Consider the following 51254-nt stretch of genomic DNA (forward strand, 5'->3'; position numbering starts at 1 on the left):
GGCCCGGAGTCGGAAGACTCCGGGCCCGCTTACCGAAAAACGCTTACCGTCCACTTCGCACGAAACCGAAAGGTCTTCGACCGTGCTGACATTTATCCTCCGGCGTCTGGGTATCTCAGTCCTGATCCTGTTACTAGCCACCTTCGTGGTCTATGCACTGATCCAATTCTCAGGTGACCCGCTAGCAGGGATGCGCGAACTCGCATCCGACCCTAAGGTTCGCGTGGCCATGGAAGCCCGCATCAGAAACCTTCAACTCGACACCCCATGGGGTCTGCGATACCTCGACTGGCTCAAGGGTACATCGGCCTGCCTCATCGGTCAGTGTGACCTCGGCGTTGATGTCAACGGCAACGACGTTGGAGCCCGCCTCGCGGCAGCAGCTGATTCGACCCTGCGCTTGGTAACCCTCTCTGTGATCCTCGCGATCGTGATCGGCGTCGGCATCGGTGTTCTGACCGCTGTGCGGCAGTACTCCGACCTCGACTACATCGTCACCTTCCTTGCTTTCGTGTTCTTCTCCCTGCCAGTGTTCTGGGCTGCTGTGTTGCTCAAGGAATACGCGGCTATCAACTACAACAACTGGATAGCGGACCCAAGCTTTTCAACCATGCAAGTGGTCCTCACAGCGCTATTAGCCGGTTTCGTGATCCAGCTCTTCATGGGTGGCGCCTGGAAACGCCGCCTGTTCAGCTTCCTCGCAACCGCCGTGATCGTCGGTGTTGCGATGGTCGCCTTCACTGCGCAAGACTTCTGGCGCTACCCGTCCCTGCCGCCATGGGTCATTGCACTCATCGTGATCGGGGTTGCTGTCTTCGCAACCTCCTCGGCCGTTGGCATCAAGAACAAGGAAGGCCACCGCCACGTCCTGTTGCCAGCACTTATTTGTGCAGTGCTCGTCATGGTCGTCTTCTATGCCGGCTACAACATCTTCCTCGAGCCAACCGCGCTGATCCTCGCGATCGGGTTCGTACTTGCCATCGCTGTCCCGTGGCTGCTCGGTTTCTTCCTCGGTGGGCGCCTGCGTGTTCAAGCCATCAGCGCATCGCTGGCAACCGTCGGCGTGGGTGTAGCGCTGACCATGATCTGGCACATCTTCAACGCGTGGCCAGAGTTCCTGGAAGCCAAGCCACGTCCGATCTCCACGATCGGCTCCCAAACACCGAACTTCGACGGCGGTTTCTGGCTGCAGACCCTCGACCGTGGTTCGCAGATCCTGCTACCAACCATCCTGCTGACCGTAGTTTCCGTCGCCTCCTACTCGCGCTATACCCGCGCAACCATGATGGAAATCAACTCGCAGGACTACATCCGCACCGCACGCGCTAAAGGCTTGCCGGAGCGTACCGTGATCCTGCGCCACGCATTCCGAAACGCGCTCATCCCGATCGTGACGATTGTCGTGATGGACTTCGCGGCACTGATCGGTGGCGCGATCATCACCGAACAAGTCTTCGGTTGGAAGGGCATGGGTGAGCTCTTCCAGACCGGCCTGAACAACGTTGACCCTAACCCCGTCATGGCTTTCGTAGTTGTCACAGGTGGTATCGCCGTCCTGTTCAACCTGCTGGCTGACGTGATCTACGCCCTCATCGACCCGAGGATCCGAGTATGACGCCCCCGCGTATAGCACACCGCCCAGCGGATGCCCACGCACACCGTCACCACCGGACTCGCACGGAAAGGGGATAGGACATGACTCAGAACACCCCAGAAAACAAGAGCAATAAAACCATCGAAGCCTCAACGGATGAGCGCGTCTCGATCTCCGCGATCGAAGACGCCCGCCTGGCGAGCAAAGAAACCAAGTCCCTATCCCAAGGGCAGCTGGTTCTACGGCGCTTTCTGCGCCACAAACCAGCGATGATTTCCGCGGTCGTTCTCGCGTTCATCATCATCGTCTCCGTCACCTCAATCGGTATTTCTGCATTCGGGATCACGATCCCGGGCTGGTGGCGCTTCGACTACATCGAACAAGGCGACATCATCGACGGCGGGGCACCATCGGCAACCCACTGGTTCGGTCAGGACGCCCTCGGCGTTGACTACTTCGCGCTCGTGATGCGCGGAACTCAGGTTTCGCTCATCATCGCGGTCCTCGTTGGTGTTGTCTCGACCGCGCTGGGAACCCTGCTCGGTGCGATTTCCGGCTACTTCCGCGGATTCATCGACGGCCTTATCATGCGTATCGCGGACATCTTCTTTGTTGTCCCTCTGCTGCTCATCGCGGCGATTGTCGGTCGCATCGCAGGCTCGGCGGTGAACTCGCCATGGTTCCTCGGTCTGCTGCTCGGCTGTGTTTCGTGGGCTGGTCTTTCGCGTCTGGTGCGTTCCCAGGTGCTCTCGCTGCGTGAACGCGAGTTCATCGACGCGGCGCGTGCGATGGGTGCCTCGACCAACCGCATCGTGATGAAGCACCTCATCCCGAACACTGTCGGCACGATCCTCGTGAACGCGACCCTAGCTATCGCTGCGGCAGTGCTGTTGGAAACCTCGCTGTCCTACCTCGGCTACGGCGTACGTCCACCACAGTCCTCGCTGGGCCTGTTGATCTCGACCTACCAGAACTCGTTCACGACCCGTCCGTGGCTGTTCTGGTGGCCGGGCCTGATGATCCTCACGATCGCTTTGACTATCAACTTCATCGGTGATGGTCTGCGTGACGCATTCGATCCACGCCAGGGTGCAGGGCGCCGCAAGCGTTCGTTGTGGTCCTTCATCTTCCCGGGCAGCGCACACCGCCGTGGCGCATGGGAGACTGAGACCGCAACCGGAGGTACCACCAAGACTGAGAAGGAAACGGTCGAAGAGGTCTCTGAAGTGCCGATTGCACAAGAGCCTGACCAAGGGACACCTACACTGGACGACGTCAAACCAGACACCCCAGAAGGAGACAAAAAGTGAGCAAGCACGCGGACCCAAACAAGCCCGTGGACAGCACTGCCGTCTCCGGAACGCCAGTGAACGCTGACGCGACGGCCGTAACTGACAGCGCGGCCACGACCGAGAACACGGCGCATGCAGTTGCGCCTGGTGCTGCCCGAAAGAGTCGTGACGGTGAAGTTGTGTTGTCATTTGACAACCTCAAGGTCGACTTCATCACCAGCGAATCGCATGTCAAGGCAGTCAAGGGTGTCACCCTCGATGTACGCCGCGGCGAAGTCCTGGCGCTCGTAGGCGAGTCCGGTTCCGGTAAATCCGTAACGAGCCTTTCGGCTATGGGCTTGCTCGCTGACACTGCAGAGATCCAGGGTAAGGCGCACGTTGCAGGAACCCAGGTGATCGGGTTGCCAGCCGAGAAGATGCGCCGCATGCGCGCAACGAAAGTCGCGATGGTCTTCCAGGAGCCGATGACCGCGCTCAACCCGGTGCTCACGGTCGAAAAACAGCTGACCGAGGCGATGGAAGTTCACAACGTCGCATACGGTCAAGCAGCCACTGAGAAAGCTGTCGAGCTCCTCGACCGCGTAGGTATCCCGGATGCGGCTAAGCGCATCAAACAGTACCCGCACCAGTTCTCTGGTGGTCAGCGTCAGCGCATCGTGATCGCTATGGCTCTGGCGTGTGACCCTGAGGTCATTATCGCGGACGAGCCGACCACCGCACTCGACGTGACAGTTCAGGCTGAAGTCCTGGACCTTCTGCGTGAGCTCAAAGACACCCTCAATGTTGCGATTCTGCTGATCACCCACAACATGGGTGTTGTTGCGGACCTCGCAGACCGTGTCGCGGTGATGTTCATGGGCGAGCTGGTGGAACAGGGTGAGGCACGTGAGATTCTCACGAACCCGAGCCACCCGTACACTCAGCGTCTGCTGGCAGCGGTTCCGCGCCTCGAAGACGTCAACATAGACAGCTCCCACCTGGGGGATGAGATCGCGGAACTCACCGCACGTATCGAACAGGAACGTGCCAACGATGAGGTTGTGGTCTCGGTCCACGACGTCGCTGTTGAGTATAAAGTTCGCCGCGGTAAGTTCCGCGCCGTTGAAGGCGCTAACTTCAACGTCGCAAAGGGCCGCACCACGGCCCTGGTGGGGGAGTCCGGTTCCGGTAAATCTACGCTTGCTAAGGCTGTGCTCGGCCTGCTGCCGATAGCGGAAGGCGAGCTACACATCGGTGGCAAGGACCTCACCAAGCTACGCGGACGCGAAGCTAAGGAGATGCGCCGGAAGATGGGCGTGATCTTCCAGGACCCTGCCGCCTCGCTGGACCCACGGTTCCCGATCGGTGACTGCATCACCGAGCCGATGGTTGTGCACAAGGTAGGGGACAAGAAGTCACGCATCGAGCGAGCCAAAACGCTGCTGGATGCCGTGAAGCTGCCGGCCGACGTCATCAACCGGTACCCGCACGAGCTCTCAGGCGGGCAGAAGCAGCGTGTCGGTATTGCCCGTGCTCTCGCTTTGGACCCAGCCTTGCTGATCGCTGACGAGCCGACATCCGCGCTCGACGTATCGGTTCAGGCCGTGGTCCTGGAGATGCTGACCGAGCTACAGAAGGAGTACGGCTTCGCGTGCCTGTTCGTATCCCACGACCTCGCGGTTGTGGATCACCTCGCTGACGATGTCGTGGTGATGCGTGCAGGCAAGGTGGTTGAACAAGGTCCTGCCGACCTCGTGTTGCACTACCCTCGCGAGGAATACACACGCGAACTACTCGCGGCAGCGCCGGTCCCAGACCCCGACGTGCAGGCGGCACGCCGCCGTGCACGCCTGAAGCTCGGCTAAACGAGTACCCGCCGGAGCATAGTAGCCAAATAAAAGGCGGTTAAACCATGGCGCGGCCCCTCCGCGGGGCCGCGCCATTGGTCTAAGCCAGCTTAAGCGATGATCAACATCACGATGGTGGCTAGCGCAACCACCCCGAGCATGATCCACTGAAGTGAAAGCCAGGTTTTCGTGACTTCGGCGTTGACCGCATCGGCATCAAGATCACCTGCATCGACGGCTTTCAGCTGCGCATCTTTATAACGCATCACCTGCGCCGAAATACCCTTGCCGTCACGCAGCCTAGCCTCGCGATCCTTAATCTGCTTCGGATCAACGCCGTGCCGCAACAAATCAGCATCAGAGGCCTTGGCGCGCAAAGCCTTCCGCCGCTGACCCATGCCCTGGACAGGGGCAGACCACACGCGAGTCACCACACCATCGGTATCCGTGAGCTCAACAAAATACACATCTTGCGCCTCCCGCAACTTAGCCCACGGGATCCTCACCACGCACGTCGCGTTATGGACCACAACCGCCTCCGGCTCCACCACAAGCCTCGGCAAAATCAACGTCCACGCAATCAACATGACCAACGCCATCGTGCCGAAAGACGTCGCAACACCCGTATAGAAAAACCCGCGCGCAAACGCATCGATCGCGGCAAAAGCGCCGAAAGCAAGCACCACAATGCCAAGAATCCAGCCAGACACGCTACGGGTCAACGTCATCGGAGAAGTGATCATAAGAATAATCGTGCCATGTATCCCGCACCTGATGTGCAACACCAGAGTAGACTTGCAAGCACGTTGACAATAGACGCTGGTTGCCGGAAGGCGGCCTACCGAACAAGCTGACAAGGAACCCCTTATGGCACGTGCCTCACGCGAGGACCTCCGCAACGTTGCGATCGTTGCACACGTTGATCACGGCAAAACCACCCTGGTTGATGCCATGCTCCGCACCACTGGAGCGTTCGCTTCACACGGCGAACAAGAAGACCGCGTGATGGACTCTGGTGAACTCGAACGTGAAAAGGGGATCACCATCCTGGCTAAGAACACCACGGTGTTCTATAACGGCCCGGCCTCGGATGGTCAGGACGTCACGATCAACGTGATCGATACCCCAGGCCACGCGGATTTTGGTGGGGAAGTGGAGCGCGGCCTCTCAATGGTCGACGGCGTGGTTCTGCTCGTGGACTCCTCTGAAGGCCCGCTTCCACAGACCCGCTTTGTTCTCCGCAAGACGCTTGAAGCTCGCAAACCAGTGATCCTGGTCGTCAACAAGACAGACCGCCCCGACGCCCGCATCGACGGCGTCGTCTCCGAAACCATGGACCTGCTACTCGGCCTGGCCTCGGACATCGCTGAAGAAATCCCGGACATCGACATCGACTCGATCCTCGAACTGCCGGTCGTGTACGCATCCGGCAAGGCAGGCCGCGCATCGCTCGAACAGCCAGCCGACGGCGACCTTCCAAACAGCGAAGACCTCGAACCGCTGTTTGAGACCATCATGAAACACGTCCCAGCACCGTCCTATGACGACGACGGCATTCTGCAGGCGCACGTGACCAACCTCGACGCCTCCCCATTCTTGGGTCGCCTCGCGCTTCTGCGCATCCACGGCGGAACCCTCAAGAAGGGCCAGAACGTCGCCTGGATCCACCACGGTGAACAGCGCTCCGTGAAGATCACCGAGCTGCTTGAAACCCGCGGGCTCGAGCGCGTCCCGGCGCAAGAAGCCGGCCCTGGCGAAATCGTGGCTGTTGCCGGCATCGAGAACATCATGATCGGTGACACCCTCACTGACCTCAACGACCCTCGCCCGCTACCTGCCATCCACATTGACGACCCAGCGATCTCGATGACCATCGGTATCAACACCTCGCCGATGGCCGGCCGCGTCAAAGGCGCTAAAGTCACCGCCCGCCAAGTTAAAGACCGCCTCGACCGTGAACTGATCGGTAACGTCTCGCTCAAGGTCCTACCCACCGAACGTCCGGATGCGTGGGAGGTCCAAGGCCGCGGCGAGCTCGCGCTTTCGATCCTCGTGGAGCAGATGCGCCGCGAAGGCTTCGAACTCACGGTCGGCAAGCCCCAGGTTGTGACCCGCGAGATCGACGGCAAGGTCCACGAACCGATGGAAGAAATCACGATCGACACCCCGGAGGACTACCTCGGCGGCGTAACACAGTTGCTTGCCGCCCGTAAGGGACGCATGCAGGAAATGACCAACCACGGCTCCGGCTGGGTCCGCATGGTTTTCACCGTGCCAGCCCGCGGGCTCATCGGCTTCCGTAGCACCTTCCTGACACTGACCCACGGCGCCGGCATCGCTAACACCATCTCCGCAGGCTACGAACCGTGGGCAGGGGACATCGAATACCGCAACACCGGCTCGATCATCTCCGACCGCGCAGGGGTCGCCACCCCGTATGCGATGATCAACCTTCAAGAACGCATGACGTTCTTCGTCCAACCAACCCAGGAAGTATACGAAGGCATGGTTGTGGGGGAGAACTCCCGCAACGAAGACATGGAAGTCAACATCACTAAAGAGAAGAAGCAGACCAACATGCGCGCTGCTTCCGCTGACTCCTTCGAAGGCCTCACCCCGCCACGCATGCTCACGCTGGAAGAGTCCCTCGAATTCGCTGCCGAAGACGAATGTGTCGAGGTAACCCCGGAAGCGATCCGCATCCGCAAAGTGACCCTCAACTCCGCCGACCGTATGCGCGAGGCCCGCAGACGTGCAAAGAACTAACCACACGGACCGAGCGTCAACCCCAGCCGTGAAGGGCCCAACCGTGAAGGGACCGTCAACCATCGTGACTGTGGTCATGACGGTGCTGTTGGGGTTGATGTCCGGTATCTCCGCGGTACTGTGGCACACCCACTATTGGGCGGGCCTGGTGAACGAAACGCTCGTGGTGCTCCCATGGGGTTCCGTGCTCTCAGCGTTCGCAGTGTTCGCCGCGAGCCTGTGGTGGGGGAGCTTCGCCGGCCGCACCTGGGTACCCGGAGCTATCGGGGCAATATCGTTTGCGACCATCGGGGCGCTCTCGCTTTCGACAACCAACGTTGTGATCGCCCCGATCAACGAGTTCGCACGCCAAGCCGCACCCGGCGCCTACATCGCCGCACTGACACTCTTCATCGGCGTGATCTTGGCCACCGTGCTCGCCTCGCTTGCCGTGCTGAAAATCCTCAGCCGCCGTGCGCGCGAGGCCCGCGTCTTTGAGGTGGAGGCGGAACAGGCTTAGCGTGAGTGATGCGCGAGGTCGGCACCACCACATCGCCGCGCCGCGTACGCACCACAACAACCCTGCCCGCACCAGCGGGAGCGGACGCTTGTTTGCCAGTATCGAGGGCAGGCGCATCAGCGTGAGGGGTTTGTGCCTCTGCCGCGTCATGACGGTCGGCATCGGGCACATAGTCCTCGCCCGCCCCGATATAGACGATCTCACCCAGCGCATCCGTCAGCACGCCATCCGGCAAGCGATAGCGTGCAACAACACGCGCACCAACACCGAGGGCATCAAACAGATCAGCCATGCAGCGATCATCTCACAGCCGCGCTTTGCCTCATGCCGATGCTTCGGGGCGGTTCCGGTGCATCGCCGGTGCCGGTGAGTCAGGACGGTGTCGGTGCGTCGGCAGGGTGCGGCTGGTGGCGCACGATGCGCGGCGGGCAGATATTCCCAAAAGAACAAATATTGCACCCGGGTGGGTTCTAGACGGCTAGGGAACTTACCCTGGTGGGCATGCATGCCACAATTGCGGAAACCTACCGCCACTTTGCTGAGGCCGAGGCTCGGGGAATCTCCGCAACTTATGACCAATGGGCGCAGGGAGTAGCCCAGGATCCTGCTGTGTTGCAGTTGATCGCCCAGCTGCCAGGTTTGAAGACCCAACCGAACCTCGTCTTCGCATCCGCCCGGCTACTCGGTGCCCCGGTAGGGGACTACGAACAGTTCCGTACCTGGCTGTTGAAGAACTGGGAACAAGTCAAGCCTGAAGTTCTGCAGCGGGCAACGCAAACGAATGAGGCGAACCGATGCGCCGCGATGCTACCGATACTCTCGCGGCTCCACCGGCTGGATGCCCCAGCAACCGCGACCTCTGGAGCCAACACAGCCGCGGCCTCCGATGCGGGTTCCCGGCCCGCTGACGAGCAGGCGCCGCTCGCCCTGATCGAAGCCGGCGCGAGCGCCGGGTTGTGCCTCTACCCGGACCGCTACTCCTACGCCTACACGACCACTGCGGGGCAGACAGTCGAGCTCCACCCGGACGCTGGGCCATCCACTGTAACCCTGCCGTGCGCTATCGACGCGGACTGGGTTCCAGACCACATCCCGGAGGTTGCCTACCGCGCAGGGGCAGACCTCAACCCGCTCAACCTCGCACGCGAGGAGGAGCTCGCGTGGCTGGAAACCCTCATCTGGCCAGAACACCAGGAACGCAGGCGGCGTCTCCACGCCGCCGCCCAGATAGCGCTGGCCGAACCCGCCCGAATCATTGCCGGTGACCTCGTTGAAGCGATCCCGGATCTGATACGGCAAGCGCCACGCGAGGCCCGCATCGTGGTCTTCCACACCTGGGTTTTGTACTACCTCAGCCCAGACCGCCGGGAAGCCTTCCGCGCAGCACTGACCGAATTCCCAAACATCACCTGGATCTCGTCGGAACCCTACGGAGTTCTGCCGTGGGTTGATCAACGCCATAAAACCCCTTTCGACCACCGCATCACCCTGGCCGTCAACGGCAAGCCTGCGGCACTGGTCGGCACCCACGGGCAAAGTTTCCAAGCATTACGCCGGGTTGATCCTTTCCTCTGAGCGCACCTTAGCGCCGGGGAAACTTTAGGCATCAACGGCGCAGGCTACTAAACTGAGGCTCAACAGTTTCAACCGCTATCCCAGTCGTGGAAAGGTAAGGCGACCAGCGTGACCTACATCATTGCGCAGCCCTGTGTGGATTTGAAAGACAAGGCGTGCATTGACGAATGCCCAGTGGACTGCATCTATGAAGGCAACCGCATGCTCTACATCCACCCGGATGAGTGCGTTGACTGCGGCGCGTGCGAACCGGTCTGCCCCGTGGAAGCCATCTACTACGAAGACGATGTACCCGAAGAATGGGCGGAATACTACAAAGCCAACGTCGACTTCTTCGACGAGATCGGCTCCCCAGGCGGTGCGGCCCGTTCGGGTGCCTTCGATTTCGACCACCCGTTCATCGACGCGCTACCTCCGCAAAACCAAGACTGAACCGCTCAGGACAAGGAACACATGAGCACATCTGAGCGGTCAACAGCCCAGCCATCCGCATCGTTCGGGTTGCATCTTCCTGACTATCCGTGGGAGCTTCTAGCGCCGTATCGTGAGCGCGCGCACGCCCACCCCGACGGTGCGGTCGACGTTTCGATCGGCACCCCGGTGGACCCGACACCCCAGATCCTGCGGGACGCGCTCGCCGAGGCCACGAATTCGCCGGGCTACCCAACAACGCAAGGCACGGCCGAGCTACGGGAGGCGATCGCGCAATGGTGGCGCCGCCGCCGCAACGCCACGGATGTGACCGCGGATATGGTGATGCCGGTGGTGGGCTCCAAGGAGTTCATCGCGTGGCTGCCCCTCATCTTGGGGTTGGGGTCTCACGGTCGCGAGAAAGCCGTCGCTGGCACAGATGCCGCCGCTGGCGCAGATGCTGCCGCTGGTCATGGAAACACTGATGTGGTGGTGTGTCCCCGCGTTGCGTACCCGACGTACGCGGTGGGAGCCACGCTTGCTGGTGCTGAGGCGGTCTCAGCTGATTCTTTAGATGAGCTGGATGACGCGACACGTTCCCGCGTGAAGCTGATCTACCTGAATTCCCCGGGCAATCCGACCGGTTCGGTGCTCAGCCGTGGCGAGCTCGCCCGTTGGGTGCGTGATGCCCGCGAGATCGGCGCGGTCATCGCCTCGGATGAATGTTATGCCGAACTCGGCTGGGGCGAATGGGAAGACTCTGTTCCCTCGATCCTGGACACGGACGTCAATGGGGGAGACCTCACCGGGCTTCTGGGGATCTATTCGATGTCCAAGCAGTCCAACCTCGCCGGATATCGCGCTGCGTTCGTCACGGGTGCCCCGGAACTCATGTCCGATCTCATCAACACCCGCAAACACGCGGGCATGATGATCCCCGGCCCGGTCCAGCACGCGATGACGGTAGGTCTTGCCGACGATGCGCACGTTACGCAGCAGAAGAACCTCTACCGTGCCCGCCGTGAGCTCTTGAAGAACGCGCTCGAGGCGGCCGGGTTCAGCATCGAGCATTCAGAAGCCGGCCTGTACTTATGGGCCACACGTGGTGAGGACTGTTGGGACACCATAGGCTGGCTCGCCGAGCGCGGGATCATCGCCGGCCCCGGCGCGTTCTATGGACCGCACGGAACCCAGCACGTGCGCATCGCGCTCACCGCACCAGATGAACGGATCCAAGCCGCGGTAGAGCGGCTAAAGTAACCTCGATGCGGGCGGGCAGTCTGAACCAACCTGGGCACCTCCAGAACTAACACGGGTACCTGCAGAATTGCGCTGGAGTGCTTAGCGTGCGGCAAAAGAGCGCTTAGCCTGTGGCAAAATTAGCGCGCTCAGCTCGCAGCCGTGGCGCGGACAGGATACGGTATAAGGGAGCCACCCGTGTGCCCGGAAGTGACCGGCGCTACACGCGGCACGTCAACTATCTCACTCAGGAGGCACTCCACATGACTGATGCGAATGCACAGTTGAGCTATGCCGGGAAGCAGCTTGACCTCGGCGTTGTGGAAGCGGCAGAAGGCAACGAAGGCCTGGCAATCGCTCCGCTGCGTAAAGAAACCGGCGCAGTCACGTATGACCCGGGGTACATGAACACGGCCTCGACGAAGTCGGCCATCACCTTTATCGACGGTGAGCAGGGGATCCTGCGTTACCGCGGCTACCCGATCGAGCAGCTCGCTGAGAAGTCGAACTTCCTGGAGACCTCCTACCTGCTGATCAACGGCGAACTCCCGAACGCCGAGCAGTATAAAGAATGGGATCAGAGCATTCGCCGCCGCACCCTCCTGCACGAGGAGATGCGTAGCTTCTTCGACGGCTTCCCACGCGACGCCCACCCGATGCCGCTGCTGTCCTCGGCTGTTTCCGCGCTGTCTACGTGGTACCAGGATTCTCTGGACCCCTTCGATGAGGAACAGATCGAGCTGTCCACGATCCGCCTCATGGCAAAGGTTCCGGTCATCGCCGCATACGCTTTGAAGAAGTCGACCGGCCGAGCGTTGCTCTACCCGGATAACTCGCTGAGCCTTGTGGAGAACTTCATCCGCTTGTGCTTCGCTAACCCAGCTGAGCCATACGAGCTGGACCCGGAGACGGTGCGTGCACTCGACCAGTTGCTGATTCTGCACGCTGACCACGAACAGAACTGCTCGACCTCCACGGTCCGCATGGTTGGTTCCGCTGACGCGAACCTGTTCGCTTCCGTATCCGCTGGCATCAACGCTCTGTTCGGCCCGGCCCACGGTGGCGCGAACGAGGCGGTTCTGCACATGCTCAAGCAGATCCAGACCGAAGGCCTCGAACCGTCCGAGTTCATGGAGAAGGTCAAGAACAAGGAAGCCGGCATCCGCCTCATGGGCTTCGGTCACCGCGTCTACAAGTCGTATGATCCTCGCGCGAAGATCGTCAAGGAGACCGCACACCGCATCCTCAAGAAGCACGGCTCCAACGAGCTGCTCGACATCGCGATGAACCTGGAAGAGAAGGCGCTCAACGATGATTACTTCATCGAGCGTAAGCTCTACCCGAACGTGGACTTCTACACGGGCCTGATCTACAAGGCGATGGGTTTCCCAGAGAAGATGTTCACCGTCCTGTTCGCGATCGGCCGCTTGCCGGGCTGGATTGCTCAGTGGCGTGAAATGATGCAGGACCCAGAACGTAAGATTGGCCGTCCGCGTCAGCTCTACACCGGCTACACACAGCGCGACTACCCGAACGCGTAGTCGGCCCCTGATGTGAGCGCGAGCCTAACGCTCCAGACCGTATAAACGAGAGGGCGCCACCACGATTTTCGTGGTGGCGCCTCTCTCGTTTTGTGGAGAGCTAGTCATGCCCCGTAGCGGTTCCGGCGTTCTTTCCGGGACTGGTAGAGATCCAACATGCTGAGCGCGGTAGCCAGTGAACCGATCACGAACACGGTTGCGAAACCGATCATTGTGGCGTGGTCCCAGTTGCCGGTTGCTGCCACACTCGCGAAAACGATACCCGTGACCAGCGCGAGCCCGATCGCGGTGCCGACGCGCTGGCCGGTCTGCATGACCCCGCCGGCGGAACCCGCGTACTGGACTGGCACATCGGCCAGTGTGAGGGTCTGGTTCGGGCTGATCACGGCACCTTGGGCGCCGCCGGTGAACGCGAGCGGCAGCATGAGCCACCACACTGAAATGTCCCAGGTTTCGATCATCCAGATCACCAGGATGCTCCCGAGCAGGCCTGCGAGCACCACGAACTGCGCGGTCAGCACCAGGATGCGGCCTAAACGCACGATGTGCCGGCCAGCGATCGCGGACGTCACCGCGGAGATGATCGCAGCTGGCAAGCCGATTGAGCCGGCCGCGAGCGCGGATTCGCCGTGGCCGTTCTGCATATAGACCGCAACCAACAACCAGATGGCCGGCATGCCGGTGAAATGTACGGAGATTAGCGCGGTGCCGTTGGCGAAAGAACGCGTTTTGAAGAGGTTGAGGTCCACCATGGGGGAGCGGCCGCGGCGTTCATAGGCGCGTTCCCAGAAAACCCATCCCACAAGCAACACGAGCCCTACAGGCAGCGCGGCCCAGAACCACGCGGAAGCGCGGGCCTCCATAAACGGCAACATGACCAGCAATACCGACAAACCGAACAGGGTGATACCCACCGGGTCGATGTCAGCTTTCGCGCGGCCACCTGAAACCTCCACGCCCTCACGCTGGATGCCTGCCGGTTGATCAGCTGCGGGAACAGGCTCCCAAGCGCCTGCCGGGAACCATTTCTTGGACATCAGGATCGCGAACGCCGCGATCGGGACGTTGATGAGGATCGAGGCGCGCCAACCCCATTCCGCGCCAAACACAGCAATCAGCACACCGCCCAGTACCGGGCCGATCGCCACGGAGACACCCACGACTGCGCCGAAGAGGCCGAACGCGCGCCCGCGTTTGCTTCCGCTAAAGAACTGTTGGATCAGCCCGATAATCTGCGGACCCAGTGCACCGGAGCCCAGCCCGGTTAGTGCGCGGGCAATGTTGAGCACCGTAGTGTTCGGGGCCAGCCCCGCCAAGAGCGAACCCAGCCCGAACACGGCCAGGCCCGCCACGAACAGACGGCCGCGGCCATACACATCGCCGGTCCGGCCAGCCGCAACCAGCAACACACCGAAAGCTAGCGCGTAACCGGAGACGACCCATTGAAGCTGGGAATCATCAGCTTCGAAGGTGTGCTTGATGGAAGGGAGAATGACGTTGACAATCGATACGCTCAGAAGCGTCATGAACATGGGGATTAACGTCACCACAAGCAAGTGGCGCTGAACGGTAGAGAATCCCTGATTGTCACTAGTCACGGACAAAGTATGTCACACAGCTCACATAAGAGCGCAGGCATAACGTCTGCATTCAGCTATGTGACTTGAACGTTCTCCATTTTCGCGCGAGCCTTCTTGGTGCCTGGCTGCTTGTTGATGCGGTATTCGGCGTAGCGGGCAACACCGGAGAGGATGAGGCACAAACCGATGTACATCACGGCGCCGACCATCGCGGCAGGGATCAACGGGTAGCCGAACGAGATCTGGTTGCCCACGAGCTTCACCTGATACAGCAGCTCCTGGTACGTGATCACGAAACCAAGTGCCGTGTCCTTGAGCGCCACCACGAGCTGGGAGATGATGACCGGCAGCATCGACTTCACGGCCTGCGGTAGCAAGATGAGCGTCATGACCTGGTATTTACGCATACCGATCGCGTATGCGGCTTCCGCCTGACCCTTCGGTAGAGAAACAACGCCCGCGCGGATCGCCTCTGCCAGAACCGAGCCGTTGTAGGCGGTCAACGCGATCACGACGGCGGTGAACGGCGTCATCTTGATGTCCAATGTCGGTAGGCCGTAGTACAGCAGCATCATGAGGATCAGTAGCGGGATGGCGCGGAACGTCTCAACGAGGAATGAGAAGATCGCGCGCACCCATGCGTGATCCGAGAGCCGCCCGACCGCAAGGATGAACCCGAGCGCGAGCGAAAGGACCGCCGCAAGTCCGAACGCGGTCAACGTATTCACAGCACCTTGGATAAAGCCCTGCATGATGCGTGGTGACTGCAGGAACGCCCACTTTTGGGGCGCGAACTGCCCAGCCGCCGCGAACTGGCTGATGATGAACCATACGATCGCTGCAACCACAACGATGGTGGCTACCGCGAGAATGCGGTTGCGGACTTTGGCGCGCGGGCCAGGCTGATCGTAGAGAACTGAAGCCGCCATGGTTATGCCACCTTCCACTTACGTTCGAAGTACCGCTGCACTACGGAGAGAATCATCACGAGCGCCACGAAGATGATGGCAACCCAGATGAGGCCCTGCAGCTGCGGTTCGGAGCGTTCGGAGAGGTACTGGCGGATCGTACCGGCCTCAACCACACCGAAAGCCGCTGCAACAGTCGTGTTCTTCAGCAACGCGATGAACACCGAGAACATCGGCGGAACGGTTGCCCGGAACGCTTGCGGCAAAATGATTTGGGTCATGGATTGGCCGAACGTGAGCCCGACGGCGCGGGCGGCTTCCGCTTGCCCCAACGGCACAGTGTTGATGCCGGAACGCAACGCTTCAGCAACATAGGTTGCGGTGTAGAGCGTCAAGCCGACGATAGCGAGCTGAACGAAATCCAGCTTAGGCAGAATCGAGCTATCGCTGGATGCGAGCTTGGGGTAACCAAGCGCGAAGAACATGAGGATCAACGTCAACGGCGTGTTACGGACCGCGTTGACATAGAACGTACCCACCGCCCGCATCACAGGCACAGGGGAGACCCGCATCGCACCAACAATGGTGCCGAGGATGAGGGAACCGGCGCCGGAGACCACAAATAGCCAGAGGGTCATCTGGAAGCCGCGGATATATATGTCGCTATTTTCGGTGAGTACTCGCCAGAACTCGGCTAGCGCATCCATCTAAGCGCTCCTTGTCTGCAAGGTAGGAGGGGTCTGCAAGGTGGGAAAGGTCTGCAAGGTGGGGGAGAGTCCGTGTGAGCCCACGGCGTAGCGGTGTCCATAGGAAAGGCGGCTCGAGTTTTCAGCGCCCGAGCCGCCTTCCTCATTAGTCACACAGGACTAACCGGGGCTAGTCGCACTTGGCTGGGGTCGGCTGTTCAACCTTGGTGCCGGACTTGCCAAGCGTTGCGTCATAGACCTCGGTCCAGTGCTTCTTGCCGTCCTCGGAGGTCATTGCATCGGAGAGGGCCGTGCACAGCGCGGTGTCACCCTTAGGGATACCGACGCCGTAGAGCTCCTCAGTGAAAGGTTCGCCAACAACCTTGAGGTTGTCAGGATCGTTGGATGCGTAACCCAAAAGGATCGCCTGGTCGGTCGTGACAGCGTCAACGTTGCCGTCCATGAGGGCAGAGACACATGCGGAGTACTTGTCCATACCCACGGCCTTGGTGTCCTTGAAGTTCTCTTCGATGTTCTGCAGCGGGGTCGAGCCGGTTGCCGAGCAGACCTTCTTACCCTTCAAATCCTTCTCAGACTTGATGCTGTCATCGTCCTTCTTCACCAAGAGACCCTGGCCGGTCTCGAAGTACGGGCCAACGAAGCCGACCTGCTGCTTACGCTTATCGGTGATCGAGTAGGTGCCGACGTAGAGGTCAACGTCGCCGTTGGAGAGCGCCTGCTCGCGGTTTGCGGAGTCAACCACCTTGTATTCGATCTTGTCGGCCTCAATGCCGAGTTCAGCTGCCATCCAGCGCGCGATTTCGATGTCGAAGCCGGAGCGCTCGCCGGTTGCCGCATCGAGGTAGCCAAGACCTGGCTGGTCTTCCTTCACACCGATGACGACCTTGCCGTCCTTGGAGATCTTGTCGAAGGTCTTGGAGCCTTCGATCTTGACGTCCTTCTTAGCGTCGACGTCCACGTGCTCAGCCTGGCTGTCGCCGCCACCGCACGCGGTGAGGGCCAGCGATGCTGCAGCCAGGGTTGCGAAAACGGCGCTGGCACGCTTGGTGCTACGGCGTTTGAACATGAGAGCCATAATGGTTCCTTTCTGGGCCCCAGGGTGGGGTGGTTAATGGGTGATGAGCTTAGAGAGGAAGTCTTTAGCCCGGTCGGTTTGCGGGTTGGTAAAGAACTCTTCCGGTGTTGCTTCTTCAACGATCTCGCCATCTGCCATGAACACGATGCGGTCAGCGGCTTTGCGGGCAAACCCCATCTCGTGCGTCACCACGATCATGGTCATACCGGATTTAGCGAGCTGAACCATGATGTCGAGGACTTCGGTGATCATCTCCGGATCGAGAGCAGAGGTTGGTTCGTCGAAGAGCATGACCTCAGGTTTCATAGCGAGTGCGCGTGCGATAGCGACGCGCTGCTGCTGGCCACCTGAGAGCTGGGAGGGCATCTTGTTGGCCTGGTTGCCCACGCCCACTCGGTTGAGTAGTTCGAGGGCCTGCTTCTTAGCCTCTGCCGGCTTGACGCCACGAACCTTGATGGGACCAAGGGTCACGTTGTCCTGAATGGTTTTGTTGGCGAAGAGGTTGAAGGACTGGAAGACCATTCCGACGTCCGCACGTAGCTTGGCGAGTGCCTTGCCTTCCTCTGGCAGCTTCTTGCCGTTGATGAGGATCTCACCGTTGTCGATGGTTTCGAGGCGGTTGATAGTCCGGCACATGGTGGACTTACCGGAACCCGAGGGGCCAAGAACAACAACCACTTCGCCACGGTGAACGTCGAGGTTGATGTCACGCAGAACGTGCAGTGGGCCATAGTGCTTATTGACCCCTTTGAGGGAGACAACGGGTGTGGTGTCCGTCTCAACTGTTGATGTCATGAAAATAAAATAGCAGTTTTTGTGTGACCTATATCAACTCAGATGGAAGTTGAATTTTTTGTGTCAGCGTGCCAGTTGCGTGCGTACTGGATAGTGTTGAGACATGGACAGCTCTGACCGTTCGCCGCATCAACAGCCACACCGTGGGTCTCAATCTCATCGTGGGTCTCATTCCCATCGCGATGTTCCGTTGCCCGGCCGCAGGCAAGCCGACCACTTTGACCGAGATATGCTCAAGCGTTCTTCGCCGATCGATCGCGGCCGCGAAGCGTGGCGAGTTCTGCGGATGCAGTCCGAATTTGTGACCGCCTATGATTCGCTGAATGAGCTGGGCGGGGCGATCGCCGTGTTCGGTTCAGCTCGGCTCGGCGAAGGCACCCCGGAGTATGCGGCCGCCCGCGAGGTCGGACGGCAGCTGGTCGAGGCAGGTTTCGCGGTGGTGACCGGTGGCGGCCCGGGAACCATGGAGGGCGCTAACCGTGGAGCAGCGGAAGCCGGTGGGCGTTCGGTGGGGCTGGGTATCAACCTGCCCTTTGAGACGGGCTTCAACGAGTGGGTGGACACCCCGGTTCCTTTCCATTATTTCTTTAGCCGCAAGGTCACGTTCGTGAAGTACACGGACGGCTGCATCGTGATGCCGGGTGGGGTAGGAACGCTTGATGAGCTCTTTGAGATCATGACCTTGTGTCAGACCCAGAAGATTAGCGGATACCCGATCGCGTTGGTTGGTAAGGATTTCTGGAGCCCGCTACTTGAATGGATGCAACAGGTGCTTCTGGGACGAGGAACCATCAGTGAATCAGATATTCAGCGCCCGCTGATCACCGACGATGTTGCAGAAGCCGTTGAGTTCGTGACTGCGCACGCCCGCGGCCCAGCCGGAAAGCCACATGGCGATGCGGGTGGCAGCAACGACAACGCCGCATCGTAGCAACCGCATATCCTAGAGATAGCGGGCCCGACGCGAGCGGGCGCGGCAGACAAATGTTTTGAGTGTAAGTCGAGGCAGCGCACGCTGCGTTCTGTGAGGTTGATCTGATGCCGCTCTTTGTGGTGTTCATCGCGGTGGCGGCTGCGGCGGCGATCGCTATAGCCGTGTATCCGCGGCCGTCCCAGAAAACCGAACCGTTGGATGACACGCCTCCGATGTTTGGCCTGCCTGAACCTGACCCGGTGCTCCCGCCTGTTGTGCTTCCCGAAAGCCCGCAGGGTGCAGACGTTGAGGCTTTGCGTTTGCCGATCGGCTTCCGTGGATACCGCTGTGATGTGACCGATAAGGTGCTCGATGAGCTCGCGGCACGGATCGATGAGCTCGAGGTTGAGAACGCTCGCCTGCGTTCCCAGGCTTCTAAATCTGGCCGAAGCAGCTCAGCGCACTAGAGGCTAAAAGTTACCAAGAGGCATCTAGGGTGTGGTCTGATTATCCTTCAATTGGTTGTGACACAGGTTATCTGGGATAATCAAGGTAACCCTTTAGGGGCTCGTACTTCGACGGGGTGAGCGATACCCCAATGGAACCTGAGGAGCGCACGAAAATGGCTGCGATGAAACCGCGTACGGGTGACGGCCCGTTGGAAGTTGTCAAAGAGGGTCGGAGCTTGATTATGCGGGTTCCGATCGAAGGCGGCGGCCGCTTGGTCCTTGAGATCAACGACGATGAAGCCGTGGCGATGCGTGATGCGCTCGTTGGAGTAACAGGCTAAGCCTTCACGTCACTAGGTTTGCAATGCTGGATGCGTCCACCACACCGGTGGGCGCATCCAGTGCTTAAACATTCAGCCTCCGCCAGGTGACATGCGGGTAGGCTAGCCGTCAGATCCAGCGGGTGCGGAGGCGAACGGGCAACGCGGTGCTAGCAGCCAACGCAAGGCTAGTGGCCAACGCGGCCTTAGCAGTTAACGCGGTGCTAACGTTGCTTGACGGCTAGCAGGACCCCGGAACCAGACGGAATGGTCACAGAGAACACGTCCTCGTGATCGCGTAGCCACCGTTGAGCCTTACGGGCCGCGATCGTTGAAGGCTTGCGTACGGCAGGTGCCAACACGCGGTCTGAATCCAGCGCATCGTTGATGATCAAAAGCCCACCCGGTTCAAGCAGCCGTAGCGCCTCCACAGCTTCTTTCGCGACCCGGTTAGGGTCACCATCGAGCAGTACCAGCTGATACGAGGAATCCGCGAGCCGAGGGAGGACCTCCTGGCTGCGGCCATTAATGGTGCGCACGCGGCGGCTGGGGATGTTCTCTTCCTTAAAGGCGTAGCGGGCGGCTTCGAGGTGGTCGTAATCCTTATCGATCGTGGTGAGCACTCCGCTAGGAGCCATTCCACGCAGAATCGCGAGCGAACTGATCCCCACGCCCGTTCCGACCTCAACCGCGGCCTCCACTGCAGCGCTCGCGGAGAGTACTGTGATCAGTTGAGCCACGGCCGGGGTCACTGACTCCACGCCGAGTTCCAAGCCCCGGGCCCGCGCGGCGGTCAGCGCAGCGTCCTCGAGGGGAAGAGCCTCGGTATAAGACCAGCTGCTGTGCTTAGAAACTGACACGGAATCCCTCCGAGGATTGAAACGGGGCAGTGAAGGAAACAGGCGCGGAACTGCAAGGGCGTCTAAGACATCTTATGTCCAAGCGGTCAGCGGGGCCTCAACCTCAAAGGGGAGTGGCGTGCAACAACACCCAAGAGGGGGCAGTTCCTCTTGAGTTCTTTATCAGGTTTCGCTCAGGTGAACAAGGCAAAATGAGGGAGGATCCGGATCCAATTTAGAGCGGAGGTGGCACAGAGGTGACGAGCGAATCTAGCCACGAAGCCGCCTTCAACGCCACTTCCCGAGATGCGCACACGGACACGGTGAGGGGTCTTGGATCGGCTAGGCGTTGGGTTCCGCTCATGGGGGCGCTTGTAACGTTCTCAGCGTTGCTGGGAATCTTGGTCGCGGCGTGGGCTGCTGGGGGAGTCCGGGAGCCGCAACCGGTGACGTCGTCAGCGGCGCATTTCACGTCGCGTGGCGAGGCTCTAGGCGCCGAACAGGTGACGAACTTACGTCACGCCGGCTGGCTGTGCACCGACCTGCGCACTATCGGTTTCACGTGGGAGAGTGCATCGGGCCGCCACATCGGCAACACATACGAGTTGCAGCAGACCTACTCCTCACCCGCGGGTACTGTGGTGATCGTTGAATCCCGCGACGCCCACGGCTCGGCAATCCAAAGCCGTACACAATCAGAAGACGCAGACGCAAGCAACCAAGCGATCCACAGGTTGCGTGATGGCCGAGGGCCGCTGTGGCAAGCCGAACTGAGCACCGACAGTGCCCGTTTCGTCATCGCGGCTGACCTGCCTTCGATCCACGAGAAGATCCTCGTGCACCAAGTGCGCACGCAAGCCACGGACAAGATCCGAGACCTCGAAGCCTCCAGAGCTGGCGGGCTGGAGCGGCTCACCCGTGGATTCGCTAGGCTCATGGAGCCGCGGTAAGGGTCGCTTAGAATACGTGTCAGATTCGTAAGCATCGCGTGAACAGGTAAGCTTCGGGCGTGGAGTTTTTTGGAATTAATGGTGCAGAGTTCCTGGTTCTGGGGATTCTTGCCGTTGTGATCCTCGGGCCAGACAAGCTGCCCGAGTACACCCGAAAACTCGCTGACTTCATCAAGGGCGTCCGCAATTACGCGAGCACCGCCAAGGAACGTTTCCAAGAGGAAATGGGCGATGAAGTCAAGGACGTTGACTGGCGCAAACTCGACCCGCGGCAATACGATCCACGCAAAATCATCCGCGACGCCCTCTTCGAAGACGACGCTCCCGCTAACGCAACGACGAGCACCAACACAGAACCAGCCTCGGCACAATGGAAGCCTCAAGCCCTACCGAACGTTGCAGGCCAGGATCGGCTGCCGGCGGACCAGCCGGCACCGTTCGATGACGAAGCAACCTAGGCTGTCCTGCTAGCGGTCTCACGCCGTGGCGTGGCTAGCGGTGCGGCGCCGTGGCTACCCCGGTGTAGCTACACTGGCCTGGCTATCGGGGCGTGGCTACCGAGGTGTGACGCCGAGCGATCTACCGGCAAGCCCGCGCGGGGCCGAGGCGAGCTCCTGCGCCAGCGCCCGGAGCGCATCGGCCGCTTCAGAAGCCTCAGGGCTCAAGACCACCGGGACACCCTCATCGGACCCGATCCGCAAACGCTCCTCGAGCGGGACCTGCGCGCGTACAGCAACCGGGTAGCCCACCTGCTCGCTCAGATGCTCAGCCACAATCTCACCACCACCGGAGCCGAAGATGCGGGAGACACTGCCGTCCGGCATCCGCATGAAGGACATGTTCTCCACCACGCCAAGCACCTTCTGGCCCACCTCATGCGCCATCGCCCCGGCACGCTCAGCGACCTCAGCGGCCGCAACTTGAGGCGTAGTCACCACCAGAACACCGGCATGCGGCAACAACTGGCCCACAGAAATCGCGACATCGCCGGTGCCAGGAGGCAAATCCAGGAGCAAGAAATCGAGGTCACCAAAATGCACCTCGTTCACGAACTGCTCCAAAGCCCGGTGCAGCATCGGGCCACGCCACATGACAGGCCGGTTGCTGTCTAAGAACATGCCGATCGACATGACCTTCACACCGTGAGCCACCGGCGGCAAAATGAGGTCATCAACCCGGGTCGGCTTGTCCGTGACCCCCATCAAACCGGGGACCGAGAAACCCAAAACATCCGCGTCGATCACGCCGACCTTATAGCCTTCAGCCGCCAACGCGGCTGCAAGGTTCACCGTGACCGCGGACTTACCAACACCACCCTTACCCGAAGCCACAGCGATAATGCGGGTCAACGTATCCGGCCTCGTCAACGGTGAGCCCGTGCGTTTGAGCGAGCCCACCAACTCGGCGCGCTCTTGAGGCGACATGACATCCAAGACCACATCAACATCGGACACCCCAGCAACACCGCGCGCAGCTGCCTCGACGTCATCGGTGATCCGCGCCTTCATAGGGCAGCCAGCAACCGTGAGCTTGACCGTAACGCTCACCCGGCCGTCATCGGTGACCGTGACGTCACGCAACATTCCCAGATCAACCAGCGGGCGGCGCAACTCGGGATCCTGCACTGACGCGAGCGCTTCCCGAACCCGGTCAGAAAGATGGCCCCGGTCAGAATGGTTGCCTCGGTCAGAAAAGTCAGCTGTTGGCATACTTCCCAGGATAACTAAGGCCACGCACACACAAGGAGCGGTAAATTGGTGATCATGACAGCTACACCGCAGAGCTTCGGCAACATGTTCATGAGTATCCCGCGCGGGCCGGTCTTGGGACGTTTCAGCGACTACCAGGACGCCCAGAAGGTGGTTGACTTCCTCGCGGATAACGACTTCCCGGTCAACAACGTCTCCATCATCGGTAACGACCTCAAACTTGTTGAACGGGTCTCCGGCAAGCTGACCTACCCGAAAGTCGCGTTGCAAGGCGCGATGCAGGGCGCGATGATGGGCCTGTTCTTTGGGCTGATCATGATGCTGTTCTCGCCTCAGGGCGCCAACGTGGCGACGCTGATGTTCGCGGCCGTGCTGATCGGTGCGGTGATGTGGATGCTCTTCGGCATCATCCAGTACGCTCTACGCCGCGGCAAACGCGACTTCGCATCCACCCGGCAGGTGCTCCCGGCGAGCTGGGACGTGATCGTGAATCCACAAGTCGCAGGGCAAGCCCAGGCACTACTGCGGAAGCTTCAAGACCGCCCGGCGTCCCTACCGATCAACGACGGCCCGAACTACAGCCAGGGTGGCTTTGGGCAGGGAAGCAATGGTCAGGGCGCTGCGGGAGGCTACGGAGCGGGCCAGGGTCCATCGTGGCAAGGCTCTGCGGGTCAGGGCTCTTTTGGCCAGAATACGGATGGCCAGGGTTTCGGTGCTTCAGGCCAGCAGGGGAGCTCCGCTAGCGGTGAGCAAAGCGCTGAACAGTCTGCGGCATCGACGGCTCCGAGCGATCCGTTCTACGCCGACCTCGAAGACGGGCGTCCACGGTTCGGGGTCCGCCGCGAAGACCTCGCCGCGCAGAAACCAGTCGACGCTGACTCGAATGAGCCAGCGTCGACGGATTCCGAAGCCTCAGAGAAGCCTGAGGAAGAGCAACAGAAGTAGCTCTGCCGCGCCATCATCACGGAGCGACCTCACGAGGCGACTTCACAGAGCGAGTTCACGGGGCGCGACATGGACGGCGGGCTTAGCTACGCTGGCTTAGCTGCGTTTGAGCCAGGCTTCGACCTCGTCCACGGTACGTGGGATGTCTTTGGTGAGGGATTCCGCGCCGTCGGCGGTGACGAGGATGTCGTCCTCGATGCGTACGCCGATGCCGCGGTATTCCTCAGGTACAGCGAGGTCCTCAGCCTTGAAGTAGAGGCCCGGCTCGATCGTGAAGACCATCCCTTCGGCCACGATGCCGTCCTGGTACAGCTCCTGGCGGGCCTGCGCGCAGTCGTGGACGTCGAGGCCGAGGTGGTGGCTCACACCGTGCGGCATCCAACGGCGATGCTGCTGGCCGCTCGGCTTGGTCGCTTCCTCAGCGCTCACCGGCAACAGGCCCCACGCATCGAGGTGTTCAGCCAGGACAGCGGCGGCTTTATCGTGGATCATCCGGAACGTGATGCCGGGCTTGACGATCGCGAACGCCTGATCAGCGGCATCCAGGACCGCCTCATAGATCTTGCGTTGGACCGGGGTGAACGTGCCATCCACCGGAACAGTGCGGGTCACATCGGCGGTGTAGAGCGAATCAACCTCAACACCAGCATCGACCAGTAGAAGCTCACCAGAGTTCACCTGGCCGTCGTTGCGGATCCAGTGCAGTGTGGTCGCGTTGTTGCCTGAGGCCGCGATCGTGTCATAGCCGAGGTCATTACCTTCCTCACGAGCCCGAGCAAAGAACGAGGTCTCCACAACGCGTTCGCCACGCTTATGATCCACGGCGCGGGCAAGGTTGGCGATGATGTTTTCGAAACCGGAAGCCGTCGCGGCAACAGCCTCACGCATCTGCTCGATTTCCCACTCGTCCTTGATCAAACGCAGCTCAGAGAGCGCCTCGGTGAGCTTGGCGTCCTTCTTATCCTCAGCTTCAAGGTCGGTGATGCCAGTGTTGATGCGGGAGGTGTCCACGAGCGCATCCACGGTGGGGTCCACGTCACGGACCACACGCACACTCAAACCGCCGAAGGCTGGGTGTCCAGCGTTCTCGGTGATCGCATCCTCAAGTTTCAGGTCCATGTGCTCGGTTGGCAAACCGGTCTGGGTCGCCATCGTTTCGAGCGTGTGGCGGGCACCGATCCAAAACTCGCCGGTGCGCGCGTTGGAATAGAACTCCTTGGAGTCCCGGCCAGCCATCGGGCGGAAATACAGTGTGGAAACGTGCTGGGAGCCGTCATCGCCGGCGCCTTCTTCAACAGGCTCCATGACCAGGACAGCGTCCGGTTCTTGGTCTGTGCCCAGACCGGTCATATGAGCGAAACCGGAATGTGGGCGGAAACGGTAATCGGTGTCATTCGAACGCACCTTGAGCGGGCCGGCTGGCAAAACCAGACGCTCGCCCGGGAACATCGCGGACAAAGCGGCGCGACGTTGAGCGGCGTAATCGGCTGAGGCCGCGCGGGTCACACTGTGATCCGACTCTGCCCAGCTCGATGCCATGAACTCACGGAAAGCTTCAGAATTAGGTCGCATGGAACGGTTGTTAACCCTTTCCTCAATAGGCTGCTCAGAGCCCGCACCGGCAGCAGCTGCGGCGGGTGGCTGGGCAGGGGACTGCGATTCAGAGATCTCGTTACTCACACCTCTATCGTGTCACTCGCCACTGACAGTTTCATCCTGAAACATGCGGGCTCTGCCGTAAGCTGAGGATCATGCGCATCGACATTCACACTCATTCGTGGGTTTCAGACGGAACCGAATCGCCTGCCGACGTCATCAAACAAGGCCACGCGGCCGGCCTTGACGTGATCTCCCTGACTGATCACGATGCGGTTGAGGGCTGGGATGCCGCCCGCTCGGCCGCCCTTGAGGTGGGGATCGGCTGGCTCGGCGGCATCGAGGTCAGCTGCCGTGTCCCGGATACCGGCGTCACGGTGCACATGCTCGCCTACATGCCGGACCCGGAAGACGCGGCACTGGTTGCCGCGATGGAGGAACAACGGAATTCGCGTATGGCAAGGGCGCGCATGATCGTTGAGAAGCTCGCTGAGGATTTCCCGATCACGTGGGAGGACGTGCTCGCACAAACGAGTGATGGCGCCACGATTGGCCGCCCCCACATTGCCGATGCGCTCGTTGCCGCCAACATCATCCCGGACCGCAGCTCAGCATTCAGTGACCTGCTCTCAAGCAAGAGCCGCTACTACGTTGCTCAACCCGCCCCGAGCCCGGTCCGCGCGGTAGAGATGATCCGCGCCGCCGGGGGAGTGCCCGTGATGGCTCATCCCGCTGCCCCTGCGCGTGGTCGGGTGATCCGTGCCTCCGACCTCGAAGAATGCGTTGACGCCGGGCTTGCTGGGGTTGAGATTCATCACCGGGACAACAACCAAGCCGGGCGGGAATGGCTCCACAAGGTAGCCCGCGAACGCAACCTCATTGTCACCGGGTCCTCCGACTATCACGGCACCGGAAAACCGAACCGGCTCGGTGAAAACCTTACCGATCCGGAACAGCTACAAAAAATCCTTAACCAGGCCGCACCCGCCAATCGGAGCGCATACACCGCGGGGCTACCTGCAGAATGGGTGCGCTGAGCTCACGCCGCAGGTTCAGGCGCTACTCGGCACCTTCGCCCGAACGCGTGCGGCGGCGCTGACGGCCACCGGAGCGGCGCCGCGAACGGCTCCCGCCACGCGAACGCTGCGATCCAGAATCACCCTGCGCGCCTGCGTCTGAGCGCTGTGTTGGGTTCTTAGGCTGTGCTGAGTTCTTACCTTGCGCCGAACCTTGCGCTGAGTTCTGTCGCGTTGACTCGGCGCCTTCGCCCGAACGGGTACGACGGCGCTGACGGCCACCGGAACGGCCGCTACGGCCACCCTCACCACGACCAGAACGCTCGCCGCGCTCGCTACGGCCACGTTCGCCACGGCCACGGCCGGAACGAGCCGAGCGACGGGAACCGGAGCGCCCCGAGCCAGAGCGGCCACCGCGGGACTTGCGGGAATCCGGGCCACCCAAATCCTCAACGTGCTCGGCATCCAAGCCAGCCAGAACACGCTTATCCCGAGGCAAGCGGCCTTTTGTGCCCTTCGGGATGTTCAAATCCTCAAACAGGTGCTCCGAAGAAGAATAGGTTTCGCGAGGCTCCTCAAAATCAAGGCCCAACGCCTTGTTGATCAGGCCCCAGCGGGGAACATCCTCCCAGTCCACAAACGTGACTGCCGTACCTTTGTGGCCGGCGCGGCCCGTACGGCCCACACGGTGCAGATACGTCTTCTCATCATCCGGGCAGTACAGGTTGATCACGTGTGTGACGTCCTCAACGTCAATACCGCGAGCGGCAACATCCGTAGCAACAAGCACATCGACCTTATTGTTGCGGAACGCACGCAACGCCTGCTCGCGCGCACCCTGCCCTAGATCGCCGTGCAAAGCACCCGCCGCGAACCCACGGTCCTTGAGTTCCTCAGCCATCCGGTCAGCCTGGCGCTTGGTTCGCGTGAAAATAATCGTGCGGCCACGGCCCTCAGCCTGCAGCACTCGCGCAACAACCTCATCCTTATCCAACTGATGCGCGCGGTACACCAGCTGCCGGATGTCCTTCTTCGTGATATTCGCAGACTCATCGGGCACGGACGCCCGGATATGCGTCGGCTTCGACATGTAGCGGCGCGCCATCGAAATAACAGGCCCAGGCATCGTCGCAGAGAACAACATCGTCTGCCGAACCTCAGGCACAGCAGCAATCAGACGCTCAACATCTGGGAGGAACCCCAGATCCAGCATCTCGTCAGCCTCATCCAAAACAACAATTCGCACAGCAGACAAATTCAAGTGACGCTGCCGGTTCAAATCAATCAAACGCCCAGGCGTACCGACCACCACATCGACACCCTTAGCCAACTGCTCAATCTGCGGCTCATACGCACGCCCACCATAAATCGTGGCGATCCGCACCGAACGTTTCGACGCTGCCAACGTCAAATCATCCGCAACCTGAACCGCCAACTCACGGGTCGGCGCCACAATCAAAGCCTGCGGAGCACCCGGATGCGGCAAATCCTCATAACCATACTCACCCGGAGCAACAACACGCTGCAGAGCAGGGATACCAAAACCGAGGGTCTTACCCGTACCGGTCTGAGCCTGGCCAATGATGTCGTGGCCGCCCAAAGCAACCGGCAACGTCATCGCCTGAATAGGGAACGGATGCTCAATCCCCTTGGAAGCTAAAGCCTCAACAATGCGAGCATCCACATCAAAATCAGCGAAAGTCTGCTGAGTGGTTTCAGTCATTCAATACTCTCTATTACGCCTGATGGGCGAAACCGACCGGGCCAGGACGGCGGCCATCGAAATCAACATAAGCGATCGAATCGCCAGGCACAGCGATCTTACGGCCCTTGACACCGCTCAACTGCAACAGCGAACCGTTCTTGACGGCCTCTTCAATCTGAGCAACCACATCGTCATAGCTGGCATCAGTTTCAATACCAACCTCGCGGGCCACGTGTTTCACGCCGATACGAATTTCCATGTGAAGAACCTTTCGCCTCTGACTCACAGCCGCGAAAGCGACCGTCATTATCATCGATGTCCACCACGCGTGTGGTAGGAGGCATCGTGCTTATTCCCTACGTTACGGCATCTGCGTGGTTGAGTGTTCGAGGTAGCCATCAATTCCGCGCCAAGCTAAGCGCCACACCAGCTCGCTTGCGCGCTCCCGGGTCATCTCATCCGAGGTCTGCTGCCACAAACCAGCGGCACGCTCCGCAGCCGCCGTGACAGCAAGCCCTAAATATGTGGCCTCAAACTGATCCAAAGACGTGAATGTAGCGAGCTTCTGGCCAATCTCGAGCCCGATCGTGTCGCGGAACTGACGCAAACGACGAGCAATTGTGGCCTCATGCGATAGATCAGACTCAAAAACTAGCTCGTGCGCGGAACCTTCCCGCGCCACGAAATCGAAATACGCCTCCACCGTAGAACGAACCGTAGTGAACGGATCATCAGACGCGTTCAACGCTTCCCGGACGGCGAGAACCAAACTATCGAGCTCATGTTCAAGCAACGCCACATACAAATCCAGCTTGCTGGAGAAATGCTGATACAAAACCGGTTTAGAAACCCCAGCGTTCTCAGCGATCAGATCCATCGACGCCGCGAAGTAACCGTGCTGAGAGAAAGTTCTTTGCGCAACGCCCATCAGTTGTGCGCGGCGTTCATCACGAGGCATTCGCCTGGCTGCTTGAGTCATGTCGATGTGTCCTTCCGCCTCAGACCGATGCGAACGGTTCGCAACCCAATGTACCGAATCTACCGGAGGAACCAATGGAGCGATGGGGCGGTGGTGGGGGCGATGAGGCAGTGGTGGGGCCGATGGGGCGGTGGGGGCGAGGCGGCGGAGGGCTCGGCCTGCGGGGGAGGGATCGGCCTGCGGTGGGCGCACGTGGTTTCGCGGAACCTCATGTTGCGCACGTGCGGGTGAGATTAACGTGTACGTGGGATCATGGCCGCATGGAGAATCTAGCTAGTCCAGACCCTACGGCTTCTAGCCAAGCAAACTCGGGACTCGATGCGCGCGAGGCGCTCGTCTGGCTGGGTGAGGAAGCCGAGTTCACGAGTTCAGCAACGACGAGCATCGACGGCCTTGCCACCGGTGTCCGTATCCTCACGACAACGCGGTTGCGGCAAGCCCAGCTGATGATCGCCCGGCCGGATGCCCGCGTGGTCTTGTGTGCGCCGGAGGCCGGTGAAAGCGAATGTGAAGCGCTGATGCGCGTGGGTGCCGAGCAGGGAACGCAGTGGGCTGTCATGGGCCTGCAGGCCGCAGTCGATGCCGGAGCCGAGAGGCGGGTCGCTGAAGCGATCGACGTAGGCGTGTTGATGCCCGCCCCGCTCCAGGCGGCACCGGAAGGCTGGAGCCTTGATGCGGCACGCCAACGCGAGAAAGACAGTCAACTGACAACCCAGGATGTTGCGCTGGCATGCGAAGCCGCCGTCGCGAACTACCTGGACGGACACATCCACGCACCGCTCGCATGCCTGGCAACCGCAACTGCGGGCACGAACGGAGCTCGCGTGAGCGCAACCGCGGCCGGGGCGGGACCCGTGCGAGCTGCAGTCAACGCGGTAGTGACCAACGGAAGCCGCACACTGCGGCAACGAGCCGCAGGCCGCGTCGAAACGTTGGCTCAAGCTGAACAGCTCGGGGAACGCGCCGCTCAAGCACTCCTGGACGCAGGCGCCGAGGCGGCTCCGCCGTAGGTCAGCGGCCAGCTCCCATCTACGCGGGCCGAAGGGTTCTTGCGGCGCAAGAAGTCCTGGAAGTTCGCGGCCCACTCCTGATGCCACTGAACCTGCTGCGAATGCAGTAGCAACGGGACGATCTGAACTTCGGCAGGGTAGCGGCGGGCAATCTCATCGGCCACACCAACAGCGGCTAGGGCATCCGCATCGGCGGTGTGGGCTTTATTCAACGGGACGTTATAGAACTCGCTCATTACGCTCAGCGTGCGTTTACCGCGGCGGAACCGGTCCAATTTACGGTCCAAAACGAGCGGGTCGATGACCGGGCTCGCATCAATGGTTTCAACCCCGTGACGCTGAGCTTCCGAACGCAACACGGTGAAGTCATATGGGGCGTTGAACGCGATGACCGGCATGGTCTGGAAGAGTTGCGATAACAGCTCAGACATCTCGCGTACAGCCTCAACCGGATCGCGGCCGTCGGCTTGAACATCGGCGTCAGAAATCCCGTGGATCTTCGTGGTTTCTGGCGGGATGGGAACCCCAGGGTTCACAAGCCAGTTGTGCGACTGCATCACTTCAGCCTTGCCGTTGATGATGCTGATGTTCGCTGAAACGATGCGGGCCTCGTGTGGGTTCGGAGACGTCGTCTCCAGATCGAACGCGGCACGCGGAAGCTCATGCCAAGGATGCGGTGCACTGTGAGCAGAAGATGAGGTCATGCATCTAACCTACCTGGGCTGTTGCGCGGCGAGAGCGGGTGGTTTGCGTGCTGTGGTTTTCTCTTAGGCTGTGCGGCGCGGGAGTTTCAAACTGTCAGACCCCTGTGATGCAGTGTGAATGGAATCAAAGCTGGGCATTGAGAGGAGGCCGCGATGAGTAACGTTCCTGGCGGCCGGGCACGGCCAGATAGTGCTGCTCGGGGTGGGGCGCTTCTGTCCGGGGAGGGCAGGCGCGATCCCGAGGTGGTGGACGAGGCCGTGTTTCGGGTCCTGGAAGCGTGTCCCGCCGGCAGGGTGGTGGCATACGGAACCGTTGCGGCGTGGCTGGGGCTTTCCAACGCTCGGAGGGCAGCTGCGGCAATGCGCCGTGCCCCGGAAGGCATCCCGTGGTGGCGGCATGTGCGTACCGATGGTGGGCTGATCCCTGAACTGCTGGGGCGTGCTCGGCGGCACTGGGAAGATGAAGGCACACCCTATGGCGAGCGTGGAGTACGTGAGGCGGCGTTCTGGCATCCGGACAGCCACGAATGGAACACGTTGAGAGACCGGATTGCGCAGCTTGAAGCGATCGACGCGGGCGAAACGGATGCGGGCGAAATGGGTTTGGACGAAACAGACGCGCGCGGAACCGCCGGCAACGTAACCGCCGCGAGTGAAGCAACGGAGGAACCACGATGCTGAAAGAAGCTTCGCCTGAGGTGCCGGAATGGTACGAGTTGCCGGAGTACGTGAAGAACCCCGGCTGCGGTCCCCGTGTGATTCTCGGTGAACCAGGAACAGGTAAAACCGAGCTCGCTTTGAGCCTCATGGTCCACCGGATACGTGCCGGGATGGACACAACCGCGGGCATCATCTTGGTTCCTGACCGTGCCGCCGCGAACCGTCTGCGTGACCAGCTGGCACTGCGCAGCAACATCACGTTCTCTTCCCCCGTCGTGCGCACGTTCGCAGGTTTCGCATATGACGTTCTATCCCAAGCGTGGGAATCCGGTGCGCTCGCCGGGGTGCCAACCGCGCCCCGCCTTCTCAGCGGTGCTGAGCAAGACACTCTTATCGAGGAGCTTCTGGCCGGTCACCAAGAAAAAGGTGGCGGGCCAGCTTGGCCGGATTCCCTCGGCGATGCCCCACGCACTCGCGGTTTCCGTAGCGAGCTACGTGAATTCATGGACCGCTCCGACGAATTCAGCGCAAGCCCCGAAGAAATCCAGGCGGCAGGCAGGCGGCTAGGGATCCCAGAATGGGAAGCGACAGCCCAGTTCCTTCAAGAGTTCCGTGACGTAGCAAGCCTCCAACACCCGGAAGCCTTCGCCCCCGCTGAGCTCATGATGCAGGCGATCGTAGCGCTGGAAGCCAACACGGAGTTCGCAGCACGGTTCCTCGCGGAACTTGAGCTCGTCATCATTGACGATGCTCAAGAAGCGACCCCGTCACAAAACCGGCTCATCAGCCTACTGATGAACACGCCAAGCCGCGCCGGAGCCCGCGATGTCATCGCACTCGCATGCCCCGATACCGTAGTTCAAGGTTTCCGCGGCGCACGGGCAGACCTAGTCGATGACCTCATCTCAACAGCGAAACAACGCACCGGCGAGAACGCGGTGACCGTGCTGGAAACCTCCACCCAGATGAGCACCGCCCGGATGAGCCCAGGCATTCACAGCATGTACCGCGCCATCGTAAACCGGCTACCCGCCATCGGAGCGGATGCGCTACGGCGACCCTATGAAGCACAGTTCGACGCCAGCGCTGAGGTTTCACTGGTTTCCAGCGTGGCTGATGAACACCGGCTTGTGGCCCGGCACGTCATCGACTCACATATTCGCAGGTCCGTTCCATACGAAGAAATCGCGGTTATCGCGCGCAACCAAGAACACGTATCCCGGCTCGCGCGCGCCCTGGAACTCAACGGAATCGCGACCGAACTGCCGCCAGCATCACGGCCGTTGAAAGAAGAAGCCGCGGTAGCGCCGTTACTTGACATGGCGCGCATCGCGCTGCGGCCAACGGAACTCGGGCCACGGAACGGAACCCACGAAGCCAACAAGACCAACGCGGCGCGCGCCGCGGCCGGGGAACGCCTCCTGCTGGGCCGCTACGGAGACGTCACGAGCATCGACATCCGCCGTATTCGCCAAGACCTACTCGGCTACGACCGCCTCAGGAACGCCCACCTCTACAACCAGGAGGACGGCCCAGGCATCAAACCGCCCACGAGCGACGAACTCCTCGGAAACCTCCTGGACGCCGACTACACGCAAGAGGACTATCAAAGCTGGGGTGCCGCCGGCCACGCCGCGTTACGACTCAAAGGAATGATCACGGCAACACGAGAACACCTCACCGGACCCACAACACCGGCAACCGTGCTGTGGTCACTGTGGGAGAACGCCCGAATGGGTGAAGCCTGGCGCAGCACGGCACTGAAAGACAACGGCCTGCGCTCCAGCCGAGCACACCGTGACCTCGACGCAGTGATGGCACTGTTCCAAGCCGCCGAACGTTTCGCGGAACAAAACCCGAAAGGGTCCGTGATCCGTTTCATTGAAAGCCTCGAAGACCATGACGTCCCCACGGACTCACTTGCCCAACGAGGCTCCTCAAGCGGGCGAGTCAAAGTCCTCACCCCAGCGGCAGCCGCCGGAACCGAATACAACACCGTGATCATCGCAGGGCTGCAAGAAGGCGTTTGGCCATCCACCGGGCTACGCGGGCAACTCTTGCGTTCGCAAGACCTTGCGGCAGTGCTCGAACACGGGCCGGAAACACTGCACAGCACCACCGTGGCAGACAAGCTCAAAGCCGTACGTGCAGACGAGCTACGCCAGCTCGCCTCAGCGGTTTCCCGAGCCAGAGAACAGCTCTACGTCACCGCCGTCATGGACGAGGACATCACACCATCCACGTTCCTCGATACGATGCGCGGGCCACACGCCAGCAAACTCACACCCATCCAAGTGCCGCGGCCAGCCACACTTGCGTCCCTTGTTGCGGTGCTGCGCCGCACCGCAGAAGCAGGGGAGAACGCGGATTTGATCGAGGACGCCGCGACCGTCCTGGGATACCTCAGCACAACAGGAGAACGGGGTAAAGAGCCAGCGGACAGCACAGCGCCAGTACGGGGTGCGGCACCGGAAGAGTGGTGGGGTTTGGCACCACTGAGCTCACATGATCCGGTGATCGCACCCGGAAACGAGATCAAAGTCTCCGGTTCGAAGGTAGAAGACGCGATCGAACGCCCGCAAACCTGGTTCATGCGGGCCGCCGGAGGAGTGAAACCTACCGACTTCGCGAGATCCCTCGGAACGCTGATCCACCGGATCGCGGAACGCTTCCCAGAAGCCAACATGGATTCGATGCTGAGAGAACTCAGCAGCAGCTGGGAAGAGCTCTCTTTCGACTCCGACTGGGAGAGCAAACGCGAATACGAATACGCGCGGGAAATCCTCGAGAAATTCGCAGCCTACGTTGGCTCACCACCGAGGGAATCAGCGAAAGAGGAACACGGATTCAAGGTAGCGTTGCCGCCAGCTGAAGGCGATCAACACCCGATCTCCATCAGTGGCTCAATCGACCGCATCGACCTAGACGACAACGGCCGCCCCACCATTACCGACCTCAAAACAGGTAAGAACCTTCCCACCCAAGAGGCAGTCAAAACCCACGATCAGTTACGCACCTACCAGTTAGCGGTCATCCACGGGGCACTCAAGGAGCTCACCCAGATCCCCGAGGAACATCGCAACAGACCAGTGGGAGGGCGCATCGTCGGCTTGGGAGGAGCATCTAAAGGCCCTGCGCTGCGTGAACAGGAAAGCATCGTGGAAACAAAGCAAGTCCAGGACGCTGAACAGCGCGTGCGCGAAGCCGCAGCGATCATGTCTGCCGCAGACTTCTTGGCCCGGCACCTGCCCGGTGGATTCCCCTGCGCAAACCCCGGAACATGCCCACTGTGCTCTTCAGGAAGGCAGGTAACACACCCATGAGCGCCGAAAACTACACGCCAAGCCAACTTGCCGAAACCCTCGGAGCACACGAACCAACCAGCGAACAAGCCGCAGTCATCTCGGCCGGGATGGAGCCGTTGCTCGTCGTCGCCGGAGCCGGTTCCGGGAAAACCGCCACCATGACAGACCGCGTGCTCTGGCTTGTCGCAAATCAAAAAGTACAACCCGAAGGGATCCTCGGCCTCACCTTTACACGCAAAGCCGCAGGCGAGCTCGCCGAACGCGTGAGAGGACGCCTTGAAGACCTCCGTCGCCGCACAGGCGAAGAAATCGAAGGCCTCCAGAGCGGGTTAGGCCCCGAGATCTCGACCTACCACTCATTCGCGCAAGCACTCGTACGCGACCACGGGATGCGCATCGGGATCGAACCCGACGCCACACTCATCGACGAAGCACACCAGTGGATGCTGATGACCCGGATCGCCAACAGCTACGACGGCAACCTCGATGGCGTCGCCTACGCTAAAGCGACACTCATTGAAGCAGCTCTGAACTATTCCGGCCAGGCCGCCGAACACCTCGTTGAACCAGCTGAAACAGTCGACTGGCTCCACGAACACGCCGACCGTATCGCGGAACTTCCACCAGGAGCCACAGCCCGGACGAAAAACCCAAGCCCACTGATCGGCAAGCTTCGTAGCAAAGCCGTCATCGCGGACCTAGCCGGCCGCTACCAAACACTCAAACGGGAACGGTCCCTGCTCGATTTCGGCGACCTCATCAAACACGCCGTAACCCTTGCCGGGTTCCCGGAGATCAGTGCAGCCTACAGGGAACGCTTCCCCGTAGTGCTCCTGGACGAATTCCAAGACACCTCCCACGCGCAAATGGAGCTCTTCCATCGGCTTTTCGGGCACAGCAATCGCGGTCACAGTAAACACTGCATCACCGCGGTCGGGGACCCCAACCAGGCCATCTACTCCTTCCGAGGCGCATCAGCCGGCCAGCTTGAATCCTTCAAACACCGCTTCGGCACTACCGAAGAAGACGGCACGCACACACCCGCGCCGCAGATGGAACTGACCATCGCATGGCGCAACGGCCGCAGCATCCTCGATGCCGCCAACCGCATCTCCGAACCGTTACGCGGCGGAGACCATGGCAGTGATCACGAGGCTGAAGCTGTCCTGGAAACGACAGCCGATGCGAGTGGGGCAGCTGCAGGGCCCATCGCCCGTCGCGAGCGTGAGATCACGTTGCCGAGCCGAGGCAGCCTCCACGTCTCGCCACTTCGGGCGCACGCGCACGCCGAGACCGCCGAAGTGCGGCTAGCGTCCTACCTGCTTGAGCGAGACGAAGCAGAAGGGCTTGCTGACACGATCCAGACGGAACGTGAAACGTATTACGCAAGCCACGGGACCTGGCCGAGTGTTGCGGTGCTGACTCGTGTGCGTTCCAACCAAGAAACCTACGCCGAAGCACTACGCGAACGCGGAATACCGGTTGAGGTCGTGGGACTCAAGGGGCTCACGGAAACCCCCGAAGTTCAAGACATCATCGCGACCCTCACCGTGATCAATGACCCGGGCCGTTCAGACTCCCTCATGCGTCTGCTCGCAGGCGCCCGCTGGAGGATCGGTCCCGCCGACCTCATGGCGCTCAACGACTACGCCGAATACAGGGCCAAGCGGCGAGCCTACGCAATCCAACACCAGCTCCCGGCCGACTTCGAATCCGAAGACGGATCCAAAGAAAGCGACCGCGGATTCGCATCCGACACCGGCGAAATCGTTGAAAGCGCAAGCCTCATCGAAGCGCTCCACAACCTTCCTCAACCCGGGTGGGTCTCCAAAGCGGGACGCACGCTGAGTGAGGCCGCGCATCGTCGTTTGACCCGCCTCAAAGAAGAACTCACTTACCTGCGTTCGCTCGCCAACGAAGATCTACCGACCCTCGTCACAGAAATCGAGCGAGTCCTCGGCCTCGACATCGAACTGCTTGCCCGGCCATACGCTCATGAAGCGAGTGCGCGGCGCCACGTCGATGCGTTCATGGACCTCGTCGTGACATTCGAAGCGGCACAAGAAGCCCCAGACCTCACCGCGTTCCTCGAATGGCTCAGCATCGCAAGCGATCACGGAGGCGGCATCGAACAAGCCCCCGAACCCGCGACCGACGGGACCGTGCAGATCCTCACGGTTCACGGATCAAAGGGCCTCGAATGGGACGTCGTCGCACTCCCAGGCATGCGCGAAGGAGACTTCCCAAGCGACAGGGCAACGAACTGGGTTACAGACGTCAGCGAGTTCCCGTGGCCGTTGCGCGGCGACCGCGATGGGCTGCCTCAGTTCACGGCGTTAGAAGACCCTCAACAATGGGTGGACAATCAACGCGACCTCACAGACCTGAACTCCCTACCTAGTAGCAGTAAGAAGAAAAAAGAGGGTGCCCCGGAATACAAGACCGCCGTAGCCGAGCATGCAGTCAATGAGGAACGACGCCTCGCATACGTTGGTGTGACGCGTGCCCGCAGTCTCGTGCTGTGCAGCTCAAGTCGGTTCAAAGGCACCAACAAGAAACCGAGCGAGTCCTCGCAATTCTTCACCGAACTCACGAACATGGCCAACAGCGAGGGGGCAGGCTCGAACGTCCAGATCGCGCGAGGCCTCACGGCGGAAGAGGGGCAGGCCGCTGAAAATCCGGAAGCCGCCACCATCGTGGAGGCTGCGTGGCCTTACGATCCACTCGAAGGCCCAACCATCCGCCACGTTCAGCCCGCATCCCTCGACGAAGACCTCGTATCACAAGCGCAAGCCGCACAGAGTTCAGAGCCACGCGGCCCCATGTCCCACAAGCTTGTGCAACGCGTTATTGCGGCGCCTGCCGCGGGACGCCGCGCCGCAGTGGAAGCCGCCGCGGATCACGTGCGTAGCGCCGCTCGAGGTCTTCAAAACAGCGGTGTGAACGGTGAAACAGTCGCTGAACACATGAGAACCGAGGCTGGCAGAGAATGGGCCGAAGAAGCACACCTGTTGCTGCTGGAGCGCGCCGCGTCTGAACAGCAACACACATGGAAGCCAAGCCACGTGCGTGCCTCGCTGTTAGTCGAAACGGAACAGAACCCAGACAGCGCTTTCCGCAACCTCGTCCGGCCTGTTCCTCATCGGCCTGGCATCGCCGCCCAGCAGGGAACAGAGTTCCACGAATGGGTCGAAGAGCACTTCAACAAAGCATCAGGTTTCGGGCTTGATGACCAACTCATCCCGGATCTGGACGTGTATGCCGATGCGGAAGATTCAGCGACGCTGGATGCCCTCAAAGAAGGTTTCCTCGCCTCGGAATGGGCCGGCCGGATCCCGCATCAAGTCGAAGCTCCCGTGGAAACCGCGATCGCCGGAGTCAGTGTCCGCGGGTTCATCGACGCAGTCTATAAAGAGGACGACGGCTGGCTGCTGGTCGACTGGAAGACTGGCCGCGTTCCCTCGAAAAAAGAACTGCCAGCCAAAGCTAGACAGCTTGCTGTCTATCGGCTTGCCTGGTCGCGTCTCACCGGTACACCCATCGAGAAGATCAAGACCGCGTTCTACTATGTGGGGCACGGCACCACCGTGTGGCCGGAAGAAGAACAACTCGCAACAGAAGCCGAACTCGAAGCCGCACTACAACGCACCCTGAACCCGGAAACGAGCGGGGGAACAGGGCCAAGCGCGGGACCTGAAAGTTAGCAAGGCGGGGCCGAGGGCCGGGCCTCACGTCAGTTGATCAAGGCTTCTCGTGCGTGTCCGTGGTCTCAGTGGCGTCCGTGGTCTCCCTGGTATCCGTGGGTGGAGTGTCGCGTTCATCCGTGGAAGGGCCTGCGGACGCATCAACAACGGGGATTGCGGTGGTATCTAGATCTTCAGCCGCTGCCGGCTGTTCTTCCTCCAGGCGGCGCCGTTCCTCTTCTTGGCGTTGCCGCTCTTCTGCCTGGCGTTTTTCTTCTTCGATGCGGCGGCGTTCGGCTTCTTCCGCGGCACGTTGAAGCTCAGCTTCATAGCGTTGAACCGCCAGAATGTTTTCGTTCAGCTGATTCAGTGAGGCTTCCGCCTGGTCGATTTGGGCCTGGTCAGCGTGAGTGAGTGCCCCGGAAAGCCAGGAAGCTAACGCGAATTCGGCCGCAAGTGTTGCACGGTTACGTAGGTCGTCATCGCCCAGCTGTCCACGGGCTTGCCCATACGCTTCGAAGATCGCATCCACCGTGTCAGGGTTATCGATGCCTAAGACCCACGCCAAGTCAGTGGCCGGGTCACCAACGCGTAACGCAGACCAGCCGGTGACCGCCTGCAAGCGCCCCTCGTGAATGAACAAACGTTCCTCATGAAGGTCGCCGTGGATCACGGTGGGGTTGAACCTCCACCAGGCAACGTTTTCCATCATCTCTTCCCAACGGCGCAACAGTTCGGGAGGGACCTTGCCTGATTCTGCGACGTGGTCCAGTTGAGACAGCAAGCCTCGGCGCAATTCTTCAGCTTCAAACACCGGAAGCCCGGATGCCTCAACCAGTTCGTGTTTGAGCCCGTGAATCGCGGCGATCGCCCGGCCGATGCCTTGTGCGAGCTGGCGCCCGCCATCGGCTTCGAGCTCTTGCAAATCCAGTACGTGCCCCAGCAAATGGTGGTAAACGAAGGTACGCAGCTGCCCCTGGACTACGGTGCCTGCGATTGTCGGCACAGAGAACGGAAGGGTCGCTCGCGCGGCCGCGGTGAGCGTGTCGAGCGCGCTCTGCTCCGTTTCAAGTTTCATGCTCGCGTCCGCGTGGCGGGGGCTCGTCACGCGCCACCGTTTCCCTTGAGAGTCCACGATGAGCGCAGAATCGAAATCAGCAGAGTCTTCCGGCAAGCGGCCCGCTTGGACGGCTGAAAGCCCGGGGACTGCGGCTGTAGCGATGGCGGCGAGGTCGAGCGTACTGCGTTTCACCCTCATAACGTTACGTTGTTATGAGGCTCTTTGCTTGACTGGAGACACCCTGAAGGGACACCTATTTTTTGCTGGGCGTATCGGGTGTACCGGTTACGGTATGTGTATGTCTTTTCTGTCAGTTCCGTTCTCGGGGTTCGCGTGGGATCGCGGTGGTATGGACCGCCGTGAGCACGCCTGGCTTGAGGCTGCAGTGACTGATCCTGCGACCCGGGTTGTGGTGGTAGAACGCAACAGCGTCTTAGTGGACAGCGGTGTCTTGACTGTCAACCCCGCGCAGGGTGACGGGGTGCGTCTCGCTCAGCTGACGGTTGGTGACCTGCACTCGCTGGATGTCCTGCAAACGGCGGGTGTTGCATCTGCCGCCGATGCGCCGGTTGCGTGGCCTGATGCTGTGTGGCTTGGCCGCGTGGATGGCCAGGATTGGGTTGCGGTCCCGGCCGCATCAGGCCTTGAGACCACGGTGCCTGCGGGTGTGGCGTGGGCGGATGTGCGCCGGGTTGCGGCTCAGTTGTCGGGGCAGGATTCGGCGTTGGCGGCAACGTCGGTGGCGATTCTGGCGTGGAGTGCCGCGAATCGGTTCTGTTCCCGGTGTGGTGAGTCGATGCGTGCAGTCGACGCCGGTTGGGTCCGGGTGTGTGGTGCGGGGCATGAGGAGTTCCCGCGGCTTGACCCTGCGGTGATTGTGCGGATCACTGATGATGCTGACCGGGTTTTGTTGGGGCATAACGCGGCCTGGGAGGCTGGACGGTTCTCGATTTTCGCTGGGTTCGTTGAGCCGGGGGAGTCCTTTGAGGACGCGGTGCGTCGGGAGATGCGTGAGGAGGTCGGGCTGGAACTGACCGAGATCACGTATAGGGGTTCGCAACCGTGGCCTTTTCCTCGTTCGCTCATGGTTGGGTTCACGGCACGGGCCGCATCGTGTGGTGTTGTGACCCAGCCTGATGAGATTGATGAGGCCCGGTGGTTCAGTCGTGATGAGTTGCGTGAAGCGGTGGCTGGTGGTGTGATGCGTTTGCCGGGGTCGTCTTCGATCTCGTATGCGTTGTTGGCGGACTGGTATGGGGAAGCGTTGCCTGAGAGGGAGGCTGATGGGCGTGCATAGTCCGAGCCCTGAAGAGATTTTGGATGGCTTGGATGCCGAGCAGCACGAGGTTGCTTCCAATATTCATGGGCCGATGGCGGTGATCGCTGGCGCGGGGACGGGTAAGACTCGTGCTATTACGCACCGGATTGCGTATGGGGTGGCAACGGGTGCGTATGTTCCGAATCAGGTGATGGCGGTGACGTTCACGGCGCGCGCGGCTGCGGAGATGCGGGCTCGTCTGCGTGCTTTGGGTGCTCACGGGGTGCAGGCGCATACGTTTCATGCGGCGGCGTTGCGGCAGTTGCAGTATTTTTGGCCGCAGGCTGTGGGTGGGCAGCTTCCGGCGTTGATTGACCATAAGGCTCCGTTGGTGATGGAGGCGGCCCGTCGGTTGCGGGTTTCGGCTGATCGTGCGGCGGTGCGCGATATTGCTGGTGAGCTTGAGTGGGCGAAGGTTTCGATGTTGACGCCGGAGGCTTATGCGTCGCCTGCGTTGAACCGTCCGCCGGTTGGGAATGTTGATCATCAGGCTTTGGCGCGTTTGTATGCCTTGTATGAGGAGGTTAAAACGGACCGCGGGATGATCGATTTTGAGGATGTTTTGTTGTTGACGGTGGGCATCCTTGAAGATGATGAGCGGATTGCCGCGCAGGTGCGCAGCCAGTATCGGCATTTCACGGTGGATGAGTATCAAGATGTTTCCCCGCTTCAGCAGCGGCTTTTGGACGCCTGGTTGGGTACCCGTAACGACGTGTGTGTTGTGGGGGATCCGTCGCAGACGATTTATTCGTTCACGGGAGCTACACCGCGGTTCTTGCTGGATTTTCGTTCTAAGCATCCGGATGCCCGCGAGGTGCGTTTGGTGCGGGATTATCGTTCGACTCCGCAGGTGGTTTCGGTCGCTAACCGTCTGCTCGCACACCGTAGGGTTGAGCGCGGCTTGGATCAGCGGGGCGCGGTGTGGGCTGAACCGCTTGAGTTGATTGCTCAACGTGATGCGGGCCCACAGCCTGAGTTTCACGAGGCCGCAGACGACGATGCGGAAGCGGAGTTCATTGCCCAGCGGATCAACCAGTTGCACGAGACCGATGGTGTCGCGCTGAAAGACATCGCTGTTTTGTTCCGCACGAACGGGCAGTCGGAAGCGTTCGAGCGTGCGTTGAACGCTCACGGGATTAGCTTCCAGTTGCGCGGCGCTGAGCGTTTCTTTAAGCGTTCCGAGGTTCTGCAGGCGATGGCGCAGATCCGCACGGCGGCACGGCAGGCCCCGGATCACCCGGCGCCGCAACTGGTGCGGGACTTGTTGGGGTCGATGGGCTGGTCGGCTAAGGCCCCGCAGGCTACAGGTGCGGTCCGCGACCGCTGGGAATCGTTGTCCGCACTGGTCTCGCTGGCAGAGAGCATGGGGGCCTCGTTGGGTGAGGGCGAACAGATCACGATGAAGCAGTTCGCTGATGAGCTGATGGAACGCGCCCAGACAGCACACGTTCCGCAACTTGAAGGTGTCACGTTGGCGTCCCTGCACTCTTCGAAGGGTCTTGAATGGGACACCGTGTTCCTCGCGGGCATGACTGAAGGACTCATGCCGATCTCTTTCGCTGAAGACCAAGCGGGCGTGGATGAGGAACGCCGCCTCATGTATGTGGGTGTAACGCGTGCCCAGCGCCGGCTCATCATTTCCTGGGCTCGCTCCCGCACCACTGGTGGCCGTGGCCGCCGCCGGCGCACACGCTTCCTCGACGGGATCGCGCCAACACCACAAGGCGGCACCTCCGCTAGGCCAACAAGGCAGGCCCATCGCAAACCCACGAGTGTTCTGCGCTGCCGGGAATGCGACGGCATCCTCACCAGCGCAACGGAACGTAAACTGCGCCGCTGCGATAACTGCGCGCCAGAAATCAACCAGGAACTCTACGAATCGCTGCGTGAATGGCGCACCGCAACCGCTCGTGAGATCGGGATGCCCGCTTTCGTTGTGCTCACTGACGCATCGCTTCTGGCGCTCGCCGAGATCATGCCGGACGGGCCTGAGGAGCTTTTGAAGGTCCCAGGTATTGGGGCTGCAAAGATGCGGCGTCATGGCGAAAGTATTTTGTCGCTACTTTCGGACTACCGCTGATAGCCTCACGGCGCGTGCCGCTGACACCTTCACGGCGCGTGCCGTTGACGTGGGCAGTTGCATGAGGCCGGCTGGTAGGTTATCGCGGAGGTTTTGGCGTCGATCCTGATGCTGTGGTTGGTGCTCGGTGGGGGTATGCGCTCATCCAGGATGTGGAGGGCGTGCTGAACGCCGATGGCCGCCACGACGTTGGTTTGCGCTGTTTCTGGGGCGCTGAGGTGTGGGCTGCTCAGTTCGGTGCGTTCTTCTCGTAGCGGCCACGTGTTGGTTACGCATTCGGCACATAAGAGCGGGGAAGCGCTATCACCGGCGTGTGGGGTGCGGATGAGAGGCCCAATGCGTGCGTGATCGTGCAGCAAGACGATGGGCAGCACGGGGATGTTGAGGCTTGCTAGCTGGCTCAATTCGTCTGTTGTGAGGCCGTCGTTGCGTATATAGATGACCGCATCGAGGCAGTGGGCTACGTGGCTGAGTTCGAGTGCACCGATCACGGTGGTGTGCGGATGTATCCGAGCCAGCTGCCGTTGAAGGGCTGTTGCGCGGCTGAGCCCGAGTTCGGTGAGCCGTAGTGGTGTGGTTCCAAGGTCCCAGGATTGCACGCGTTGGGTGTCGCCGCTGAGGATCCGGCCTACCCCGGCGGCAGCGAGCCCGAACGCGACGCTCATCCCGCATCGGTCGAGGCCGTCAATCCACACGCTGCGGCGTTGGCGTTGATATGCGCCCGGTAGTTCTTCTGCGTCAGCTTTTTCTTGGCGGCCTGCTGTGCGGTGCTGAACAGGTGCTTTGTGGAGGTAACGGGCGTCGTTGATGAGCCGCTCCCCAAGTAGCCCTGGGGCAGGAAGTTTAGGTTTGGGCAGCGCCGTAAGCAGCTGTTTGAGGGATGCCAGTTCCTCGGCGCTGACGCCGGTGATCTGTGTGGTTTCTGGTCCGTCGCCGAGAGTGATCCGGCCGTCCGGGTAGGCGAAAACCCGGGTATGAGGCGCTGGGGCGTGGTCTAGCTCGGGGGCTTTCGCTGTAGGCAACGCTGTCATGGGTCTGTCCTTCGCATTGAGGGAGCTGGTGTGGTTATCGTGCCAGTTTCGCGCAGCAGGCCAGCGAGTCATCCACAGGTTCGGATGTCCACAACCGAACGTGGGGGAGGATCAACGACAATGGATGTACTTTCCCCGATGCCTTGCGGATTTGGAGTTGTGTAGTGAGAACCGAGCACCACATCACCGTGGATGAACTACCTGTCTTGGTGCGTCGTTCATCGCGCCGCCACAAAACCGTGAGCGCGCGGTGGGAGAACGGGATCCTGTGTCTTGCGGTCCCTGCAACGATGAGCCCTACCGCTGTTGAGACGTGGGCGCGTACGATGCGGGAACGGCTTAGCTCCCGTGCCTCACCGGCCGCTCGCACGGATGAGGAGTTGATGCGGCGCGCTGAAAAGATCGCCCACAGCGTGTTCGATGGGCGGGGCATCCCGACCTCGATCCGGTGGGTTACGAATCAGCGGATGCGGTGGGGCTCTGCGACGCTCTCAACGGGAGCCATCCGGATTTCACACATGCTTGAGCACATGCCGCCGTGGGTTATCGACTACGTGATTGGCCACGAGATGGCGCACCTGATAGTGCCGTATGACGGGCACGGGGCCCAGTTCAAAGCGCTCGAGCATCAGCTTCCGCGAGTAGCGGAGGCTAAGGCTTTCCTCGATGGCGTCGTGTGGGCGCGCAGGCTCGGCGACGGCGGCGCCCCTGATGTCGCCGGAGGGAAAGCTGAGGAGTCCTAGCCGCTATTTAGCGGTTACTTCTCGGAATCGTCCTCGCCCTGGTCGTTGTCGCTAGCGCCACCATCGGAAGAGTCGCCACCATTGGAGGAATCGCCGCCATCAGCAGAGGTGCCGTCGAGCCAAGCGCTCACGGCGGCGTCGAAGTCTTCGTCTGAGGCATCGAGCAGCGCGCGGCGTTCGAAATACCCGGTCGGGTCGTCGAGGTCTTCAGCGGTAGGGAGGCTCGCCATATCGGCCCACGCTTCGTCGCGGGCCTCGTTACCGCGTTCCTGGGCGATGAACTCCCACACAGCGGAGGCGTCGCGGGCGCGGCGGGGGCGCATCTCCAAACCGACCAGCCCCGCGAAAGCCAGCTCTTTAGGGCCCCCGGTTGCCCTGCGGCGGCGGATCATCTCCCGTAGCGCGGGAGCGGACGGCAAACGGTGAGCCGCTTGCGTCACTACCGAATCAACCCAACCTTCAATCAGGGCCAGCGTGGTCTCTAGCCGTGCCAGCGCTGCTTCTTGCTGAGGGGTCTTGGTTGGCTCCAGCATCCCGGACTGCAGGACTTCTTGGAACGCGGACGGGTTGAACGGGTCGATCTCGTCGAGTTGTTCGTGGATCGCTGAGGTATTCATGCTGATGCCTTCAGCGAAGTCGGTAACGAGTGCCACCACGTGGTCTTCGAGCCACTCGACCGAATTGAACAGGCGCACGGTAGCGGCTTCACGCATCGCTAGATACAACAGGACTTCAAGATAAGGCTCGGCGAGCCCTTCACCGAAGGCTTTCGCGTTCGCCGGGACGAGGGCGAAACCGCGGCCGGCCATCGGAAGACCAACGTCCGTTCCACCGAAAGTTTCAGACGCCATCGAACCCACGGCTTGGCCCAGCTGGGCGCCGAACATGGTTGAGCCGAGCGAGGTCAGGAACGATCCCGCTTGCCCGAGTAGCGCGCGGGCTTCCTCCGGCATCTGATCGTTGAGTGAGTGGCTTACGGCTTCGGATGCGCGGCGAGCTACAGGTTCGGTGAGGCGCTGCCAACCAGGCAGTGTCTTTTTGATCCATTCGGAACGGCGCAGAATCTGGGGTTGAGCAGCTGGTGCCTCGAAAGAAGTGACTTCGTTGAGCCACATGCCAGCCAAGTGGGCGGCCTCTTCAACATCGTGGCGTTCCTCGTCCGTGACCTTGGGGTCATCGCTACCGAGGACCTGCTCAGCGGATTCCGTCGCGATATTCCAGTTGACGGGCCCACCCGAATTGCCTTGGGCTAGGGCCCCGAAGATGTGCTGGAGCTGCCCGAAGATCGCATTGAAATCGGGTTGCTGACGGGGGTCATCGTCACCTGAGCCGCTACCCATGCCTGCCCCCATTCCGGGACCCATATGCATCGAGAAGCCCTGCGGTGCGGCCCCGCCGAAGAGTTGGTTGAACATCTGGCTCAGCGGATCGCTCGGGCCGTTGGCATCACTGTTGCCGTTGCTACCCGCATCGTTAGCACCTGCGCCGCCCGCGCCACCAGAGCTACCAGCGCCGCCCGTGCCAGACTGAGAACCGTCAGCGCCGTTTTGACCGGTACGGTCTGGGTGCTCGCGGTTGTTGTCGCGGTCATCGCGGCGTTCGCGGTCCTCGTTGTTCTCGCGGTCGTCGTGTGAGCGTGGATCGTCAGCCATACTCCTACGCTACCTGGCTATGGGCGTGAGCACCGGGTGGTTTCGCTTGTGGCTCAGCGCGCCACAGGCTCGTGTAGGCCCGCGTTGGCGGTCGTGTCAATCCTTGCTGTGTAGTCTTTCAGTTATGAGCAGTGGCATGGCTGAAGATTTCCCGGGCGAGAAGGGCACAGGCCGCCCGGGCTTGCAGGGTACAGACTCCCCGCGTGAGCAGAAAACACAGGGCCCGCAGGAAACACCGGGCGCGCAGGAGACACAGCGTACCCAGGAAACACAGGGGCTCCTGCACGGCGCCGGTTCGGGCCAGCCGCGGCCTCCGATGCGCCGGCAGCGTAAGGAACGGTATGGTTCGCGTGTTCAGTGGCTTGCCGGGTTGGCTGCGATGGTTTTGTTGACGGTGCCTTTGTCCTTGCCTACGGCGTTCATGATTGAGAAGCCAGGCCCGGTGGTGGACACGGTAGGTGAGATCGAGGGTGTTGACATCATTTCGATCGATGGGCGTAAGACGTATCCGACGGATTCTTCGCTTGCGTTGACCACGGTGTCTGTCGCGGGTGGTCCGGGCCGGCAACCTACCGGCTTTGAGGCTGTTGCGGCGTGGTTTGATCCGGTGACGGATATGCAGCCGCAGGAGTTCTATTACCCTTTGGGTGTCACGTTTGAGCAGCGCAGCCAGCAGAGCGAGTTGCAGATGACGAGCTCGCAGGTCACCGCTGAGGTTGCCGCTGTTAAGCATATGGGTATCGATTTTTCGATGGAGACTCGGATTGTTGGTTTCGCTGAACCCTTTAATGAGGGCACGTTGATGGCCAACGATGCGGTGGTTGCGGTGAACGGGAAGTCGGTTTCGAGCGTCACACAGGTTCAGAAAGCGATCCAGGCTTCGAAAGTTGGGGCTGATGGCGGTTCGGTTGAGTTGGGCATCATCCGTGAGGGCAAGAAGATGACGGTTCAAGCGCAGACCAAGGTTTCTGCGGAGACGGGTAAGCCTTCGTTGGGTGTGTTTATTTCTCCGCATCCGCGTTTCCCGTTCGAGGTTTCTTATGCGATTGAGAACATCGGCGGTTCGTCTGCGGGCACGATGATGGCGCTGGGCATTATCGACAAGATGACGCCTGGTTCGTTGGCGGGGGATACGAAGGTTGCTGGCACCGGGACAATCGATATCGATGGCAAGGTCGGCCCGATCGCGGGTGTGGCGCAGAAGATTGTGGGCGCCCGGAAGGCGGGAGCGGAGGTGTTTTTGACTCCGGAACAGAATTGCGCGCAGCTGAAGGGCAGGGTTCCGGAGGGGATCAAGGCGTATTCGATGAAGACGTTGGATGACGCCGTGAAAATCCTTGAATCGGTGGCGCAGGGGAAGGAGCCCGAGGCGCCACGTTGCGGGGCTTAGCTGCCCCGTCATCTACCCTGCGGCGTGTGGGCCCTGGCACTGTTTGGCAGAATGGTAATGGATGTGTCTGATCCCGAGTTTGGTTTGGGCATCTGATCAGCTGTTCGTATTCGATTGAAGGATTGTCGTGACCTCAGGCCCCGCGTTCCCTTTCCCATCCCGTGATTCTGGCGGGGATGGTAAGAATGATTCCGGTTCACGGAACCAGAATGAGAGCCCTAAGATCCCTGCGTTGTTGCCTGCACTGATTATTGTTGCAGCGCTGGTGGGGTTGTTTATTCTTTTCGCCCATTTCTATACGGACGTGCTGTGGTTTAACCAGCTCGGTTTCGCGGACGTGTTTTGGACACGGACTCTGACGCAGGTCGCGTTGTTCGTGATTGGTGCGTTGATTACGGGTGGGGCTGTGTGGCTTCACTTGAATAATGCGTGGCGTAAGCGCCCTAAACAGTCGGGTTCGGCTGCTGGCCAGACGGTGAAGATGCTGGAAGAGACCCCGATGTTCCGCCGTTTGGGGCTGATCTTGGTTCCGGCTCTGTTGGGTATTTTCTCGGGCATCACGTTGACCTCGGGTTGGCAGATTGTTCAGTTGTGGCTGAACAGGACTCCGTTTGGCGCCAAGGACCCTGAGTTCGGCTTGGATATCTCTTTCTTTGTGATGTCTTTGCCGTTCTTTGAGATGGTGGTTGCGTTCCTGATTTCGGTGACGCTGATCAGCGGTATCGCTGGCGTGGTGGCGCATTATTTGACAGGTGGGATTTCGTTCTCGGATTCGGGGAAGATTTCGGTGACCCGTGCGGCGGGCCTGCAGTTGGGTATTGCGGGTGCGCTGGTGCTGGTCGCATTTGGTCTGCGTTTCTGGCTTGAGTCTTACAGCACGGTTTTGAACCAGTTGGGCCGTGTTCCGGGCGCGTTGTATTCGGATGTCCACGCAGTGATCCCCACTAAGTTCATTCTTGCTGGGGCCGCGTTGATTGCTGCGGCGTTGTTCGTTGTGGCTGGGTTGCGCGGTAAGTGGCGTCTGCCGTTGATCGCGACTGCGATGTTGGCTGTTGTGGCGCTCGTTGCGGGTTTCGCTTTCCCTGCCGCACTCGAGCAGTTCAAGGTCAAGCCTTCGCAGAAGTCGATGGAGCGTCCTTATATTCAGCGCAATATTGATGCCACACGTGCAGCCTATGGCTTGGAGGACGTCAAGCTTGAGAGCTATGACGCGAAGACTCAGCCGGAGAAGAACGCGTTGACTCGCGATGTGGCGACGACTACGAATATTCGTTTGTTGGATCCGAATATTGTCTCTCCTACGTTCGCGCAGTTGCAGCAGCAGCGTGGCTATTACACGTTCCCTAACACTCTTGCGGTGGATCGTTATGAGATCGATGGTGAGCGTCAGGACACTGTGATTGCGGCGCGTGAGTTGGCTGTGAATTCGCAGACGGTGACGAACTCGTGGGTCAACCAGCACATCACGTACACGCACGGTTATGGTGTGGTTGCGGCTTATGGCAATAAGGTGTCGCAGACTGGTGACCCGCAGTTCATGTTGGAGAACATCCCGTCTGAGGGTGTTTTGGGTGATGACTCGACGTATGAGCCTCGTATTTACTTCGGTAAGTCTTCGCCGAAGTATTCGATTGTGGGTGGCCCTGAGGATTGGGAGCCTCGTGAGCTGGACCGTCCGGCGGGCTCGGATGGTCAGGGCGAGCGTCGTAACACCTTCTCGGGTGATGGTGGCCCGAACGTTGGTTCGTTCTTGAATAAGTTGTCGTATGCGATCAAGTTCGGGTCGATGGACATCATGCTTTCGGGGGATGTGAACTCGGAGTCGCAGATTCTTTATGATCGTCATCCGCAGGAGCGTGTGAAGAAGGTCGCTCCGTTCCTCACGGTTGATACCTCCGCCTACCCGGCGATCATCGATGGCCGGGTGAAGTGGATCGTGGATGCGTACACGACCACGAATAACTACCCGTATTCGACCTCGCAACAGTTGGGTGATGCGGTGCGGGACACTCTCACGCGTGGCCAGGGTGCTGGCGCGGACCAGTTCGCTGACAACGTGAACTACATCCGTAACTCGGTCAAGGCCACGGTCGATGCGTATGACGGCTCGGTTGAGTTGTATGCGTGGGAGCCGGATGAGCCGTTGTTGAAGGCTTGGTCGGGTGTGTTCCCGAACGCGATTAAGCCGATGAGCGAGATGTCTCCGAAGCTCATGGAGCATGTGCGTTATCCGGAGGACATGTTCAAGGTTCAGCGTGAGCTGCTGGGTAAGTACCACGTCCAGAAGGCTGATGACTTCTATGAGGGTAACGATGCTTGGCAGGTCCCGAATGATCCGACTGCTGGAGCGGAGAACCCACCTAAGCAGCCGCCGTACTACATGTCGCTGCGTCTGCCGGGGGAGAAAGAGGATTCGTTCTCGTTGACTTCGAGCTTCATTCCGGAGCAGTCGGCTGGTTCGAGGAACCAACGCAACGTGATGTATGGCTTCTTGGCCGCGAACGGTGATGCTGGTTCTACGCCGGGTAAGGTCAATGCTGATTACGGCAAGATCACGTTGTTGAAGTTGCCGACCCAGACTACTGTTCCTGGCCCTGGTCAGGCTCAGCAGAACTTCAACTCGAACCCGTTGATCTCTAAGGATCTGAACTTGCTTTCGGGTACGGGTGGCTCGACGAAGGTTATCAAGGGTAACTTGCTGTCCCTGCCTGTTGGTGGCGGTATTCTCTACGTCCAGCCTGTGTATGTTCAGTCCACGGGTGAGACGTCGTATCCGTCGCTGCGTAAGGTTCTGGTTTCTTACGGTAATTCGGTGGGTTACGCAGATTCGTTGTCTGAAGCCTTGGACCAGGTGTTCGGTGGCGATTCTGGTGCCCAAACCGGGGAGTCCGGCCCGATCAAGGGTGAAGACTCCGAAGGTGGCAAGGACGGTGAAGGGTCCGGCTCTGCACCGGTTGATGCCAACGCGAAACTTTCGGATGCTTTGAAGCGCGCGAATAAGGCCATCAAGGATGGCGAGGATGCGCTCGGTAAGCAGGACTTCGCGGCTTACGGTAAGGCCCAGGATGAGCTGCAGAAGGCTCTTGAAGACGCGACCGCGGCTGATGAGGAGCTGAATGGGACTGCCAACGATGCCGCTGATGCTGAGCCGGAAGGTGAGGAGCAGGGCGATGGTCAGCAAGGAGATGAGTAGCAGGATCAACAGCAGGGCGATCAGTAGTCTTGTGAAGGCTCAGCTGGCTGCCTGGGTGCACGATGCTGAGGCGTCGTTGATCTGATGCGTGGGTGGGAACTCGTGTTGAGTTCCCACCCACCGCTCGTTAGGAGTGATGAACGGCACTCGTGGATTGTTTACTTCTGATCGTAGTGCCTCATGTCAAGTTGATCGC

The 51254-nt window shown here is 60.6% G+C and carries 42 protein-coding genes; 25 read left to right on the plus strand and 17 right to left on the minus strand.

Annotated features, from left to right (window positions below; all coding sequences use genetic code 11):
* Window positions 1-82: 82 nt before the first annotated feature.
* The 3 genes from HMPREF3160_RS08890 to HMPREF3160_RS08900 all read left to right on the plus strand — a co-directional run bounded on the left by HMPREF3160_RS08890 (window position 83) and on the right by HMPREF3160_RS08900 (window position 4730).
* Window positions 83-1615 carry an ABC transporter permease gene (locus HMPREF3160_RS08890; protein WP_070508072.1) on the plus strand — a complete coding sequence of 511 codons (1533 nt, stop codon included), beginning with the start codon at window positions 83-85 and terminating at the stop codon, window positions 1613-1615.
* 80 nt (window positions 1616-1695) lie between these two features.
* The gene (locus HMPREF3160_RS08895; protein WP_070508073.1) at window positions 1696-2904 is read left to right on the plus strand and encodes an ABC transporter permease; all 1209 of its coding nucleotides are present in this window, start codon (window positions 1696-1698) and stop codon (window positions 2902-2904) included.
* Window positions 2901-4730: an ABC transporter ATP-binding protein gene (locus HMPREF3160_RS08900; protein ID WP_256174327.1), complete on the plus strand. Its 1830-nt coding sequence runs from the start codon at window positions 2901-2903 to the stop codon at window positions 4728-4730. Before HMPREF3160_RS08895 ends, HMPREF3160_RS08900 begins: the two co-directional genes overlap by 4 nt.
* A 92-nt stretch (window positions 4731-4822) precedes the next feature.
* Here HMPREF3160_RS08900 and HMPREF3160_RS08905 read toward each other — a convergent pair whose 3' ends face one another.
* On the minus strand, window positions 4823-5455 hold the full coding sequence (locus HMPREF3160_RS08905) for a hypothetical protein (protein WP_070508074.1): 633 nt from the start codon (window positions 5453-5455) through the stop codon (window positions 4823-4825).
* Window positions 5456-5579: 124 nt separating this feature from the next.
* On the opposite strand from HMPREF3160_RS08905, the gene typA reads away from it, so the two are divergent.
* A complete protein-coding gene (gene typA, locus HMPREF3160_RS08910; RefSeq protein WP_070508075.1) occupies window positions 5580-7478 on the plus strand; it encodes a translational GTPase TypA in 1899 nt (632 codons plus the stop codon).
* A gap of 43 nt (window positions 7479-7521) precedes the next feature.
* The gene (locus HMPREF3160_RS08915) at window positions 7522-7977 is read left to right on the plus strand and encodes a hypothetical protein (protein ID WP_141739894.1); all 456 of its coding nucleotides are present in this window, start codon (window positions 7522-7524) and stop codon (window positions 7975-7977) included.
* On the opposite strand, the gene HMPREF3160_RS09915 is transcribed toward HMPREF3160_RS08915, so the two are convergent.
* On the minus strand, window positions 7922-8269 hold the full coding sequence (locus HMPREF3160_RS09915) for a hypothetical protein (RefSeq protein WP_141739895.1): 348 nt from the start codon (window positions 8267-8269) through the stop codon (window positions 7922-7924). The genes HMPREF3160_RS08915 and HMPREF3160_RS09915 overlap by 56 nt on opposite strands.
* Window positions 8270-8478: 209 nt before the next feature.
* On the opposite strand from HMPREF3160_RS09915, the gene HMPREF3160_RS08925 reads away from it, so the two are divergent.
* The 4 genes from HMPREF3160_RS08925 (at window position 8479) to HMPREF3160_RS08940 (ending at window position 12743) form a co-directional block, all read left to right on the plus strand.
* A complete protein-coding gene (locus tag HMPREF3160_RS08925) occupies window positions 8479-9552 on the plus strand; it encodes a DUF2332 domain-containing protein (RefSeq protein WP_070491502.1) in 1074 nt (357 codons plus the stop codon).
* 108 nt (window positions 9553-9660) lie between these two features.
* Window positions 9661-9984, plus strand: coding sequence for a ferredoxin (fdxA, locus tag HMPREF3160_RS08930; RefSeq protein ID WP_035755451.1), 324 nt, complete (start codon window positions 9661-9663; stop codon window positions 9982-9984).
* 21 nt (window positions 9985-10005) lie between these two features.
* Window positions 10006-11223 (plus strand): succinyldiaminopimelate transaminase, encoded by a 1218-nt coding sequence (dapC, locus tag HMPREF3160_RS08935; protein WP_070508076.1) that lies wholly within the window; start codon window positions 10006-10008, stop codon window positions 11221-11223.
* A 242-nt stretch (window positions 11224-11465) separates the two neighbouring features.
* Window positions 11466-12743: a citrate synthase gene (locus tag HMPREF3160_RS08940; RefSeq protein WP_035755449.1), complete on the plus strand. Its 1278-nt coding sequence runs from the start codon at window positions 11466-11468 to the stop codon at window positions 12741-12743.
* 104 nt (window positions 12744-12847) lie between these two features.
* On the opposite strand, the gene HMPREF3160_RS08945 is transcribed toward HMPREF3160_RS08940, so the two are convergent.
* The 5 genes from HMPREF3160_RS08945 to HMPREF3160_RS08965 all read right to left on the minus strand — a co-directional run bounded on the left by HMPREF3160_RS08945 (window position 12848) and on the right by HMPREF3160_RS08965 (window position 17808).
* On the minus strand, window positions 12848-14341 hold the full coding sequence (locus HMPREF3160_RS08945; RefSeq protein ID WP_256174332.1) for an MFS transporter: 1494 nt from the start codon (window positions 14339-14341) through the stop codon (window positions 12848-12850).
* A gap of 56 nt (window positions 14342-14397) precedes the next feature.
* Window positions 14398-15252, minus strand: coding sequence for an amino acid ABC transporter permease (locus HMPREF3160_RS08950; RefSeq protein WP_070508078.1), 855 nt, complete (start codon window positions 15250-15252; stop codon window positions 14398-14400).
* 2 nt (window positions 15253-15254) lie between these two features.
* A complete protein-coding gene (locus tag HMPREF3160_RS08955) occupies window positions 15255-15938 on the minus strand; it encodes an amino acid ABC transporter permease (RefSeq protein WP_070508079.1) in 684 nt (227 codons plus the stop codon).
* 169 nt (window positions 15939-16107) lie between these two features.
* The gene (locus HMPREF3160_RS08960; protein WP_141739896.1) at window positions 16108-17013 is read right to left on the minus strand and encodes a glutamate ABC transporter substrate-binding protein; all 906 of its coding nucleotides are present in this window, start codon (window positions 17011-17013) and stop codon (window positions 16108-16110) included.
* Between the two features lie 33 nt (window positions 17014-17046).
* Entirely contained in the window at window positions 17047-17808 is a 762-nt protein-coding gene (locus HMPREF3160_RS08965) for an amino acid ABC transporter ATP-binding protein (protein ID WP_035755444.1), read from the minus strand.
* A 103-nt stretch (window positions 17809-17911) separates the two neighbouring features.
* On the opposite strand from HMPREF3160_RS08965, the gene HMPREF3160_RS08970 reads away from it, so the two are divergent.
* The 3 genes from HMPREF3160_RS08970 (at window position 17912) to HMPREF3160_RS08980 (ending at window position 19511) form a co-directional block, all read left to right on the plus strand.
* A complete protein-coding gene (locus HMPREF3160_RS08970; RefSeq protein WP_083285598.1) occupies window positions 17912-18739 on the plus strand; it encodes an LOG family protein in 828 nt (275 codons plus the stop codon).
* Between the two features lie 107 nt (window positions 18740-18846).
* Complete coding sequence (locus tag HMPREF3160_RS08975; RefSeq protein WP_070508081.1) at window positions 18847-19188, plus strand: hypothetical protein; 342 nt, start codon at window positions 18847-18849, stop codon at window positions 19186-19188.
* Between the two features lie 155 nt (window positions 19189-19343).
* Complete coding sequence (locus HMPREF3160_RS08980) at window positions 19344-19511, plus strand: DUF3117 domain-containing protein (protein WP_070491469.1); 168 nt, start codon at window positions 19344-19346, stop codon at window positions 19509-19511.
* Between the two features lie 203 nt (window positions 19512-19714).
* Here HMPREF3160_RS08980 and HMPREF3160_RS08985 read toward each other — a convergent pair whose 3' ends face one another.
* Window positions 19715-20350 carry an O-methyltransferase gene (locus HMPREF3160_RS08985; RefSeq protein WP_035755433.1) on the minus strand — a complete coding sequence of 212 codons (636 nt, stop codon included), beginning with the start codon at window positions 20348-20350 and terminating at the stop codon, window positions 19715-19717.
* 236 nt (window positions 20351-20586) lie between these two features.
* Between HMPREF3160_RS08985 and HMPREF3160_RS08990 the strand changes: the two genes are divergently transcribed.
* Window positions 20587-21279: a hypothetical protein gene (locus tag HMPREF3160_RS08990; protein WP_141739897.1), complete on the plus strand. Its 693-nt coding sequence runs from the start codon at window positions 20587-20589 to the stop codon at window positions 21277-21279.
* 59 nt (window positions 21280-21338) lie between these two features.
* Complete coding sequence (locus HMPREF3160_RS08995) at window positions 21339-21737, plus strand: twin-arginine translocase TatA/TatE family subunit (RefSeq protein WP_070508083.1); 399 nt, start codon at window positions 21339-21341, stop codon at window positions 21735-21737.
* A gap of 96 nt (window positions 21738-21833) precedes the next feature.
* Here HMPREF3160_RS08995 and HMPREF3160_RS09000 read toward each other — a convergent pair whose 3' ends face one another.
* Window positions 21834-22988 (minus strand): Mrp/NBP35 family ATP-binding protein, encoded by a 1155-nt coding sequence (locus tag HMPREF3160_RS09000; protein WP_070508084.1) that lies wholly within the window; start codon window positions 22986-22988, stop codon window positions 21834-21836.
* 54 nt (window positions 22989-23042) lie between these two features.
* On the opposite strand from HMPREF3160_RS09000, the gene HMPREF3160_RS09005 reads away from it, so the two are divergent.
* Entirely contained in the window at window positions 23043-23933 is an 891-nt protein-coding gene (locus HMPREF3160_RS09005; RefSeq protein WP_370977590.1) for a YflT domain-containing protein, read from the plus strand.
* A gap of 96 nt (window positions 23934-24029) precedes the next feature.
* On the opposite strand, the gene HMPREF3160_RS09010 is transcribed toward HMPREF3160_RS09005, so the two are convergent.
* Window positions 24030-25601, minus strand: coding sequence for an aminopeptidase P family protein (locus HMPREF3160_RS09010; protein WP_370977591.1), 1572 nt, complete (start codon window positions 25599-25601; stop codon window positions 24030-24032).
* An 83-nt stretch (window positions 25602-25684) separates the two neighbouring features.
* Here HMPREF3160_RS09010 and HMPREF3160_RS09015 point away from each other — a divergent pair, with 83 nt between their 5' ends.
* A complete protein-coding gene (locus HMPREF3160_RS09015) occupies window positions 25685-26566 on the plus strand; it encodes a PHP domain-containing protein (protein ID WP_070508086.1) in 882 nt (293 codons plus the stop codon).
* 22 nt (window positions 26567-26588) lie between these two features.
* On the opposite strand, the gene HMPREF3160_RS09020 is transcribed toward HMPREF3160_RS09015, so the two are convergent.
* The 3 genes from HMPREF3160_RS09020 to HMPREF3160_RS09030 all read right to left on the minus strand — a co-directional run bounded on the left by HMPREF3160_RS09020 (window position 26589) and on the right by HMPREF3160_RS09030 (window position 29229).
* Window positions 26589-28268: a DEAD/DEAH box helicase gene (locus HMPREF3160_RS09020; protein WP_083285599.1), complete on the minus strand. Its 1680-nt coding sequence runs from the start codon at window positions 28266-28268 to the stop codon at window positions 26589-26591.
* 13 nt (window positions 28269-28281) lie between these two features.
* Entirely contained in the window at window positions 28282-28509 is a 228-nt protein-coding gene (locus HMPREF3160_RS09025; protein ID WP_035755427.1) for a DUF3107 domain-containing protein, read from the minus strand.
* A gap of 102 nt (window positions 28510-28611) precedes the next feature.
* A complete protein-coding gene (locus tag HMPREF3160_RS09030; RefSeq protein ID WP_070508087.1) occupies window positions 28612-29229 on the minus strand; it encodes a TetR/AcrR family transcriptional regulator in 618 nt (205 codons plus the stop codon).
* A gap of 260 nt (window positions 29230-29489) precedes the next feature.
* On the opposite strand from HMPREF3160_RS09030, the gene HMPREF3160_RS09035 reads away from it, so the two are divergent.
* Window positions 29490-30239, plus strand: coding sequence for a hypothetical protein (locus tag HMPREF3160_RS09035; RefSeq protein ID WP_070508088.1), 750 nt, complete (start codon window positions 29490-29492; stop codon window positions 30237-30239).
* Here HMPREF3160_RS09035 and HMPREF3160_RS09040 read toward each other — a convergent pair.
* Window positions 30197-30943, minus strand: coding sequence for a 3'-5' exonuclease (locus tag HMPREF3160_RS09040; RefSeq protein ID WP_070508089.1), 747 nt, complete (start codon window positions 30941-30943; stop codon window positions 30197-30199). The genes HMPREF3160_RS09035 and HMPREF3160_RS09040 overlap by 43 nt on opposite strands.
* A 153-nt stretch (window positions 30944-31096) precedes the next feature.
* On the opposite strand from HMPREF3160_RS09040, the gene HMPREF3160_RS09045 reads away from it, so the two are divergent.
* From HMPREF3160_RS09045 to HMPREF3160_RS09055, 3 genes are read left to right on the plus strand one after another with little or no spacing between them, the layout of a single operon-like run.
* Window positions 31097-31624 (plus strand): MGMT family protein, encoded by a 528-nt coding sequence (locus tag HMPREF3160_RS09045; RefSeq protein ID WP_070508090.1) that lies wholly within the window; start codon window positions 31097-31099, stop codon window positions 31622-31624.
* Window positions 31618-34926 carry an ATP-dependent DNA helicase gene (locus HMPREF3160_RS09920; RefSeq protein WP_070508091.1) on the plus strand — a complete coding sequence of 1103 codons (3309 nt, stop codon included), beginning with the start codon at window positions 31618-31620 and terminating at the stop codon, window positions 34924-34926. The genes HMPREF3160_RS09045 and HMPREF3160_RS09920 overlap by 7 nt, the downstream gene beginning before the upstream one ends.
* Window positions 34923-38612 carry an ATP-dependent DNA helicase gene (locus HMPREF3160_RS09055; protein ID WP_070508092.1) on the plus strand — a complete coding sequence of 1230 codons (3690 nt, stop codon included), beginning with the start codon at window positions 34923-34925 and terminating at the stop codon, window positions 38610-38612. Before HMPREF3160_RS09920 ends, HMPREF3160_RS09055 begins: the two co-directional genes overlap by 4 nt.
* Window positions 38613-38649: 37 nt before the next feature.
* On the opposite strand, the gene HMPREF3160_RS09060 is transcribed toward HMPREF3160_RS09055, so the two are convergent.
* Window positions 38650-39843: a phosphotransferase gene (locus tag HMPREF3160_RS09060; RefSeq protein WP_070508093.1), complete on the minus strand. Its 1194-nt coding sequence runs from the start codon at window positions 39841-39843 to the stop codon at window positions 38650-38652.
* A gap of 106 nt (window positions 39844-39949) precedes the next feature.
* Here HMPREF3160_RS09060 and nudC point away from each other — a divergent pair, with 106 nt between their 5' ends.
* Window positions 39950-40948 carry an NAD(+) diphosphatase gene (gene nudC, locus HMPREF3160_RS09065; protein WP_176744730.1) on the plus strand — a complete coding sequence of 333 codons (999 nt, stop codon included), beginning with the start codon at window positions 39950-39952 and terminating at the stop codon, window positions 40946-40948.
* Entirely contained in the window at window positions 40941-43049 is a 2109-nt protein-coding gene (locus HMPREF3160_RS09070; protein WP_035755549.1) for an ATP-dependent DNA helicase UvrD2, read from the plus strand. The genes nudC and HMPREF3160_RS09070 overlap by 8 nt, the downstream gene beginning before the upstream one ends.
* Window positions 43050-43078: 29 nt before the next feature.
* Here the strand turns inward: HMPREF3160_RS09070 and HMPREF3160_RS09075 are convergent, their stop codons facing one another.
* A complete protein-coding gene (locus tag HMPREF3160_RS09075) occupies window positions 43079-44080 on the minus strand; it encodes a hypothetical protein (protein WP_070508096.1) in 1002 nt (333 codons plus the stop codon).
* A 164-nt stretch (window positions 44081-44244) separates the two neighbouring features.
* Between HMPREF3160_RS09075 and HMPREF3160_RS09080 the strand changes: the two genes are divergently transcribed.
* Window positions 44245-44823, plus strand: a complete 579-nt coding sequence (locus tag HMPREF3160_RS09080) for a M48 metallopeptidase family protein (protein WP_052048337.1) — start codon at window positions 44245-44247, stop codon at window positions 44821-44823.
* 14 nt (window positions 44824-44837) lie between these two features.
* Here the strand turns inward: HMPREF3160_RS09080 and HMPREF3160_RS09085 are convergent, their stop codons facing one another.
* Window positions 44838-46475 carry a zinc-dependent metalloprotease gene (locus HMPREF3160_RS09085; RefSeq protein ID WP_083285605.1) on the minus strand — a complete coding sequence of 546 codons (1638 nt, stop codon included), beginning with the start codon at window positions 46473-46475 and terminating at the stop codon, window positions 44838-44840.
* Between the two features lie 136 nt (window positions 46476-46611).
* Between HMPREF3160_RS09085 and HMPREF3160_RS09090 the strand changes: the two genes are divergently transcribed.
* Both HMPREF3160_RS09090 and HMPREF3160_RS09095 read left to right on the plus strand, forming a co-directional pair.
* Window positions 46612-47865, plus strand: coding sequence for a YlbL family protein (locus HMPREF3160_RS09090; RefSeq protein ID WP_176744731.1), 1254 nt, complete (start codon window positions 46612-46614; stop codon window positions 47863-47865).
* 127 nt (window positions 47866-47992) lie between these two features.
* On the plus strand, window positions 47993-51058 hold the full coding sequence (locus HMPREF3160_RS09095; RefSeq protein WP_083285607.1) for a UPF0182 family membrane protein: 3066 nt from the start codon (window positions 47993-47995) through the stop codon (window positions 51056-51058).
* Window positions 51059-51254 lie beyond the last annotated feature (196 nt).

This window comes from Arthrobacter sp. HMSC06H05 (assembly GCF_001807395.1).
Taxonomy (GTDB): Bacteria; Actinomycetota; Actinomycetes; order Actinomycetales; family Micrococcaceae; genus Pseudoglutamicibacter; species Pseudoglutamicibacter albus.

What these genes read in the sequence shown, in the direction of transcription:
- HMPREF3160_RS08895 (WP_070508073.1), top strand. Translation starts at nt 1,696, where the DNA reads ATGACTCAGAACACCCCAGAAAACAAGAGCAATAAAACCATCGAAGCC.
- HMPREF3160_RS08905 (WP_070508074.1), bottom strand. Translation starts at nt 5,455, where the DNA reads ATGATCACTTCTCCGATGACGTTGACCCGTAGCGTGTCTGGCTGGATT.
- typA (WP_070508075.1), top strand. Translation starts at nt 5,580, where the DNA reads ATGGCACGTGCCTCACGCGAGGACCTCCGCAACGTTGCGATCGTTGCA.
- HMPREF3160_RS09915 (WP_141739895.1), bottom strand. Translation starts at nt 8,269, where the DNA reads ATGGCTGATCTGTTTGATGCCCTCGGTGTTGGTGCGCGTGTTGTTGCA.
- HMPREF3160_RS08925 (WP_070491502.1), top strand. Translation starts at nt 8,479, where the DNA reads ATGCATGCCACAATTGCGGAAACCTACCGCCACTTTGCTGAGGCCGAG.
- dapC (WP_070508076.1), top strand. Translation starts at nt 10,006, where the DNA reads ATGAGCACATCTGAGCGGTCAACAGCCCAGCCATCCGCATCGTTCGGG.
- HMPREF3160_RS08940 (WP_035755449.1), top strand. Translation starts at nt 11,466, where the DNA reads ATGACTGATGCGAATGCACAGTTGAGCTATGCCGGGAAGCAGCTTGAC.
- HMPREF3160_RS08950 (WP_070508078.1), bottom strand. Translation starts at nt 15,252, where the DNA reads ATGGCGGCTTCAGTTCTCTACGATCAGCCTGGCCCGCGCGCCAAAGTC.
- HMPREF3160_RS08955 (WP_070508079.1), bottom strand. Translation starts at nt 15,938, where the DNA reads ATGGATGCGCTAGCCGAGTTCTGGCGAGTACTCACCGAAAATAGCGAC.
- HMPREF3160_RS08960 (WP_141739896.1), bottom strand. Translation starts at nt 17,013, where the DNA reads ATGGCTCTCATGTTCAAACGCCGTAGCACCAAGCGTGCCAGCGCCGTT.
- HMPREF3160_RS08965 (WP_035755444.1), bottom strand. Translation starts at nt 17,808, where the DNA reads ATGACATCAACAGTTGAGACGGACACCACACCCGTTGTCTCCCTCAAA.
- HMPREF3160_RS08970 (WP_083285598.1), top strand. Translation starts at nt 17,912, where the DNA reads ATGGACAGCTCTGACCGTTCGCCGCATCAACAGCCACACCGTGGGTCT.
- HMPREF3160_RS08975 (WP_070508081.1), top strand. Translation starts at nt 18,847, where the DNA reads ATGCCGCTCTTTGTGGTGTTCATCGCGGTGGCGGCTGCGGCGGCGATC.
- HMPREF3160_RS08980 (WP_070491469.1), top strand. Translation starts at nt 19,344, where the DNA reads ATGGCTGCGATGAAACCGCGTACGGGTGACGGCCCGTTGGAAGTTGTC.
- HMPREF3160_RS09000 (WP_070508084.1), bottom strand. Translation starts at nt 22,988, where the DNA reads ATGCCAACAGCTGACTTTTCTGACCGAGGCAACCATTCTGACCGGGGC.
- HMPREF3160_RS09005 (WP_370977590.1), top strand. Translation starts at nt 23,043, where the DNA reads ATGACAGCTACACCGCAGAGCTTCGGCAACATGTTCATGAGTATCCCG.
- HMPREF3160_RS09015 (WP_070508086.1), top strand. Translation starts at nt 25,685, where the DNA reads ATGCGCATCGACATTCACACTCATTCGTGGGTTTCAGACGGAACCGAA.
- HMPREF3160_RS09020 (WP_083285599.1), bottom strand. Translation starts at nt 28,268, where the DNA reads ATGACTGAAACCACTCAGCAGACTTTCGCTGATTTTGATGTGGATGCT.
- HMPREF3160_RS09025 (WP_035755427.1), bottom strand. Translation starts at nt 28,509, where the DNA reads ATGGAAATTCGTATCGGCGTGAAACACGTGGCCCGCGAGGTTGGTATT.
- HMPREF3160_RS09030 (WP_070508087.1), bottom strand. Translation starts at nt 29,229, where the DNA reads ATGACTCAAGCAGCCAGGCGAATGCCTCGTGATGAACGCCGCGCACAA.
- HMPREF3160_RS09035 (WP_070508088.1), top strand. Translation starts at nt 29,490, where the DNA reads ATGGAGAATCTAGCTAGTCCAGACCCTACGGCTTCTAGCCAAGCAAAC.
- HMPREF3160_RS09040 (WP_070508089.1), bottom strand. Translation starts at nt 30,943, where the DNA reads ATGACCTCATCTTCTGCTCACAGTGCACCGCATCCTTGGCATGAGCTT.
- HMPREF3160_RS09045 (WP_070508090.1), top strand. Translation starts at nt 31,097, where the DNA reads ATGAGTAACGTTCCTGGCGGCCGGGCACGGCCAGATAGTGCTGCTCGG.
- HMPREF3160_RS09920 (WP_070508091.1), top strand. Translation starts at nt 31,618, where the DNA reads ATGCTGAAAGAAGCTTCGCCTGAGGTGCCGGAATGGTACGAGTTGCCG.
- HMPREF3160_RS09055 (WP_070508092.1), top strand. Translation starts at nt 34,923, where the DNA reads ATGAGCGCCGAAAACTACACGCCAAGCCAACTTGCCGAAACCCTCGGA.
- nudC (WP_176744730.1), top strand. Translation starts at nt 39,950, where the DNA reads ATGTCTTTTCTGTCAGTTCCGTTCTCGGGGTTCGCGTGGGATCGCGGT.
- HMPREF3160_RS09075 (WP_070508096.1), bottom strand. Translation starts at nt 44,080, where the DNA reads ATGACAGCGTTGCCTACAGCGAAAGCCCCCGAGCTAGACCACGCCCCA.
- HMPREF3160_RS09085 (WP_083285605.1), bottom strand. Translation starts at nt 46,475, where the DNA reads ATGGCTGACGATCCACGCTCACACGACGACCGCGAGAACAACGAGGAC.
- HMPREF3160_RS09090 (WP_176744731.1), top strand. Translation starts at nt 46,612, where the DNA reads ATGGCTGAAGATTTCCCGGGCGAGAAGGGCACAGGCCGCCCGGGCTTG.